Origin of the sequence: Tepidimonas thermarum (assembly GCF_007556705.1) — a bacterium.
Taxonomy (GTDB): Bacteria; Pseudomonadota; Gammaproteobacteria; order Burkholderiales; family Burkholderiaceae_C; genus Tepidimonas; species Tepidimonas thermarum.
Genome location: NZ_VJOL01000021.1, coordinates 1 through 41,578 on the forward strand (window position 1 = coordinate 1; position 41,578 = coordinate 41,578).

34 protein-coding genes, 1 tRNA gene and 4 pseudogenes are annotated in these 41,578 nt (G+C 68.4%); 18 read left to right on the forward strand and 21 right to left on the reverse strand.

The annotated features are described in order from the left end of the window. Positions 1-116: 116 nt before the first annotated feature. From Tther_RS06650 to tviB, 4 genes are all read right to left on the reverse strand, one after another. Complete coding sequence (locus tag Tther_RS06650; RefSeq protein WP_143902166.1) at positions 117-1,151, reverse strand: glycosyltransferase; 1,035 nt, start codon at positions 1,149-1,151, stop codon at positions 117-119. Then, a complete protein-coding gene (locus Tther_RS06655; protein ID WP_185975026.1) occupies positions 1,148-1,921 on the reverse strand; it encodes a class I SAM-dependent methyltransferase in 774 nt (257 codons plus the stop codon). The genes Tther_RS06650 and Tther_RS06655 overlap by 4 nt, the downstream gene beginning before the upstream one ends. A 99-nt stretch (positions 1,922-2,020) precedes the next feature. After that, entirely contained in the window at positions 2,021-3,277 is a 1,257-nt protein-coding gene (locus Tther_RS06660; protein WP_143902170.1) for an oligosaccharide flippase family protein, read from the reverse strand. 103 nt (positions 3,278-3,380) lie between these two features. Then, the gene (tviB, locus tag Tther_RS06665) at positions 3,381-4,655 is read right to left on the reverse strand and encodes a Vi polysaccharide biosynthesis UDP-N-acetylglucosamine C-6 dehydrogenase TviB (RefSeq protein WP_143902172.1); all 1,275 of its coding nucleotides are present in this window, start codon (positions 4,653-4,655) and stop codon (positions 3,381-3,383) included. Between the two features lie 202 nt (positions 4,656-4,857). Here tviB and Tther_RS06670 point away from each other — a divergent pair, with 202 nt between their 5' ends. The 5 genes and pseudogenes from Tther_RS06670 to Tther_RS13485 all read left to right on the forward strand — a co-directional run bounded on the left by Tther_RS06670 (position 4,858) and on the right by Tther_RS13485 (position 7,785). Next, the gene (locus Tther_RS06670; RefSeq protein ID WP_143902174.1) at positions 4,858-5,760 is read left to right on the forward strand and encodes a 5'-nucleotidase; all 903 of its coding nucleotides are present in this window, start codon (positions 4,858-4,860) and stop codon (positions 5,758-5,760) included. Positions 5,761-5,820: 60 nt separating this feature from the next. Then, positions 5,821-6,204, forward strand: coding sequence for a fluoride efflux transporter CrcB (gene crcB, locus Tther_RS06675; RefSeq protein WP_143902176.1), 384 nt, complete (start codon positions 5,821-5,823; stop codon positions 6,202-6,204). Between the two features lie 84 nt (positions 6,205-6,288). After that, positions 6,289-6,996, forward strand: coding sequence for an orotate phosphoribosyltransferase (pyrE, locus tag Tther_RS06680; RefSeq protein WP_143902178.1), 708 nt, complete (start codon positions 6,289-6,291; stop codon positions 6,994-6,996). Between the two features lie 83 nt (positions 6,997-7,079). After that, positions 7,080-7,382, forward strand: a pseudogene (locus Tther_RS13480) (DUF4124 domain-containing protein); the annotation flags it as partial. Between the two features lie 133 nt (positions 7,383-7,515). Next, a complete protein-coding gene (locus Tther_RS13485; RefSeq protein WP_246098941.1) occupies positions 7,516-7,785 on the forward strand; it encodes a hypothetical protein in 270 nt (89 codons plus the stop codon). Between the two features lie 10 nt (positions 7,786-7,795). Here the strand turns inward: Tther_RS13485 and gatB are convergent, their stop codons facing one another. The 3 genes from gatB to gatC are packed head-to-tail and all read right to left on the reverse strand — an operon-like array spanning position 7,796 to position 11,106. After that, positions 7,796-9,274, reverse strand: a complete 1,479-nt coding sequence (gene gatB / locus Tther_RS06690; RefSeq protein ID WP_143902180.1) for an Asp-tRNA(Asn)/Glu-tRNA(Gln) amidotransferase subunit GatB — start codon at positions 9,272-9,274, stop codon at positions 7,796-7,798. Positions 9,275-9,277: 3 nt separating this feature from the next. Beyond that, positions 9,278-10,810, reverse strand: a complete 1,533-nt coding sequence (gatA, locus tag Tther_RS06695) for an Asp-tRNA(Asn)/Glu-tRNA(Gln) amidotransferase subunit GatA (RefSeq protein WP_143902182.1) — start codon at positions 10,808-10,810, stop codon at positions 9,278-9,280. Next, positions 10,807-11,106 carry an Asp-tRNA(Asn)/Glu-tRNA(Gln) amidotransferase subunit GatC gene (gene gatC, locus Tther_RS06700; protein WP_143902184.1) on the reverse strand — a complete coding sequence of 100 codons (300 nt, stop codon included), beginning with the start codon at positions 11,104-11,106 and terminating at the stop codon, positions 10,807-10,809. Before gatC ends, gatA begins: the two co-directional genes overlap by 4 nt. 142 nt (positions 11,107-11,248) lie before the next feature. On the opposite strand from gatC, the gene Tther_RS06705 reads away from it, so the two are divergent. Genes Tther_RS06705 through mrdA form a run of 4 tightly spaced genes read left to right on the forward strand, consistent with a single transcriptional unit; the run spans position 11,249 to position 15,729 of the window. Continuing rightward, entirely contained in the window at positions 11,249-12,295 is a 1,047-nt protein-coding gene (locus Tther_RS06705; RefSeq protein ID WP_143902186.1) for a rod shape-determining protein, read from the forward strand. Positions 12,296-12,342: 47 nt separating this feature from the next. After that, the gene (gene mreC, locus Tther_RS06710; protein ID WP_143902188.1) at positions 12,343-13,230 is read left to right on the forward strand and encodes a rod shape-determining protein MreC; all 888 of its coding nucleotides are present in this window, start codon (positions 12,343-12,345) and stop codon (positions 13,228-13,230) included. Further along, positions 13,227-13,751, forward strand: coding sequence for a rod shape-determining protein MreD (gene mreD / locus Tther_RS06715; protein ID WP_143902190.1), 525 nt, complete (start codon positions 13,227-13,229; stop codon positions 13,749-13,751). Before mreC ends, mreD begins: the two co-directional genes overlap by 4 nt. Positions 13,752-13,758: 7 nt before the next feature. Continuing rightward, positions 13,759-15,729, forward strand: coding sequence for a penicillin-binding protein 2 (gene mrdA, locus Tther_RS06720; protein WP_143902192.1), 1,971 nt, complete (start codon positions 13,759-13,761; stop codon positions 15,727-15,729). Here the strand turns inward: mrdA and Tther_RS06725 are convergent. The 3 genes from Tther_RS06725 to Tther_RS06735 all read right to left on the reverse strand — a co-directional run bounded on the left by Tther_RS06725 (position 15,711) and on the right by Tther_RS06735 (position 18,406). After that, positions 15,711-16,475, reverse strand: coding sequence for a TSUP family transporter (locus Tther_RS06725; RefSeq protein WP_143902194.1), 765 nt, complete (start codon positions 16,473-16,475; stop codon positions 15,711-15,713). The two genes, mrdA and Tther_RS06725, sit on opposite strands and share 19 nt — an antisense overlap. A 123-nt stretch (positions 16,476-16,598) precedes the next feature. After that, on the reverse strand, positions 16,599-18,020 hold the full coding sequence (locus tag Tther_RS06730; protein WP_143902196.1) for an ammonium transporter: 1,422 nt from the start codon (positions 18,018-18,020) through the stop codon (positions 16,599-16,601). Between the two features lie 47 nt (positions 18,021-18,067). Then, positions 18,068-18,406: a P-II family nitrogen regulator gene (locus Tther_RS06735; RefSeq protein WP_143902198.1), complete on the reverse strand. Its 339-nt coding sequence runs from the start codon at positions 18,404-18,406 to the stop codon at positions 18,068-18,070. 287 nt (positions 18,407-18,693) lie between these two features. On the opposite strand from Tther_RS06735, the gene Tther_RS06740 reads away from it, so the two are divergent. After that, positions 18,694-20,262: a YifB family Mg chelatase-like AAA ATPase gene (locus tag Tther_RS06740; protein WP_143902200.1), complete on the forward strand. Its 1,569-nt coding sequence runs from the start codon at positions 18,694-18,696 to the stop codon at positions 20,260-20,262. Between the two features lie 28 nt (positions 20,263-20,290). Then, positions 20,291-22,783 (forward strand): GspE/PulE family protein, encoded by a 2,493-nt coding sequence (locus Tther_RS06745; RefSeq protein WP_246098942.1) that lies wholly within the window; start codon positions 20,291-20,293, stop codon positions 22,781-22,783. 23 nt (positions 22,784-22,806) lie between these two features. Here Tther_RS06745 and metH read toward each other — a convergent pair whose 3' ends face one another. The 6 genes and pseudogenes from metH to Tther_RS06775 all read right to left on the reverse strand — a co-directional run bounded on the left by metH (position 22,807) and on the right by Tther_RS06775 (position 30,971). Beyond that, the gene (gene metH, locus Tther_RS06750) at positions 22,807-25,503 is read right to left on the reverse strand and encodes a methionine synthase (protein WP_143902202.1); all 2,697 of its coding nucleotides are present in this window, start codon (positions 25,501-25,503) and stop codon (positions 22,807-22,809) included. A 182-nt stretch (positions 25,504-25,685) separates the two neighbouring features. Continuing rightward, the gene (locus Tther_RS06755; protein ID WP_143902204.1) at positions 25,686-26,780 is read right to left on the reverse strand and encodes an MraY family glycosyltransferase; all 1,095 of its coding nucleotides are present in this window, start codon (positions 26,778-26,780) and stop codon (positions 25,686-25,688) included. Further along, a complete protein-coding gene (gene galE / locus Tther_RS06760; RefSeq protein WP_143902206.1) occupies positions 26,768-27,844 on the reverse strand; it encodes a UDP-glucose 4-epimerase GalE in 1,077 nt (358 codons plus the stop codon). Before galE ends, Tther_RS06755 begins: the two co-directional genes overlap by 13 nt. Before the next feature lie 193 nt (positions 27,845-28,037). Next, positions 28,038-28,835 (reverse strand): annotated as a pseudogene (locus tag Tther_RS06765) (gamma-glutamyl-gamma-aminobutyrate hydrolase family protein); the annotation flags it as partial. A 39-nt stretch (positions 28,836-28,874) separates the two neighbouring features. Beyond that, a complete protein-coding gene (gene ychF, locus Tther_RS06770; RefSeq protein ID WP_143902209.1) occupies positions 28,875-29,972 on the reverse strand; it encodes a redox-regulated ATPase YchF in 1,098 nt (365 codons plus the stop codon). Positions 29,973-30,068: 96 nt separating this feature from the next. Continuing rightward, positions 30,069-30,971, reverse strand: a complete 903-nt coding sequence (locus Tther_RS06775) for an MOSC domain-containing protein (RefSeq protein ID WP_143902211.1) — start codon at positions 30,969-30,971, stop codon at positions 30,069-30,071. Between the two features lie 129 nt (positions 30,972-31,100). Between Tther_RS06775 and Tther_RS06780 the strand changes: the two genes are divergently transcribed. From Tther_RS06780 to Tther_RS06790, 3 genes are all read left to right on the forward strand, one after another. After that, complete coding sequence (locus Tther_RS06780; RefSeq protein WP_143902213.1) at positions 31,101-32,291, forward strand: FAD-dependent monooxygenase; 1,191 nt, start codon at positions 31,101-31,103, stop codon at positions 32,289-32,291. A 70-nt stretch (positions 32,292-32,361) separates the two neighbouring features. Next, on the forward strand, positions 32,362-33,123 hold the full coding sequence (locus Tther_RS06785; RefSeq protein ID WP_143902215.1) for a DsbC family protein: 762 nt from the start codon (positions 32,362-32,364) through the stop codon (positions 33,121-33,123). After that, positions 33,120-35,039, forward strand: coding sequence for a M61 family metallopeptidase (locus Tther_RS06790; protein ID WP_143902217.1), 1,920 nt, complete (start codon positions 33,120-33,122; stop codon positions 35,037-35,039). Before Tther_RS06785 ends, Tther_RS06790 begins: the two co-directional genes overlap by 4 nt. On the opposite strand, the gene Tther_RS06795 is transcribed toward Tther_RS06790, so the two are convergent. Further along, the gene (locus Tther_RS06795; protein ID WP_143902219.1) at positions 34,993-35,814 is read right to left on the reverse strand and encodes an enoyl-CoA hydratase-related protein; all 822 of its coding nucleotides are present in this window, start codon (positions 35,812-35,814) and stop codon (positions 34,993-34,995) included. The two genes, Tther_RS06790 and Tther_RS06795, sit on opposite strands and share 47 nt — an antisense overlap. A gap of 159 nt (positions 35,815-35,973) precedes the next feature. On the opposite strand from Tther_RS06795, the gene Tther_RS06800 reads away from it, so the two are divergent. The 4 genes from Tther_RS06800 (at position 35,974) to groL (ending at position 39,164) form a co-directional block, all read left to right on the forward strand. Further along, on the forward strand, positions 35,974-36,765 hold the full coding sequence (locus Tther_RS06800) for an enoyl-CoA hydratase (protein ID WP_143902221.1): 792 nt from the start codon (positions 35,974-35,976) through the stop codon (positions 36,763-36,765). A gap of 56 nt (positions 36,766-36,821) precedes the next feature. Continuing rightward, a tRNA-Met gene (locus Tther_RS06805) sits at positions 36,822-36,898 on the forward strand. 282 nt (positions 36,899-37,180) lie between these two features. After that, entirely contained in the window at positions 37,181-37,471 is a 291-nt protein-coding gene (gene groES / locus Tther_RS06810) for a co-chaperone GroES (RefSeq protein ID WP_043702757.1), read from the forward strand. A gap of 58 nt (positions 37,472-37,529) precedes the next feature. After that, positions 37,530-39,164, forward strand: a complete 1,635-nt coding sequence (groL, locus tag Tther_RS06815) for a chaperonin GroEL (RefSeq protein WP_143902223.1) — start codon at positions 37,530-37,532, stop codon at positions 39,162-39,164. Positions 39,165-39,228: 64 nt separating this feature from the next. On the opposite strand, the gene Tther_RS06820 is transcribed toward groL, so the two are convergent. From Tther_RS06820 to Tther_RS06835, 4 genes and pseudogenes are all read right to left on the reverse strand, one after another. Continuing rightward, positions 39,229-39,453 (reverse strand): hypothetical protein, encoded by a 225-nt coding sequence (locus Tther_RS06820; protein WP_143902225.1) that lies wholly within the window; start codon positions 39,451-39,453, stop codon positions 39,229-39,231. A 39-nt stretch (positions 39,454-39,492) separates the two neighbouring features. Next, complete coding sequence (locus tag Tther_RS06825) at positions 39,493-40,641, reverse strand: acyl-CoA dehydrogenase family protein (RefSeq protein WP_143902227.1); 1,149 nt, start codon at positions 40,639-40,641, stop codon at positions 39,493-39,495. A 12-nt stretch (positions 40,642-40,653) separates the two neighbouring features. After that, positions 40,654-41,454: pseudogene (locus tag Tther_RS06830) on the reverse strand (acyl-CoA dehydrogenase family protein); the annotation flags it as partial. Further along, a pseudogene (locus tag Tther_RS06835) lies at positions 41,451-41,578 on the reverse strand (phosphomethylpyrimidine synthase ThiC); the annotation flags it as partial. The pseudogenes Tther_RS06830 and Tther_RS06835, both read right to left, overlap by 4 nt.

The window sequence follows — 41,578 nt, forward strand, 5'->3', positions numbered from 1 at the left end:
GGGCGGGTTTTGCACCGCCGCGAGGGCACTTTGGGCGCCTCAGAGGCTGCCTTGGGGTGATTTGCGCTGACCTCACAGCGAGCGTGAGCGAGTGTGCGGTGTACGAGCTTTTTTGTTCAGTGGTTCCCTAAGCCGCGTTCGGCGTAAGTCCTGCGCAACCCCGGGGAAGTCAAAAGTTGTTCCAGCGCCGCCTGAAAAGCTACCTCGTCGCCTTCGGGCGTGAGCAGGCCAGCCCAACCGTCCTGCAAAATCTCCCGTGGTCCGCTTGGACAATCCATCGCCACCGCCGGCGTCCCGCAGCTCAGCGCTTCCAACAAAACAAGTCCAAAACCTTCATAACGCGAGCACATCGCAAACACCGTCGCATGAGCAAGCCACTCGTGAACATTCGTCACGTGACCAGGCAAGAAAGCCGTTTCGGCCACTCCGAGACGCTGAATTTCCGCTTCTAACTTCGAGCGCTCCGGTCCTTCGCCCAGGATCACCAAGTGATGGTCCAGACCTTTGGCCCGCAAAGCGGCGTGAGCACGGATCAGGCGATCGAAGGCTTTTTGGCCGGCTAGGCGACCAATGCCCAACACCACGGGCTTGGCAAAACATACTGGGGTAGGAGAAAAAGGCTTAGGGCTTGGCAAGGGGTCGAGGAAATTTTCGATCACCATCCAATTAGCACCTTGCGGTTGTTTTCCTAGCAGCTGGCGTAAAGAACTCAAAGCGCCGTGCGAAGGAAACACTGTCCATCGAACCCGCCGACGCACGGTATAGGTCAGCCAGCGGTCTATCGGCCCAAGTTCTTTGATATGCTCATGGAACGCGATATGGGTCCAGGCGATAAACGGCTTTCCCGTCACTCTCGCCGCCAGCCAGCCGTAATTGGTGGCGGCATCATCCTCGCCACCGATAACGACGTCCGCCTGTCTTGCCAGCGGGACCAGCCGCAGAGCGACCAGAGGCTTTTCTACCCCTTGGGCGTTCAGGCGCACGACATCCAGACCTGTGGCATCGAGCGGTTCGAACCAAGGCCGTTTAAACAAGGTGACCAAGCGCACCGGCCAGCCCCGGTTTTGCAGCTGCCGCGCCAGGCGCACGTTCATCGGCTGCGCCCCGCCCGGGCCGAGGTCAGAGATGATGAACAGCAGGCGGGGTTTCATTTGCGGGCCACAGCGATGAGATTGGGATCGAACTGAGTTGGCGCGAGAAAGTCTACCAGCAAATACAGCGCCTGATGCGCTAGGCGATTGAGATGCCACCTCCCGCGATTGAGCAGTCGAAAAACCGCCCGATGGGGTCTGCGCCAGGACCAAAACAGCCGAGGCGCTTGGGATTCGAATTCGATCCTATCGGGATCGAAACCTGCTGCCTCCAAGACCTGAAGGAACGAGAACTCGGTAAAGTGGGTGATATGAGTAAAATCGATAGCCATATGAAAAGATGCTATCAAACACCCCATATTGGGTACCCGCACGCTGAGCCGCCCGCCCGGCGCCAATAAACGGTAAAACCCGCGCAACACGGGAATCGCGTCCTCGCGCGGCAGATGTTCGAGCACGTCGTGGAAAAACACGAGGTCAAAGGAATCCGCCGGTGCTTGCGGCAGCCACTCCCGGATGTCGGCCTGAATCAATTGCGCTTGGGGTAAACGCTGCCTAGCAACGCTAAGAAGCTGTTCGGAAAGCTCCACGCCAGTTAGGTTGGTAAATCCAACCCTCCGCATGGCTTCCAAATGATGACCTTGGGCGCAGCCGGCATCCAGAATCCGCGCCTCTTTTGGAATCTCGTCGATCCAGTGCGGCAAACGGTCGCGTTTGAGCTTTTCCAAATCATCCGGCAGCCTTTCGCCTCGCCCCAGTTCTTCCATCAAAACATAGTGACGGGTGTAGTTTTGAAACAGTTCATGCGTCTCATCCTGCTTCAGTTGCATGTTCGACTTCCTCATGGTCCGTCAAAGAGTTACGTAAAAACCGCCGGAAAACACGATACCGCTTCAGGCTTGCTTATCATCTTCATTCCTCACTCTTCTCTACCGGCTAGTTTTTCCTCGGCGCGAGATCGCTACGATTCCAGCTACCGCTATCGAGCTCCCCTCGCTGCCATACATTGTCCACACCGCCCCATCGAGTCCCCAACGCGGCACGAGCAGCAGGGCCAGCAGCACGCCGGCTGCAGCGCTCGCGGTGTAGACGACGTACAGCGCGGCGTTGGAGACGTTGGCGATCAGCCAGGCGTTGCCGAGGTTGCGCACGAGCTGCAACGCGGGCAGCAGCGCGAGCAGCACCAGCGCATCCGCCGCGGCAGCATAACCAGTGCCCAGCAGCGCGGGCAAGAGCGGCGCGGCCAGGGCGAGCGCCAGGCCCGCGGCCAGCGCCAGCAGCAGCAGCAGCGCGCCGGTCCGCACAAGGCGTGCGTTGGGTGCAGCGGCAGCGAAAAGACGTGGCCACAGGGCTTCCTGTAGCGCAGCCAGCGGCAGCGTGGCCAGGTCGATGACCCGCTGCGCGACCGCGAAGGCGCCTGCCTGCGCGTAGCTCAGGTGGGCGAGCACCGGTTTGTTGAACTCGGCCTGCAGTCGCATCGCCACCGCACCGCCGGCAAACGGCAGCCCTTCTTGCACCAGCGCAGCGGTTGCCGGGAGCGTACCATCAGGCGGCCCTGCCAGCCTCGGCCAGTGCGCTGCCGCAGCCAGGGCTGCGGCGTAGAGCAGTGACGCTGCGGCATAGGCGGCCATCCAAACCGCGGGCGTTGGTGCCGCCCAGGGCAGGACGGCAAGTAGCGCGGCAAGCCGCGCGAGCGGCAGCCCAGCCTGGATGGCACCGAAGCGGTGCGCCTGGTGTTGCGCCTGCGCGCTGCGTGCGCACAGCTCGACCCACGAGGCCGCGGCGACCTCTGCCAGGGCAAGTAAGGCAAGCGCCCACAGCGGCTGCGCAGCGGGCAGGCTGGTGGCCATCGCCAGCAGCGCGAGTGGCAAGACCAAGACGCTGGCGACCGCCCACGCTGTCGCCGCCCGACGTTGCAGCAAGGGCAAGTGCGCTGGCGTGCGTGCGCCGCGAATGAGCAATACCCCGCCCAAACCCAAACCCGCGAGCGGCGTGAAAAAGCTGGCAATGGCGAGTGCGGCGACGAATACCCCATAATCGGTTGGGCCCAGCCAGCGCGCCAACAACAAAACCGTAATGGCTTGAGCCACAGCGCGCAAAAGCAGCCAACCGAACAGACGCAGTCCATCGCGCGCATAGGCGCCAGGTTGCCACGAAGCAACGCTGCGCAGAATAGGGCGAATCATTGGTTCCTCATGGTCAAAGCCTTTCTTTTATGTCAGCCGATAGGACAAGCTCCTCCGCATCGTGATAACGCGCATACAGCAGAAAACCAGACCGCGGGTTCGATCACAATCTCCCATCCACCGCTTCGCGCGGCAGCACGCTCTTGACGTCGTAAAGCACGCCGCCTGGTTTGAGCCAACGACGAATTTGCGCCACACCTGCGGTTTGAAACTGCTGGTGCGCCACAGCCAACACAACCGCGTCGTAAGTCGCTTCGGGCGGAACTTCCAGTAGGGCCAAACCGTACTCCGCTTGCGCTTCTTGCCGGTCGACCCATGGGTCGAAGACATCTACGCAGGTGTGGTATTCCCGCAGCGTGGCAATGAGATCCACCACTTTGGTGTTGCGCAGGTCCGGGCAGTTTTCTTTGAATGTGAGCCCCAACACCAACACTTTGGCGCCAACGGGGTTGATGCCGCGGCGCACCAACAGTTTGATCACCTGTTCGGCCACATAGACGCCCATCTGGTCGTTGATGCGACGCCCGGCGAGGATCACTTCGGGGTGATGTCCTACCTCCTGCGCTTTGTGGGTGAGGTAGTAGGGGTCGACGCCGATGCAGTGCCCCCCTACCAACCCGGGCCGAAACGGCAGGAAGTTCCATTTGGTGCTTGCGGCCTGGAGCACTTCGTCGGTGTCGATGCCGAGTTTGTTGAAGAGAATCGCCAGCTCGTTCATCAGCGCGATGTTGAGGTCACGCTGGGTGTTTTCGATCACTTTGGCCGCTTCGGCAACCTTGATGCTGCTGGCTTTGAACGTACCCGCAGTGATGATCTGCGCGTAGAGTGCGTCGATGGCATCAGCCACTTCTGGTGTGCTGCCGCTCGTGATTTTTTTGATGTTGGGCAGGCGGTGCGCTTTGTCGCCCGGATTGATGCGCTCAGGGCTGTAGCCGCAGTAAAAATCTTGGTTGAAGCGCAGGCCGCTGGTTTTTTCGAGGATGGGAACGCACACCTCTTCCGTCGCACCCGGATAGACCGTGGACTCGTAGATGACGACGTCGCCGGGTTTGAGGTTTTGCCCGACGGTTTGGGTGGCGTGGATGAGCGGGCTCAGGTTGGGGCGTTTCGCGCGGTCGATGGGCGTGGGGACCGTCACCATGTGGACACGACAGTCGCGCAGCGCTTGAGGATCTGTGGTCAAGCGCAAATGAGTGGCGGCCGCAAGTTCCTCGGTAGAGACTTCAAGGGTGGTGTCACGCCCCGCTTGCAGTGCTGCGATGCGCTCAGGCTTGATGTCAAACCCGACCACCGGAAAGCGTTTGCCAAACTCGACCGCCAATGGCAAGCCGACGTAGCCGAGGCCGATGACGGCGATGGGGTGTCCGATCAGATTCATACGGCTGTTGAATGCAGCCCACACTGTAGCGCTTTCTCGGGCACGGTCGTGACACAATCCGCTGCATGCGCATCCCTTTCCGTCCCACCCAACGCCTCGCGCCGGAAGCCCGCGCCGCGCTCGGCCGGCGCGTGCGGGTGCGGCCGTGCGGTTCGCAGGTGACGCATGAACGGCGGGTGGCGCATGAGCAGGGGTTGTTGCCATGACCAGCCTCGACGGCCGCTTGGTCGTGGCCATTTCGTCGCGCGCGCTGTTCGACTTCGAGGCGGAAAACCGCGTCTTTGAGCAGGGCGACGACCGCGCCTACATGCAGCTGCAGTTGCAGCGGTTGGAGGAGCCGGCGGCGCCAGGGGTGGCGTTTTCGCTGGTGCACAAGCTGCTGCGCTTCAACGACGCGCGCGCGCAGCGGGTGGAGGTGGTGATCCTTTCGCGCAACGACCCCGTCTCCGGCATGCGGGTGTTTCGCTCGGCGGCGCACTATGGGCTGCCGATCCAGCGCGGGGTGTTCACGCGCGGCGCGCCGCCGTGGCGCTACCTGCGGCCGCTGCGGGCCAACCTGTTTTTGTCGGCCAACCTGGACGATGTACGCGCCGCTCTGGACGCCGGCGTGCCGGCCGCGCAGGTCTATCCGCATGCGCAGCGCGCTTCGGATGCGCATCCGCACGAGGTGCGCATCGCGTTTGACGGCGACGCGGTGTTGTTTTCGGACGAGGCGGAGCGGGTGTTCCAGGCCCAGGGGCTGGACGCCTTTCAGGCGCACGAAAGCGCCAAGGCCACGCAGCCGCTGCCCGGCGGGCCGTTCAAGCCCCTGCTGCAGGCGCTGCACCGGCTGCAGCAGGAGGGCACCGCCGCCATGCGCATCCGCACCGCGCTGGTGACGGCGCGCAGCGCCCCGGCGCACGAGCGCGCCATCCGCACGCTGATGGACTGGCACATCGAGGTGGACGAGGCGCTGTTTTTGGGCGGTCTGCCCAAGGGGGCATTTCTGCGCGAGTTCGAGCCCGACTTCTTTTTCGACGACCAGACGCGCCACGTGCACAGCGCCGCCGAGCATGTGCCCGCGGGCCACGTGGCCGCCGGCGTGGCTGGCGTGGCCGATGCCTGAGGGTTGCGCCGGCCGATGGGTCACAATCGGGTCAGCGCGTTTGACGCCAGGCCCACGACCATGACGCTTTCGATTCTTGCCATTGCCGCCGGCGCCAGCCTGGGCGCGCTGCTGCGCTGGGGGCTGGGGCTGGCGCTCAACGCCGTGCTGCCCCATCTGCCGCTGGGCACGCTGGCGGCCAACTGGATCGGCGGCTACGCCATCGGCGTGGTGGCGGCGTTCTTTTTGCACCACCCGGATGTGGCGCCCGCGTGGCGGCTGTTTGCGGTGACCGGGCTGCTAGGCGGGCTGACGACGTTTTCCAGCTTCTCCGTCGAAATGACGACCCTGCTGCAGCAGGGCCGGCTGCTGTGGGCGCTGGCGGGCGTGGCGCTGCACGTGGGCGGCTCGCTGGCGCTGACGGCGCTGGGCTGGGCCAGCTACACGGCGCTGCGCAGCGCGTGAGGCGGGCCTGGGGCAACGCACGCCGTGCCCCCAGCAACGCGGCGGGCTACGCCCCGCCCATGCCCACACCTACAATCGGCGCCCATGACCGCAACCCCAACGTCCAACCCCGAGCGCGACGCGCTGGCCCAGCGCTTTGTGCAATTTGCCCTGGAAGCCGGCGTGCTGCGCTTTGGCGAATTCAAGACCAAGGCCGGGCGCCTGAGCCCGTATTTTTTCAACGCCGGGCTGTTTGACGACGGAGCCAAGCTGGGCCGTCTGGCCGAGTGCTACGCAGAGGCGATACTGGGCAGCGGCCTGGCGTTTGACATGGTTTTTGGGCCGGCGTACAAGGGCATTCCCTTGGCGGCGGCGGTGGCGGTGGAGCTGGCGCGGCGCGGGCACAACAAGCCCTTTGCCTACAACCGCAAAGAAGCCAAAGATCACGGCGAGGGCGGCACCCTGGTGGGCGCGCCGCTGCGCGGGCGCGTGCTGATCATCGACGACGTGATGAGCGCGGGCACCGCAGCGCGGGAGTCGATTGCGCTCATCCGTGGCGCGGGCGCCACACCGCACGCGATGGCGATTGCGCTGGACCGGCAGGAGATGGCCACCGAGGTGGCCCCCGACGGCACGGTGCGCGACGTGCCCTACAGCGCGGTGCAGTATGTGCAGCGCGAGCTGGGCTTGGCCGTGTGCGCCATTGCCAAGTTGGCGGACTTGCTCCAATATCTGGAACAGCACGACGACCCTGCCATGCGCACGCACCGCGAACGGGTGCAGGCCTACCGCGCCCGCTACGGCGTGGGCTGACGCCGGCCGCGCGCACCGGGCCGCATGGCGGGGCCGGCTTGACACCCCCATAACGACAACGGGGTCGCACCCCGCCCGCCACCATGCCCTTGTCCGCCACCGCCCTGCACCCCCCGCCGTGCGCCAGCCGGCCGCCGCACCCATATCCCGCCCGACCGTGGCGGTTTGTGGCGGGCGCGCTGGGGCTGTCGCTGGGGCTGGCCGCATGGGCGCAAACACCCGCGCCCGCGCGGGGCATTTACACCTGCATCGACGCGCAGGGCCGGCTGCTGTCGTCGGACCGACCCATCCCGGAATGCCGCGACCGTGAGCAGCGCGAGCTGGGCCCCACCGGCACGGTGCGCCGCGTCATCCCCCCGCCGCCCACGCCCGAAGAGCGCGAGCGCGCCGCCGCCCGCCAGCAGGCCGAGGCCGAGGCGGCCGCGCGCGCGGCCGAGGCCCGGCGCAAAGAGGCGTTGTTGCTGACGCGCTATCCCGACGAGGCCGCACACCAGCGCGCGTGCGCTGGCGCTGCAACAGGTGCAGGCCGTCATCGACAGCGGGCGGCTGTACGCCGAGCATCTGGAGCGCGAGCGCCAGCGACTGGAGGAGGAGATGGCGTTTTACCAGCGCAACCCGGCCAGCGCGCCGGCGGCGCTCAAGCAGCGCGTGGCGCAAAACGCCCAACAACGGCAGCAACAGGCGCTGTTTTTGGCCGACCAGGAGCGCGAAAAAGCCCGCATCGAGGCGCAATACGACGCCGAGCTGCAGCTGCTGCGCCGCCTGTGGGACAGCGCCCCGCAGCGCTAGCGCACGGCCGTCAGCCCAGCGCGCGCCGCAGCAGCTCGTTGACCTGCTGCGGGTTGGCTTTGCCCTGGGTGGCCTTCATCACCTGCCCCACCAGGGCGTTGAACGCCTTGTCCTTGCCGGCGCGGTATTCGGCCACGTTCTTCTCGTTGGCGGCGATCACCTGCGCGACGATCGCCTCCAGCGCCGCGGTGTCGTTCATTTGCTTGAGGCCCTTGGCCTCGATCACCGCATCGACGCGCGCCAGGGCGGCGTCGGCGCCGTCCACCGCCCCAGGCTCGGCCCAAAGGACGTCGAACACCTGCTTGGCGGCGTTGTTGGACACGGTGCCGTCGGCCACACGGCGCAGCAGCGCCGCCAGCACGATGGGCGGCACCGGACAGGCCTCGATGCCGACTTCGGCCACGTTGAGGCGGCGCGACACCTCGCCCATGATCCAGTTGCTGGCGGCTTTGGGCGCAGCACCCGCGCGCACCGCGTCCTCGAAGTACGCGCCCATGGCGGGCGATTGTGTGAGGGTGGTGGCGTCGTAGTCGGGCAACCCGTAATCGCGCACCAAGCGCTCGGCCATGGCGCGCGGCAGCTCCGGCAGGCTGGCGCGCACCTGCTCGACCCACTCGGGGGCAATCACCAGCGGCGGCAGGTCCGGGTCGGGGAAGTAGCGGTAGTCGGCCGCGTCCTCCTTGGTGCGCATGGCGCGCGTCTCGCCGGTGTCGGGGTCGAACAGCACCGTGGCCTGCTCGATGGGGCGGCCGTCCTCCAACTGCTCGATCTGCCAGCGCACCTCGTAATCGATGGCCTGCTGCATGAACTTGAAGGAGTTCAGGTTTTTGATCTCGCGCCGCGTGCCCAGCGGCTGGCCCGGCTTGCGCACGCTGACGTTGGCGTCGCAGCGGAACGACCCTTCCTGCATGTTGCCGTCGCAAATGCCGATCCAGGTGACCAGCTTGTGCAGTTCCTTGGCGTAGGCCACCGCCTCGGCGCTGGAGCGGATGTCGGGCTCGGTGACGATCTCCAGCAGCGGCGTGCCGGCGCGGTTGAGGTCGATGCCGCTCATGCCGTGAAAGTCCTCGTGCAGGCTTTTGCCGGCGTCCTCCTCCAGGTGGGCGCGCACCAGGCGCACGGTGCGCAGCTCGTCGCCCAGGTAAAAGCGAATGGCGCCCCCCTGCACGACCGGGATTTCGTATTGGCTGATCTGGTAGCCCTTGGGCAGATCGGGGTAGAAGTAGTTTTTGCGCGCAAAGACGCTGCGCGGCGCCACGTGCGCGCCCACCGCCAGGCCAAAGCGGATGGCGCATTCCACCGCGGCGCGGTTCATGACCGGCAGCGTGCCCGGCAGCGCCAAATCCACCGCGCAGGCCTGGGTGTTGGGCGCCGCGCCAAAGGCGGTGGCGGCGCGGCTGAAGATTTTGCTGCGCGTGGCGAGCTGGGCGTGGGTTTCGAAGCCGATGACGACCTCGTAGCCGTGGACGAGAAACGATACGCTGCTCATGGGTCAAGCCTGCGGCGAGGGGGTGACAAGGGCGGGGGCGCGGGTGTGCCAGTCGGTGGCACGCTGGAACTGATGGGCGGCGTGCAGCAGGCGCGCCTCGGCCAGGTGCGGGCCGATGAGCTGCAGCCCAACGGGCAGACCGTCCGCGCCCAAGCCGGCGGGCACACTCATGCCCGGCAGCCCCGCCAGCGACGCCGGCAAGGTGTAGATGTCGGCCAAATACGCCGACAGCGGGTCGTCGGCTTTGGCACCGATGGCCCAGGCCACGGTGGGCGCCACCGGTCCGGCGATGAGGTCGCACGACTCGAAGGCGCGCAAAAAGTCCTGGGCGATCAAGCGGCGGATCTGCTGCGCCTTGAGGTAGTAGGCATCGTAGTAGCCGTGCGAGAGCACGTAGGTGCCAATCAGGATGCGGCGCTGCACCTCGGGGCCAAAGCCCTCGCTGCGCGTGCGCCGGTACATGTCGAGCAAATCGCTGTACTCGGCCGCGCGGTGGCCGTAGCGCACCCCGTCGTAGCGGCTGAGGTTGGAGCTGGCCTCGGCCGGCGCGATGATGTAGTAGGCCGGGATGGCCAGCTCGGTGCGCGGCAGGTGGATGTCCACCAGCGTCGCGCCCAGCCGCTCGAACTCGGCCAGCGCGGCGCGCACGGCCGTCAGCACGTCGGGGCTGCAGCCGGCGCCAAAAAATTCGGCCGGCAAGCCGATGCGCAAACCCTGCAGCGGCCGCGCCGGGCTGGCACCGGGCAGCGGGTCGTCCAGGCCGCGGGTGTAGTCCTCGGCCGGCAGGTCGAGGCTGGTGGAGTCGCGGTCCGGATCGGGGCCCGCCATGGCCGACAGCAGCAGCGCGCAGTCGAGCGCCGAGCGTGCGATCGGGCCCGCCTGGTCCAGGCTGGAGGCGTAGGCCACCATGCCGTAGCGCGAGCAGCGGCCGTAGGTCGGCTTGATGCCGGTGACGCCGCAAAACGCTGCCGGCTGCCGGATGGAGCCGCCCGTGTCCGTGCCCGTGGCGCCCGGCACCAGCCGCGCCGCCACCGCCGCCGCCGAGCCGCCGGAGGACCCGCCCGGCACGCGCGCAGGATCCCAAGGGTTGCGCGCCGGGCCAAACGCCGAGTTGTCGTTGCCCGAGCCCATGGCGAACTCGTCGCAGTTGAGCTTGCCCAGCGTCACCGCGCCGGCGCCAGGGTGCCCGTCGGCACCCCCGCCCAGCCGGGCCACCACGGTGGCGTCGAACGGGCTGCGGTAGCCGGCCAGCATGCGGCTGCCCGCCGTGGTCGGGAAGTCGCGCGTGACGAACACATCCTTGTGCGCAATGGGCACGCCCAGCAGCGGGGTGCGCTCGCCGCGTGCGCGCCGCGCATCGGCCTGGCGCGCCTGGGCCAGGCTCACGGCTTCGTCCACGGCCAAAAAGGCGCTCAGCGCCTCGTGCGCGCGCACGCGCTGCAGCAGCGCCTGGGTCACCTCGACGCTGGAGGTCTGGCCCGCGGCCAGCGCGGCCGCCAGCTCGGCCACGCCCATCTGGTGCAGTTCCTGGCTCATTCGATCACCCGCGGCACAAGGTACAGGCCGTCTTCGACGGCTGGGGCGCTGGCCTGGTTGGCCGCGCGGTTGTCGGGCTCGCGCACGACGTCGTCGCGCAAGCGCAAGGCGACGTCGGTAAACACCTCGGCCGGGTGCGCCAGCGGCGCCACGCCGGTGGTGTCCACCGCCTGCATTTGCTCGACGATGGCAAAGAACGCGTTGAGCTGGCCGAGCATGCGCTCGGCCGTCGGGCCGTCGAGCGCCAGCCGCGCCAGGTGCGCGAGGCGATCGACATCGTGTAGGGTCAGGGACATGGTGGTGCGCAATGGTCTGGAGGACGGGTGTCCGCCTGCCTGGCAGGTCAGGCCTTGCGGTATTATCCCGGGTTTCACGATACGGCCTGCCGCTTTCCCTGGCGCCACCCCTAGCCGGCAGGCTGCACAGGACCCACACACCATGTTCGAATCCCTGCGTCGGCACTTTTCGACCGACCTTGCCATCGACCTGGGCACGGCCAACACGCTCATTTACGTGCGCGGCAAGGGCATCGTGCTCGACGAGCCCTCCGTCGTTGCCATCCGCCACGAAGGCGGGCCCAACGGCAAAAAAACCATCCAGGCCGTCGGCCATGCGGCCAAGGCGATGCTGGGCAAGGTCCCCGGCAACATCGAAGCCATCCGCCCGATGAAGGACGGCGTCATCGCCGACTTCACGGTCACCGAGCAGATGCTCAAGCAGTTCATCAAGATGGTGCACCCGCGCTCGATGCTGCGCCCCAGCCCGCGCATCATCATCTGCGTGCCGTGCGGCTCCACGCAGGTGGAGCGGCGCGCCATCCGCGAATCGGCCCTGGGGGCCGGCGCGTCCGAGGTGTACCTGATCGAAGAACCGATGGCCGCCGCCATCGGCGCCGGGCTGCCGGTGGCCGAAGCCGCGGGCTCGATGGTGGTGGACATCGGCGGCGGCACCACCGAGGTGGGCGTCATCAGCCTGGGCGGCATGGTCTACAAGGGCAGCGTGCGCGTGGGCGGCGACAAGTTCGACGAGGCCATCATCAACTACATCCGTCGCAACTACGGCATGCTCATTGGCGAGCCCACGGCCGAGGCGATCAAGAAAAACATCGGCAGCGCCTTCCCCGGCTCCGAGGTCAAGGAGATGGAGGTCAAGGGTCGCAACCTCTCCGAGGGCGTGCCGCGCAGCTTCACCATCAGCTCCAACGAGGTGCTCGAGGCCCTGACCGATCCGATCAACCAAATCGTCAGTTCGGTCAAAACCGCGCTGGAGCACACCCCGCCCGAGCTGGGCGCCGACATCGCCGACCGCGGCATGATGCTCACCGGCGGCGGCGCGCTGCTGCGGGATTTGGACCGGCTGCTCAACGAGGAGACGGGGCTGCCCGTGTTCGTGGCCGAGGACCCGCTGACCTGCGTGGTGCGCGGCTGCGGCATGGCGCTGGAGCAAATGGACCGCCTGGGCCACAGCATCTTCACCAACGAGTGATGGGGCACGCGGCCCCCGCCGCCACCTGCCGCGCTTAGCGATCCGTCATGCCGCTGGGCACCATCGACCGCACGCCGCCACCGTTTTTCAAGCAGGGCACGCCGGCCCTGGCCAAGTGGATCGTGCTCAGCGCGCTGTCCGTGCTGCTGATGGTGGTGGATGCGCGGCTGCAGTGGGCCGCGCCGCTGCGCGCGGCGCTGGCCACGGCGTTGTACCCGGTGCAGTGGCTGGTGCTGCAGCCGGTGCGCGCCGTGCAGTGGGCGGGCGGCTACCTGAGCGCGCTGGAGTCGGCCCAGCGCGAGGCGCGCGAGGCGCGGGCCCTGCTGCTGCAACACGCCGAGCGCGCCGGCCTGGTGGAACACCTGGCGCAGGAGAATCGCGAGCTGCGGCAGCTGCTGGGCTTGCGCGAGCGCATCGCCCCCTCGGCCCAAGGGGCGGAAATCCTCTACGCCCTGCCCGACCCCTACATCCCCGGGGTGGTGATCGACCGCGGCGCGCTGCAGGGGGTGCAGGCGGGCGCGCCGGTCATGGACGCCTACGGCGTGTTGGGACAGGTGACGCGCGTGTACCCGGCCACCAGCGAGGTGACGCTGCTGATGCACCGGCAGCTCGCCATTCCCGTGCTCAACACCCGCACCGGCGAGCGCTATTTGGCCTACGGCAATGGTGACCGGGATGAGCCGGCGCTGGCCCTGCGCTACGTCAGCCACCAAACCGCCACCCGGGCTGGCGACGCGCTGGTGACCAGCGGCATCGACGGCCTGTACCCGCCGGGCCTGCCCGTGGGGACGGTCGTGTCCGTCACGGCCGAGGGCGCCGAGGGTTTTGCCAACGTGCAGGTGGCGCCGGCGGCGCGCACACGCGATGCCCTACACGTGCTGGTGCTGCAGCCCGCACAGGCGGCAGCCCCCCTTTCTGCGGGACAACGGCCATGATCCTGCCGCGTGGACAAGCCCTGTTGCTGCCCGCCAACCCCACCTTCATCTGGGGGTCGCTGGCCGCCGCACTGGCCCTGCAGGTGTTGCAAGGGCAGCTGTCGGGTGCGGCCTGGTTGCCCGACTGGATGGCGCTGGTGCTGGTGTTTTGGATCATCCACCAGCCGCTGCGCATCGGCGTGGGCGTGGCCTTTGTGGCCGGGCTGTGCATGGATGTGCACCAGGGTGTGCTGCTGGGCCAGCATGCCCTGGCCTACAGCGCCATGGGCTACCTGGCCGTGACGCTGCACCGGCGCGTGCTGTGGTTCGACCTGCGGCGCCAAACGCTGCACGTGCTGCCGCTGCTGGCCATCGCCTTTGCCCTGCAGGCGCTGGTGCGGCTGCTCGCGGGGCATGGCGCACCGCCCGCGCTGGCGTGGCTGTCCCCCTTCCTGACCGCAGCGCTGTGGATACCGGCCACGGGCGTGCTGCTGGCACCGCAGCGGCGCCCGCACGCCCCCGACGAAAACCGCCCCCTGTGAGCGGGCCATGACGGAGTACCAGGACGCCGACACCCGCATCGCCCAATTCCGCTGGCGCGCCTGGGTGGCGCTGGCGGCGGTGGTGGCCGCCTTTGGCGCGCTGGCACTGCGCGCGTGGCACCTGCAAATCCGCGAGCACGAGCGCTACGCCGCGCAGGCCGAGGGTAACCGCACCGCGGTGCTGCCCATCGTGCCCGCGCGCGGGCACATCGTGGACCGCAACGGCGTCGTGCTGGCGGAGAACCTGCCCGTGTACGCGCTGGAGATCGTGCCGGCGCGCACCCCGGACCTGGAGGCGACCCTGCAGCGGCTGGGCGAGCTCGTCACGCTTGCCCCGCGCGACCTGCAGCGCTTTCGCCGACTGCTGGGCGAGTCCAAGCGGTTCGACTCGATCCCGCTCAAAACCCGCCTGAGCGAGGAGGAAATGGCCCGCGTGGCGGCCCGCCTGTGGGAACTGCCGGGGGTGGACATCCAGGCACGTCAACTGCGGCGCTACCCGCTGGGCCCCACGGCGGCGCACGTGCTGGGCTACATCGGCCGCATCAGCCAGCGCGACCGCGAGGCCATGGACGACTGGCCGGAAGAAAAAGTCGCCAACTACCGTGGCAGCACCCACATCGGCAAATTGGGGGTCGAGGCCGCACAAGAAGACCGGCTGCATGGCCGCACCGGCTTTGAGCGGGTGGAGACATCGGCCGCGGGCCGCGCGGTGCGCCGTCTGGACGTCACCCCGCCCCAGGCCGGTCAAACCGTGCGCCTGTCCATCGACGTGCGGCTGCAACACCTGATCGAGCGGCTCTATGGCGAGCGCCGTGGCGCGCTGGTGGTGCTGGACACCCACACCGGCGAGGCGCTGGCGCTGGTCAGCATGCCCACCTTCGACCCCAACCTGTTCGTCGATGGCATCGACAGCGACAACTGGCGCGCCCTCAACGAATCGGTGGACCGCCCGTTGCTCAACCGCGCGCTGCGCGGCACCTACCCGCCCGGCTCCACCTACAAGCCGTTCATGGCGCTGGCGGCGCTGGAGCTGGGGCTGCGCACGCCGCAGACCACCATTTACGACCCAGGCTACTGGACGCTGGGCAACCACCGTTTTCGCAGCCATGGCGAACACGCCCTGGGGATGGTGGACCTGCGGCGCAGCATCGTGCTGTCCAGCAACGTGTACTACTACACCCTGGCGCACGAAATGGGGGTGCAGGCCATCCACGACTTCATGGCGCCGCTGGGCTTTGGCCAGCTCACCGGCATCGATTTGCCCGGCGAGGCGCGTGGCATCTTGCCCAGCCCGGCCTGGAAGCGCGCCACCTACAAACGCGCCGAGCAGCAGCGCTGGCACCCGGGCGAGACGATCTCGCTGGGCATTGGCCAGGGTTACAACAGCTTCACACCGCTGCAGCTGGCCACGGCCACGGCCACGCTGGCCAACGGCGGCACGCGCGTCACGCCCCACGTGGTGCTGGAAACCCGCGCCGCGGGCCCCGAGGGCCGCATCACGTCATCACGCCCGGTGGTGGCCGGTCAAGCACTGGGCTACCGCCGCGAGCATGTGCAGGTGGTGCTCGACGCCATGGCCGCGGTGACCACCGAGGGCACCTCCGCCCGCGCCTTTGCGGGTGCGGGCTACCGCAGCGGCGGCAAAACCGGCACCGCCCAGGCCGTGACCATCGGCCAGCGCGACAAGTACGACCCCAAGCGGCTGGCCGAATTCCAGCGCGACCACTCGCTCTACATCGCCTTTGCGCCGGTCGAATCGCCCCGCTACGCGCTGGCCGCCATCGTGGAAAACGCCGGCTTTGGGGCGGCGCACGCCGCGCCCATCGCGCGCCGGGTGTTCGACTACCTGTTGCTGGGCCTGTACCCGAGCGAGGACGACATTGCCGCCACGCAAAACGGCCAAAGCGCCGCCCCCATCGGCACCCCGCGCCGGGTGGACGAGGTGCCGTGGCCGCCCCCTCAGGGCAACGCGCCGTAGGCGTCCCAGCCGGTTTTGGCAATCAGCGCCGCCACCACGGTGATGAACACCCCGCGCACAAACCCGGCACCGTGCCGCAGCGCCAGCCGCGTGCCCAGCAAACTGCCGGCCACATTGGCCGCCGCCATGGCCAAACCGTAGTGCCACCAGACGTGTCCCTTCCACGCAAACAGGGCCACCGCCGCCACGTTGGACGTGGTGTTGAGCAGCTTGGCCGAGGCGCTGGCGCTCAAAAAGTCGTAGCCCAACCAGCGCACGAACAGGAAGACGAAAAAACTGCCCGTGCCTGGCCCAAAGAAACCGTCGTAAAACCCAATGGTGCCGCCCACCGCGCACGCGGCCAGCGTCTCGGCCCGCCCGGCAAAGCGCGGCCGGTGGTGCAGGCCCATATCCTTTTTGGCCAGGGTGTAGAGCAGCACCGCCCCCAGGATGAAAGGCAGCGCCCGCCGCAGCAGCTCGGCCGACACCTGCGTCACGCACCATGCGCCCGCCCACGCCCCCACCAGGCACACCGCGGCCGCCGGCAACAGGGCCGACCAGCGCACCTGCACGCGCCGCGCGTAACGCCACGTGGCGGTCGCCGTCCCCCAGACCGAGGCGCTTTTGTTGGTGCCCAGCAACGTGGCCGGTGGCGCCAGCGGGAAGGCGGCAAACAGCGCCGGCACCAAAATCAGACCGCCGCCGCCCACGATGGCGTCCACAAAGCCCGCCAGCAGCGAGGCGCTCGTCAACATCAGCCATTCCATGGGCCCGATTGTCGCCGGGCCAGCGCAGCGCACCGCGCCAACCCCACAAAAAAGCCCGGGTGCCGTCGGCAGCCCGGGCCCAAGCCCCAGAGTTCCAGACCTCTGCGGGCGCGGCGTCGCCCATCAGCGGTTGTAGGCCGATTCGCCATGGCTGGTGATGTCCAGCCCCTCGCGCTCCTCTTCTTCGGTCACGCGCAGTCCCACGACCATGTCCACGATCTTGTAGGCGATGAAGGCCACCACCGACGACCACACCATGGTGATGACGACCCCTTCGGCCTGCACCAGGAGCTGGTTGGCGATGCTGAAATCTTCGGCGCCCGTGCCGCCCAGCCCCGGGGCGGCAAACACCCCGGTGAGCAGCGCACCGACGATGCCGCCCACCCCATGCACGCCAAAGACATCGAGCGAATCGTCCGCACCGAGCATCTTTTTGAGGCTGGTCACACCCCACAGGCACAACAAGCCCGCCACCAGACCGATGACGATGGCACCCATCGGGCCCACCGAGCCGCAGGCCGGCGTGATGGCCACCAACCCCGCGACCGCGCCGGATGCTGCGCCCAGCATCGACGCCTTACCCTTGTGCAGGGCCTCACCCACCGACCAAGACAGCACCGCCGCCGCCGTGGCCACCAGCGTGTTGACGAAGGCCAGCGCAGCACCGGCCGTGGACTCGAGGTTGGAGCCGGCGTTGAAGCCGAACCAGCCCACCCACAGCAGCGACGCACCCACCATGGTCAGCGTCAGGCTGTGCGGGGGCATGGCCTCGCGGCCGTAGCCGATGCGCTTGCCCACCAGGTAGGCGCCCACCAGGCCGGCCATGGCGGCGTTGATGTGCACCACCGTGCCACCGGCAAAATCCAGCGCCCCTTTGCCCAGCAGGTAGCCGCCCGCCCCCCACACCATGTGCGCGATGGGCAGATAGCTGAACGTGAACCACAGCGCGCTAAACAGCAGCACCGCGCTGAACTTGATACGCTCGGCAAACGAGCCCACGATCAGCGCGCAGGTGATGCCGGCAAAGGTCGCCTGGAAGGCCACGAAGATCAGCTCGGGGATCTTCACGTTCTCGGTGAAGGTGTCCGCCAGCGACGCCGTGTTGATGCCCATGAGGAACACCTTGTCCAGGTTGCCGATGATCAGCCCCTCGCCACCAAACGCCAGGCTGTAGCCGTAGATCGCCCACAGCACCGTGATCAGCGAAAACACGACGAGCACCTGCATCAGCACCGACAGCATGTTTTTGCTGCGCACCAGGCCGCCGTAGAACAGCGCCAGGCCCGGGATCACCATCATGATCACCAGCAGCGTGGCGGTCATCATCCAGGCCACGTCGCCCTTGTCCACCGTGGGGGCGGCGGCCGCGGCGGGTTCTGCCGGGGCGGGTGCTGGGGCAGCGGCGGCTGGCGCCGACTCTGCGGGCGCCGGCGCGGCCTCGGTGGCCACCGGCGCATCTTTGGGGGGCTCGGCGCTTTGGGCCAGCGCGGCGCCGCCCCACAGCAAACCGACACCCAGACATAGGCTCAACAACCATCGTTTCATGACGATCCCCTTGAAGGTTTGGGTTGGTATAGGTGGGCAGGCGGCGGTCAGAGCGCGTCGGCGCCCGTCTCACCGGTGCGGATGCGAACGACTTGCTCGAGCGGCAGCACGAAAATCTTGCCGTCGCCGATCTTGCCGGTGCGGGCGGCGGTCTCGATCGCCTCGACGACGCGCTCGGCCATCCCATCGTCGACGGCGGCTTCGACCTTGACCTTGGGCAGGAAGTCCACGACGTACTCCGCGCCCCGGTAGAGCTCGGTGTGCCCTTTTTGTCGCCCGAAGCCCTTGACTTCGGTCACGGTAACACCCTGCACGCCGATGGACGAGAGTGCCTCGCGCACTTCGTCGAGCTTGAAGGGCTTGATGATGGCGGTCACCAGTTTCATGGCAGTCCTTTCGTTGGAAATTGCGCGCCTTGCGGCATGGCTGCGCCGAATCCCAAGCACGTTGTGTGCCAGTCCACGGGTGCACCCCTTCGGCGCCGCCGCTGCCACGCCGCGCCATAATCGCCCCCAGGCGGCGCCAGCGCCCCATCGGCACGGTGGCGATACGGAGCCCGACCCTGACGGCAGCACGCGCCCGGCCCCATGTGGCGGGCGTGAAGGTGCGCCGGGGATCCGGCCCACGCGCGGCGCCGACGACCGATACGCGTCACAACGGGGAGGCAAACGACATGGGGTTGTGTGTGGTGCACAGCCGCACCCTTTTGGGGCTTGCGGCGCATCCGGTGCAGGTCGAGGTGCATTTGGCCAACGGCCTGCCCAGCTTTACCCTCGTCGGGCTGGCCGACACCGAGGTCAAAGAGGCGCGCGAGCGGGTGCGCTCCGCCATTCAAAACAGCGGGCTCGAGTGGCCGTCCAACCAGCGCATCACGGTCAACCTGGCCCCGGCCGATCTGCCCAAGGACTCGGGCCGGCTGGACCTGCCGATTGCGCTGGGCATATTGGCGGCCAGTGGTCAGCTCGACCCCGCGGCCTTGACGGGCCACGAATATGCCGGGGAACTCTCCCTCAGCGGCGCGCTGCGGCCCGTGCGCGGCGCACTGCCCATGGCCTTGGCCGTGCGCACCGAATCGGTGCACGGTCAGCCCGAGCGCGCCCTGGTGCTGCCCCCTGGCAGCGCCGAGGAAGCCGCGCTGGTGCCGGGCGTCACGGTTTACCGGGTGCAGCACCTGCTCGACGCGGTGCAGCGTTTTGCGCCCGCCGGCAAGGCGCCCAGCGGCGCCGGGGCGGCGGACGCCGAGGCGGGCTGGCGGCGGGTGCACGCCGCGCCCAGCGACCGCGGCGCCGCCACCCGCGGCCCCGATCTGGCCGACATCAAAGGCCAAGCCACTGCGCGCCGGGCGCTGGAGATTGCCGCTGCAGGTGGCCACAGCCTGCTGCTATCCGGCCCGCCGGGCGCGGGCAAATCCATGCTGGCGCAACGGCTGCCGGGGCTGCTGCCGCCGCTGGACGACGACGAGGCGCTGGAAGCCGCTGCGATTGCGTCGCTGGTCGGGCGCTTTCGGCCCGAGGCGTGGCGCCAGCGGCCCCTGGCCGCGCCGCACCACACGGCCAGCGCGGCGGCGTTGGTCGGCGGCGGCTCGCCGCCGCGCCCCGGCGAAATTTCGCTGGCGCACCACGGCGTGCTGTTTCTGGATGAGCTGCCCGAGTTTTCGCGCAGCGCGCTGGAGGCCCTGCGCGAGCCGCTGGAGACGGGGCGCGTGCGCCTGTCGCGTGCCGCCCGGCAGGTCGAGTACCCGGCGTGCTTTCAGCTGGTGGCGGCCATGAACCCCTGCCCCTGCGGCTACCTGGGCGCCACCACGCGGGCGTGCCGCTGCACCCCCGATCAGGTGCAACGCTACCGCAACCGGCTCAGCGGCCCGCTGCTGGACCGCATCGATTTGCACATCGACGTCCCGGCGCTGCCACCGCAGGTGCTGCTGTCCGCCCCACCGGGTGAGCCTACGGCGGTCGTGCGCACGCGCGTGCAGGCCGCCCGCGCGCGCGCCGTGGCACGCCAAGGCCACCCCAACCGCGATTTGCAGGGGGACGCGCTGCTGGCCCATGCCGCGTTGGACGAGGCCGCGCACCGCCTGCTGCAGCAAGCCGCGACCCGGCTGGGCTGGTCCGGCCGCGCCACGCACCGCGCCTTGCGCGTGGCGCGCACGATCGCCGACCTGGCCGACAGCGCCCGCGTGCAAGCCGTGCATGTGGCGGAAGCGCTGCAATACCGTCCCGCCGAGGCGGCATTGCCGCCATAATGCCGCGCAGTCCCTTGCTACCGTGCCCATGGACTTCGCCACCACCGCCCACCCGCCCAGCGCCGACCACGCCTTGCCCCCGCTGCGCTGGCCCACGCCGCCCTACATAGGCTACGGCAGCGCCGAGCCCGCCAGCCAACCGCTGGACTGTGACATCGAGGGCAGCAACGGCCAGACGCGCAACTGCCGACTGGTGGCGCTGGACCTCGAGCAGCGCCTCGCGCACATCCAGGTGCCGCCATCGCGCACGGTCATGCCGCTGCGCTTTGACATGTTCCGGCGCCTCACGCTCACCCAACCCCTGGCCCCGGTGGAGGTGAGCGACTCCCAGCCGCCCGACAGCACCTTCGAGGCGCTGCTGCGCCACCGGCCACGGCTCCCCTACCGGCTCACGCTGGCCGACGGCACCACGCGCACGGGCGTCACGATCGGGCACGTCGAATCCGACGCCGGCGTTTTTTTGTTCGAGCCGCTCGACGACGACGATCGGGTGCGCCGCGTCTTTGTGCCGCGCAGCGCCTACCGCGAATTGCACATCAGCGAGGCCATCGGCCGCGTGCTGGTGGACCAGCAGGCGCTGACCTCCGAGCAGGTGGAGCGCGCCGCGCGCGAGCAGCAGGCCATGCGCCAGCGCAAGCTGGGCGACTACCTGGTCATCAAAGAGGTGGTCAAGCCCGAGCAGCTGCTCATGGCGCTGGAGGAGCAGCAGCGCATGCCGCTGGTGCGCATCGGCGAAGCGCTCACCGCGCTGGGCTTCATCAGCGAGGCGCAACTGCAAGAAGCGCTGGAGAAGCAAAAAACCGAACGCAGCCTCCCGCTGGGTGAGCTGCTGGTGCAAAGCGGGCAACTCACCCGCGAGCAGCTGCGCGTGGCGCTGGCGCGCAAGATGGGCTACCCGGTGGTGGATTTGGCCCAGTTTCCCGTCGATGCCGACGCGTTGCGCCGCGTGCCGCTGGCCACGGCGCGCAAGCTGCGCATCGTGCCGCTGTTGTGGCGCGCGGGCACGCTCATCATCGCCGCCGAAGACCCGTCGCGGCGCGCCACCATCGACGAACTGGAATTTCAGCTGCAGTGCAAGGTCGTGCCCACCCTGTCGAGCACGCCGCTGGAGCCGCGCGCCATCACCGAGGTCTACGCCCGCTATGGGCTGGACGCCGGCGCGCCGCCGCTGACCGAGGCGACGACGGCCGAGGCCTCCACCGAACAGTTGCTCGAATCGCTGGAGTTGGGCGCCGAAGACGACAGCGACACCCAAGCCCCGGTGGAGCAATCGGACAACTCGCTGGTGCGGCTGATCAACACCATCATCATCGAGGCGCACCAACAGGGGGCCTCGGACATCCACATCGAAACCTACCCGGGCAAGCGCAAGGTGCGCATCCGCCTGCGCAAGGACGGCCGCCTGCGGCCCTACATGGAGTTGCCCCACACCTACCGCGCGGCGCTGGTGGCACGCCTGAAAATCATGTGCGAGCTCGACATCTCCGAGCGCCGCAAGCCGCAGGACGGCAAAATCGACTTCAGCAAGTTTGCGCCCCAGCACCGGCTGGAGCTGCGCGTCGCCACCATCCCCACCCACGGCGGCGCCGAAGACGTGGTGCTGCGCCTGCTGAGCTCCGCCCGCCCGCTGGCGGTGGCCGAGCTGGGCCTGAGCCCCGAAAACCACGACCAGCTCCTGGCCGCGGTCAACCGCCCGCACGGCATGGTGTTGTGCGTGGGGCCCACGGGGTCGGGCAAAACGACCACGCTGCACGCGTTGCTGCAACACCTCAACACCCCCGACCGCAAGATCTGGACCGCCGAGGACCCGATCGAAATCGCCCACCCCGACCTGCGCCAAATCCAGGTCAACCCGCGCATCGACTGGACCTTCAGCAAGGCGCTGCGGGCCCTGCTGCGTGCCGACCCGGACGTCATCATGGTGGGGGAAATCCGCGACGCCGAAACCGCGCAAATGGCCATCGAGGCCTCGCTCACCGGCCACCTGGTGCTGTCCACGCTGCACACCAACAGCGCGCCCGAGACGGTGGTGCGGCTGCTCGACATGGGCATGGACCCGTTCAACTTTGCCGATTCGCTGGTGGGCGTGCTGGCGCAACGGCTGGTGCGGCGGCTGTGTCCCCATTGCGTGCAGCGCACCCCGGCCGAGCCGGCCTTCGTGGACGAACTGCTGGCCGACTACCTGCACCTGTTCCCGCAGGATTTGCGGCCCAGCGCCGACGAGGTGCGCGCGCAGTGGCACGCGCGCTTTGCCGAGGGCGGCGGTGCGCTGATGCGTGCCCACGCCCCGGGCTGCGCCTCGTGCGACCAAAGCGGCTACAAGGGCCGCATCGGCATCCACGAGCTGCTGGTGGTCAACGCCGCGCTGCGGCGCCTGATCCAGACCAAGGCCCCGTCGGAGGCGTTGGCCTACTCGGCCATGGCCACCGGGCACTTTCGCACCCTGCGGCAAGACGGCATCCTCAAAGTGCTGCAGGGGCTCACCACCATCGACGAAATCCGCGCCAGCACGGCCGCCTGAGCGGCCCGCCCGTCCCGGCCCCGTCAGAGATTGGGCGCCAGCCAGCGCGCCAGCTCGTCCACCGGCCAGCCGCGGCGCTGGGCCATGTCCTCCAACTGGTCGCGGCCAATCTTGCCCACGTTGAAGTACACCGCCTGCGGGTGCGCGATGTAAAAGCCGCTGACGCTCGCCGCCGGCGTCATGGCCAGGCTTTCGGTCAGGCCCATGCCGATCTCCTCACAACGCAGCAGCGCAAACAGGTCGCGCTTGACGGTGTGGTCGGGGCAGGCCGGGTAGCCCGGCGCGGGGCGTATGCCCTGGTAGCGCTCGGCAATCAGCTCCTCCAGGTTCAGGCGCTCGTGCGGGGCATAGCCCCACAGCTCGGTGCGCACGCGCTCGTGCAGCCGCTCGGCCAGCGCCTCGGCCAGCCGGTCGGCCAAGGCCTTGAACATGATCGCGGAATAGTCGTCATGCGCGGCGGCAAAGCGCGCCTCGTACGCCTCGGCACCGATGCCCGCCGTCACCGCAAACGCGCCCACGTAGTCGGGCATGCCGCTGGCGCGCGGCGCCACGAAGTCCGCCAGGCAGCGGCTCGGGCGCATGACGCCGTCGACCTCCTGCTTTTCGGTCTGCTGGCGCAGGCCGTACCAGGTCAGCACCGGCTGGGTGCGCTCCTCGTCGGCGTACAGCACAATGTCGTCGCCCTCGCCGCTGGCGGGCCAAAAGCCCAGCACCGCGTTGGCGGTCAGCCAGCGGCCCTCGACGATGCGCTTGAGCATTGCCTGCGCATCGGCCAGCACCTTGCGCGCCTGCTCGCCCACCACCGCGTCGTCCAGGATCGCGGGGTACGGGCCGGCCAAGTCCCAGGTCTGGAAGAACGGCCCCCAATCGATGTAGCGCGCGATTTCCGCCAGGTCGTACTGGCGGAAGACGCGCCGCCCCAAAAACGTGGGCCGCACGGGCTGCCACGCGTCCCAGGCGATGGGCGTGCGGTTGGCGCGCGCTTTGGCCAGCGGCCACAGCGGCACGGGTTTTTTGGCGGCGTGCTGCTGGCGCACGCGCTCGTAATCGGCGCGCACCTCGGCCACGTAGGCGTCGCGCTGCTCCCCCAGCAGCGACTGCGCCACCCCCACGCTGCGCGAGGCATCGGGCACATACACCACCGGCCCGCTGTACTGCGGCGCGATCTTGACGGCCGTGTGCACGCGGCTGGTGGTCGCCCCGCCGATGAGCAGTGGCACGCCACGCTCGCGAAACCACGGGTCCTTCTCCATCTCGGCGGCGACGAACTGCATCTCCTCCAGGCTGGGCGTGATCAGGCCCGACAGCCCCACGATATCGGCCCCCACCTCCTTGGCTTTGGCCAGGATGTCGTGGCAGGGCACCATCACGCCCATGTTGACGACCTCGAAATTGTTGCACTGCAGCACGACGGCGACGATGTTCTTGCCGATGTCGTGCACGTCGCCCTTGACCGTCGCGATCACGATCTTGCCCTTGGGCTTGACATCGCCGCCGGCGGCTTGGAGCTGGCGCTTTTCCTCCTCGATGTAGGGCACCAGGTGGGCCACCGCCTGCTTCATCACGCGCGCGCTCTTGACCACCTGCGGCAAAAACATCTTGCCCGCGCCAAAGAGGTCACCCACCGTGTTCATGCCCGCCATCAGCGGGCCTTCGATCACGTGCAGCGGCCGGCCACCCTGGGCCTTGATCGCCTGCCAGGCTTCCTCGGTGTCCTGGACGATGAAGTCGGTGATGCCGTGCACCAGCGCGTGCGACAGGCGCTCCTCCACCGGCAGCGCGCGCCAGGCCAGACGGGCGCTGTCGTCCTTGGCCGAGCCCTTGACCTGTTCGGCAATCTCCAGCAGCCGCTCGGTGGCGTCCGGGCGGCGGTTGAGCACCACGTCTTCCACGCGCGCGCGCAGCTCCGGGTCGAGCTCGTCGTACACCCCGATCTGCCCGGCGTTGACGATGCCCATGTCCATGCCGGCGCGGATGGCGTGGTACAGGAACACCGTGTGGATGGCCTCGCGCACCGGCTCGTTGCCGCGGAAGGAAAAGCTCACGTTGGACACGCCGCCCGACACCTTGGCACCGGGCAGGTGCTGCTTGATCCAGCGCGTGGCCTCGATGAAGTCCACGGCGTAGTTGTTGTGCTCCTCGATGCCGGTGGCAATCGCAAAGATGTTGGGGTCGAAGATGATGTCCTCGGGCGGGAAGCCCACCTCGTCGACCAGGATGCGGTAGGCCCGCTCGCAGATCTCGATCTTGCGCGCAAAGGTGTCCGCCTGCCCCTGCTCGTCGAAGGCCATCACCACGGTGGCGGCGCCGTAGCGGCGGATCAGCTTGGCCTGGCGCTTGAACTCGGCCTCGCCTTCCTTGAGCGAGATCGAGTTGACGATGCCCTTGCCCTGGATGCACTTGAGGCCGGCCTCGATCACCTCCCACTTGGAGCTGTCGATCATGATCGGCACGCGCGCGATCTCGGGCTCAGACGCGATGAGGTTGAGGAAGCGCACCATCGCGGCCTTGCTGTCGAGCATGGCCTCGTCCATGTTGACGTCGATGATCTGCGCGCCGTTTTCCACCTGCTGACGCGCCACGGCCAAGGCCTCTTCGAACTGGCCGTTGAGGATCATGCGCGCAAACGCCTTGGAGCCGGTAACGTTGGTGCGCTCGCCAATGTTGACGAACAAGCTGCCCGCGCCAATGACCAGGGGCTCCAGCCCCGAAAGCATCATGGGCGGGATGGGGCAGGCGGGGGCAGTCGGGTCAGACACGGCAGAAACGGGCATGGGCAAGGCGGCGGTGCCGCAACCAAACGGCACCCGGGCAAAGCCCACCATTCTACGGCGCGGCCCTCACGCGGCGCGTCGATGCTGCGCAGCGCCCCTTGCGCCCTGTGGGCGGCAACGATGCGCACTCAACGCCGGCCCACCCGCTTGCGCATCCAGCGCGGCGCACGAAAGCGCACCACACGGACGTACACCACCAGATACGCCACCAAAAACAGCACTGCACTCGCGATCAACAACGGCTCGCTGCGCCAAAACAACACCGCGGGCACGATCGCCACCGACGCCAGCGCCCACAGGTAAGGCGACGTCGCCGCATTGCGCGCCGTCATGTCGCGGCTGGCGTCCGGCCCGGCCGCCCAGCGCACCAGCCGCCGATAGACCAACATGTGCAGGTGCAACCCATCCGGCACACCGGGCGAGACGCCGCGCACCCAGCGCTTGCGGTAGATGGAAAACAGCGTCTCCATGATCGGATACGCGCACACCAGCAAGCAAAACCACGGCGACAGCCCCGGATGCCGAACCACCAGCAACACCGCCACCTCGGCCAGCACAAACCCCACCAGGTAAGCGCCACCATCGCCCAAAAAAACCAACCCGCGCGGGTAGTTCCACACAAAAAAGCCCGCCAAGGCACCGATCATGGCCAAGCACACCTGCACCAGCAGCACGTCGCCAAGCGACCATGCCACGTAGCCAAATGCGGTAAACATCAGCATGCAAACCGCTGCCGCCAGCCCATTGAACCCGTCGATGATGTTGACCGCGTTGGCCACCCCGGCGACCGCCACCAGCGTCAGCGCCAGGCTGGCCGGCGCCCACACCAGCCAGTCATCCACAACCGGCACCCCCACCCGCGGCAGTTGCGCATCCACCAGCCACGCCCCCAGAGCGGCCGAGGCCATGGTCGCGCCCAAACGCGCCAGCACCCCCACGCGCTTGGTCAAGTCCTCTGCCAGGCCGGCCGCAAACGCGGGCACGGCGGCAAGCAGCAGCCACAGGGCCTCCACCGCCACCAAACCGCGCCAGCCACTCCATGCCAATGCTGCGGTCAAACCCGCAGCCACCCCGATGCCACCGATACGGGGAACTCTCCCCTTATGAAACTTCTGAACGCCCCACCGCTGATCGGAAGTTACATGCAAATGCAAGTTTCTGGACCGAACGATCAACATCACCACGATCAAAGCGGTTAACAACCCAACGATCAGGGTTTGCATTCAACACTCCGAACGGCGCATCCGTCGTCCTTATGAGCCAGGTCCTCTTGGCAGGATCGCTGCCCGCCAGCCCGCACCGCAAACCCCCACGCACTCGCGCACATATCGTGCACCGTGCGCGTGGCGCGCCAGCCCAGCACCTGCTGGGCCTTGGTGGGGTCGGCCCAGCAGGCGGCCACATCGCCCGGGCGGCGTGCGGCGATGCGGTAGGGGATGGGGCGGCCGCTGGCTTGCTCGAAGGCGCGCACCATCTGCAGCACGCTGGTGCCCTGCCCCGTGCCCAGGTTGAAGATGTCGCAAGACTGGTGGGTGCGGCCCAGGTGGTCCAGCGCGGCGCGGTGGCCTTCGGCCAGGTCCATGACGTGCAGGTAGTCGCGCACGCCGGTGCCGTCTGCCGTGGGGTAGTCGTCGCCCCAGATGTTGAGGTGGGGCAGTTGCCCGGCGGCGACGCGGGCGATGTAGGGCATGAGGTTGTTGGGGATGCCGTTGGGGTCTTCGCCGATGAGGCCCGAGTCGTGCGCGCCAACGGGGTTGAAGTAGCGCAGGATGGCGATGCGCCAGGCGGGGTCGCTGGCGGCGAGGTCTTGCAGCATCGCTTCGATGTGCAGCTTGGTGCGGCCGTAGGGGTTGGTGGCGCGGGTGGGGTGGTCTTCGGCCAGCGGCAGGCGCTGCGGCTGGCCATAGACGGTGGCGCTGCTGGAAAAGACCAGCTGGCGCACACCCTCATCGGCCATGGCGCGCAAGAGGCTGATGGTGCCGGCGACGTTGTGGTGGAAGTACGCCAGCGGCTGCGCGACGGATTCGCCCACGGCCTTGAGGCCGGCAAAGTGGATGACGGCCTGGATGCGGTGGTGGCGCAGCATCATGCGCACGCGGATGGTGTCGAGCACGTCGGCCACTTCCACCACGGGCGCTGTGCCGGTGATGCGCCCGATGCGCTCGGCGACATCGAGCCGGCTGTTGCTGAGGTTGTCCAGCAAAAAGACGCGGTGGCCGGCTCCTTGCAGCACGACGGCGGTGTGGCTGCCGATGTAGCCCAGGCCGCCGGTGAGCAGGATGTTCATGTGACCAATCCGGTGGTTGTCCGATTGTTGGATTGTTGGCTACCGGGCTACCCGCCAGTCATACTGCTGTGCTGCCCTCCCTGCTGTGTGACCAACGCACAGCAAGAGATTTTAGGGTATGCCAACGCGGCAGTCGGCTCCCTGCCCGGTGCAAAGCAGCGCAAGGGTAACGCTCTTGACGCCCCGCGGCCCCTTACCGCCGCGCCGCTTCGAGAAACGCATCGAGCATCGGCGTGGGGTCGAGCAGCGCGTCATCGCCCGGGGGATGAAACTCCGGGTGCCACTGCACCCCAAAGACGAAGCCCCGGCCGGTGTGGCGGATGGCTTCGACAATGCCGTCCGGCGCCGTGGCTTCGACCACCAGATCGCGCCCCAGGCGTTTGACCGCCTGGTGATGGATGGACGCGACCTGCCGGCCTGGGAGCTGGCCGTTCCAGCGCTGCAACCAGCCGTCGCTGGCCAGCGCCACCTCGTGGCGGTGGCGGTCGTACTGCGGTGTTTCGTGCGCGATGGCGCCGGGCACCAGGGCAGGAATGTCCTGGTACAGGCTGCCGCCAAACGCCACGTTGATGAGCTGCATGCCCCGGCAAATGCCCAGGATGGGTTTGCCCGCCTCGAGGAATTCGTGCACGAGCTCGAGCTCGTACGCATCGCGCACCGGGTCCCCGCGCCACTCGGGCTTGAGGGGCTCTTCCCCATAGGCGCGGGGGCTGACGTCGGCACCGCCTTGCAGGATCAGCCCATCTAGGTACTGGGCATAGTCACGCACCCGGATGTTGCTGCGCTGCAGCGCGCCGTCCTGCAGCACCGAGGGCACCATCAGCACCAGCGTGTCGCGCGAGGCGGCCCATTGCGCCACCGATTGCTCCAGCACCTGCAGCGTTTTGGTGCGCAGGCCGGCGGCCCCCACCTCGGGGTGGAAGATGCGGGCGGACAGCCCGATGATGACGGGGCGGCGGCGGCCAAACATGCGCGGCGCGGGCAATGCGATGGCAGTGTCGCCATCATAGCCGCAACCCCGTCGGATGGGTCACACGTTGAACAGGAAGTTCATCACGTCGCCGTCCTGCACGACGTAGTCCTTGCCTTCGGCGCGCATCTTGCCGGCCTCTTTGGCGCCCTGCTCGCCGCCGTAGCGGATGAAGTCCTCAAACGCGATGGTCTGGGCACGGATGAAGCCGCGCTCGAAGTCGGTGTGGATGACCCCGGCCGCCTGCGGCGCCGTGGCGCCTTTGCGGATGGTCCAGGCGCGCACCTCTTTTTCGCCGGCGGTGAAATAGGTCTGCAAGCCCAGCAAATCGTAGGCCGCACGAATCAGGCGGTTGAGTCCCGGCTCCTGCAGGCCCAGGTCGCGCAGGAACTCGGCGCGGTCGGCCTCGTCCATGTCGGCCAGCTCGGCCTCGATCTTGGCGCAGATGGCCACCACCGGCGCGCCCTGCTGCGCGGCATAGGCGCGCAGGCGCTGCAGGTGGGGGTTGTCGTCGCCAAAGCCATCTTCGGCCACGTTGCCCACGAACATGGCCGGCTTGGCGGTGATCAGACACAACGGTTTGAGCAAGGCACGCTCTTCGTCGGTCAGCGTCATGACGCGCACCGGGCGCCCCTCGTCCAGCACGGCACGCACCTTGTCGAGCAGCGCCACCATCTTGAGGGCCTCTTTGTCGTGCCCGCTCTTGGCCGCTTTTTGGTAGCGCTGCAGCGCCTTGTCCACCGTGCCCAAGTCGGCCAGACACAGCTCGGTCTGGATCACCTCGATGTCGGCGATGGGGTCCACCTTGCCGGCCACGTGGACGATGTTGGGGTCGTCAAAGCAGCGCACGACGTTGATGACCGCGTCGGTCTCGCGGATGTGGGCCAGGAATTGGTTGCCCAGGCCCTCGCCCTGGCTGGCCCCCGCGACCAAACCGGCGATGTCAACGAACTCCACGATGGCCGGCACCACCCGCTGCGGCTTGATGATGGCGGCGAGCTGCTGCAGACGCGGGTCGGGCACCTCCACCACACCGACGTTGGGCTCGATGGTGCAAAAGGGGTAGTTTTCGGCGGCGATGCCGGCTTGGGTCAGGGCGTTGAACAGGGTGGACTTGCCCACGTTGGGCAGGCCCACGATCCCGCATTGGAGGCTCATGGCAAGGCGAAGCGTCGGAAATGGGCAAAGGCGGCGGCGCGGGCGCGTGCCGGCAAAACGCCCGATTCTACCGGTGGCCGCCGCGCGCCGGCGCCCCTACCACGCCCCCCAGTGCCCCACGCCGTGCATGCCCTCGTGCAGCATCTGGCCGTCGCCACGGCGCACGATGGCGTTCATGCCAAAGGTGATGGCGCCCATCAAGCGGCGGTCCTGGCGGTAGCTTTGCAACACCGGGCTGACGCGGCCATCGGGCACCCCCGTGGCCGGGTCCACGTCCGGTATGGCGCAGCGCGCGCACGGCTTGACCAGCTGCAGCGTGACCGCGGGCGCGTCCGGCGGCGCACCCGCGGCGTGCCAGTCGATGCGCTCGAGGCGGTCCTCGTCATGCGGTTGCACACCGGCAATCACCACGTTGGGACGCAGCCGCTCCACCCCGATGGGCGGCTGGCCCTGCAGCGCCAGGCGTTCGTTGAGGTCCGCCAGCGACGCGCTGGAGACCACCAGCAACGGAAACCCGTCGCTGAAGGTGTTGGGCGCCTCCACCCCACCGGTCCAGCGCAGCGACGACAGGCGCCGCTCATCCGGGTCGCAGCGCACCAGCCGCAGCGGCCCCATGCCCGTGGGCAGGTCGGGCGCCAAAAAATCCGTGAACCACTGCGCGGCCACGTCGCCCATGTCGTAGGCGTCGACGCTGTCGTCCCAAATGCGCACGCGGCACGGCGCCTGCGCCGCGTCGAGCGCCAGGTGCAGCGACAACATGCCCGGCGCGCGCAGCTCCAACCGGCCCATGCGCAAGCGCGGCTGGATCAGGGCCATGCGGGGCAGTTCGCGCTGCGAGACGAACTCGCCATCGGCATCCACGACCATCCAGGTGCGGTCCCACTCCAGGCCGGTTTCCAACAGTTCCACCGAGCGCAGGCGAATGCCGGCGCAGGATTTGACCGGATAAATCCAAAGCTGCTCCAGCGTCAACGGCAAGAGGGCAGAGTCATCGAACATGGCAGCAAACCCATGGGTGGCAACACAGGGCGCCATTGTGCGCCCAGCATGCGCCCATTCATGCGCCCAGGATGCGTCCATTGGACACGCCGCCCGCGTGGGAGCCAGAGGCGCACCTACAATGGCCACATGAGCGCAACTTACGACGTGGCGATCCTGGGCGGGGGCATTGTCGGCCGCACGCTGGCGTTGCTGCTGGCGCGCGAGCGGCTGCGCGTGGCCCTGGTCGAGCGCGCTTCGCCCGCGGGCGCCGCCGCCCCCGACATCCGCGCCTACGCGCTCAACGCTGCCTCGCGCGCGCTGCTGGAATCGGTGCGCGCCTGGCCGGCTGACGCCCAGGCCGTGACGCCCGTGTGGCACATGTGGGTGGCCGATGCTGACCCGGTGGCCGACCCCGTAGCCGACCCCGTCGCCGACACCGCGCACCTGGACGCTGCGGCGGCGCTGCGCTTCGACGCCGATCCCGCGCAGCGCGCACCGCTGGCGTGGATCGTGGACGTGCCGGCGCTGGAAGCCACCCTGGCCCAGGCGGTCGCGTTCCAGCCCGGCATCGAGCGTTTGCGCGGTGACGGCAGCACCCGCCCCAAGGCAGCACTGACCGTGATTTGCGAGGGCCGGCGCAGCGCCACCCGGACAGCCGAGGGGTTTGCCTACGAGACCCGCCCCTACCCCCACACCGCGGTGGCCGCGCGCCTGCACTGCGAGCGGCCGCACGAGGGCGTGGCGCGGCAGTGGTTTGGCGGCGACGACATTTTGGCTTTGCTGCCGCTCGACGGGCCGCAGGGCCGCAGCGTGGCGCTGGTGTGGTCCGTGCCCCACGCGCGCGCCGCTGCGCTGCTGGCGCAGTCGGCCGAGGCGTTTGCCGCATCGGTGCAGCGCGCCTGCGGCCGCGCCCTGGGCGCCATGCACACGCAGGGCCAGCCCGCGGGCTGGCCACTGGAACTCTCCGTCGCCCGGCCCTGGGTGCGCCCGGGCTTGGCGCTGGCCGGCGACGCCGCCCATGCCATGCACCCACTGGCCGGCCAGGGCCTCAATGTCGGTCTGGCGGATGTGGCCGAGCTGGCGCGCGTGCTGCGCGAGCGCGAGTACTGGCGGCCGTTGGGCGACTGGCGGCTGCTGCGCCGTTACGAGCGCGCGCGTGCGGCACCGGTGGCGGCCATGCAAGCCGCAACCGACACCCTCTACGGCCTGTTCGGCAGCCCCGACGCGCGCTTGACGGCCCTGCGGCGCTGGGGCCTGCGCGCGGTGGACCGGCTGGAACCCATCAAGCAATGGTTCATCCAACAGGCAGCGGGGGAGCGCATCGCCCCGCAACCCTGACGCCTGACGCGCTCGGCCGCGCGTTGCCCCCACCCGTCGCGCTTTGCCCGACCACTGGACACACACCACCATGACCCACACTCGATTGCCCACCGCCGCCTGGACACGCCGCCTCGCACTGGGCGCGCTGGGCGCTGCGGCGCTGACCGCATCGGCCCACGCCAACGAGGCGCTCATCCGCAAAAACCTGGCGGACCGGCTGCCCAACCTGCCACGCATCGAGGAGGTGCGCCCCACCCCCATGCCGGGTTTGTTCGAAATCCGCCTCAACGGCACCGACATCCTGTACACCGATGCCGAGGGCAACTACCTCATCCAGGGCGTGCTGATCGACACCAAGGCGCGCGTCAACCTGACCGAAGAGCGGCTGGACAAACTCACCGCGGTCGCCTTCGATGAGCTGCCGCTCAAGGACGCGCTGACCGTGGTGCGCGGCAATGGCCAGCGCAAGTTGGCGGTGTTTGCCGACCCCAACTGTGGTTTTTGCAAGCGCTTCGAGCGTGACCTGGCCAAGCTCGACAACGTCACCATCTACACCTTCCTGTACCCGGTGCTGGGCAAGGATTCGCACACCAAGTCGCGCGCCATCTGGTGCGCCAAAGACCGCGCCAAGACCTGGAACGACTGGATGGTGCGCGGTGTGCCGCCAACCGAGCCCGCGGCGGACGCCAAATGCGACACCGCCGCGCTGGAGCGCAACCTTGCGCTTGGCCAGAAATACCGCATCACCGGCACGCCCACCACCATCCTGGCCAACGGCACGCGGCTGCCCGGGGCGGTCGGCCTGGATCGGCTGGAGGCGCTGCTGGCCCAAGCCGGCACCGGCAAATGAGCGCGTCGGCCCGGCCCACGGGTGGCACGCCCCGGCGCGCCGTCCCACCCGCCGCGGTGCGCTACCGGGTGGAGGTGGCCAACGCCCACGCCCACTTGTGGCGCGTCACGCTGGCCATCGACCACCCGGCACCGCGCCAGCGCGTGAGCCTGCCGGTGTGGATCCCCGGCAGCTATTTGGTGCGCGAATTCGCCCAGCACCTGCAGCGCCTGCGCGCGCACGTCGATGCGCGGCCGGTGCCGCTGCGCGCGCTCAACAAAAACACCTGGGAAGTCGACCTGACGGATGCGGAGCCGGCCACGACGCTGACCCTGTGCTACGAGGTTTACGCCTTTGACCCCTCGGTGCGCACCGCCTACCTGGACGCCGAGCGGGGCTTTTTCAACCCCACCAGCCTGTGCCTGCGCGTGCATGGGCGCGAGAACGAAACCCATGCGCTGACCCTGGCCGGCTGCGACGCCACGCGCGGCTGGCGCGTGGCCACGGCACTGCGGCCCCTGACGCCGGCACCCGCCGGCCGGGCTGGTGCGGCCAGCGGCTGGCGCTGGGCGGCTGGCGACGGCTTTGGCACCTACCTGGCAGCGGATTACGACGAGCTGGCCGACAGCCCGGTGATGTTGGGCGACTTCTGGTGCGGCGACATCGTGGTGCGCGGGGTGCCGCACCGCTTCGTGGTCAGCGGGGCGCCTGCCGGCTTTGATGGCGAGCGGCTGCTGCGGGATACCGCGCACGTATGCGATGCGACCATGACCCTGTGGCACGGCGCCGGTGGGGCACCGCCCATCGACCGCTACGTCTTCATGCTGCACGCGACCCCCGATGGCTACGGGGGGCTGGAACACCGCCACAGCACCGCCCTGGTGTGCGCCCGCACCGATTTGCCGCTGCAGCCGCTGCCGGGTGCACTGGCGCCGGGGCCGAACGGGGTGCCGCTGCGTGCCAGCGACGGCTACACCACGCTGCTGGGCCTCATCAGCCACGAGTACTTTCACACCTGGAACGTCAAGCGCCTGCGCCCGCGCGAGTTTGCGCGCTACGACTACGACCGCGAAAACCACACCGAGCTGCTGTGGTTCTTCGAAGGCTTTACCAGCTACTACGACGACCTGTTGCTGCTGCGCGCCGGGCTGATCGACCCGGCCACGCACCTGCAGCTGGTGGCCAAATCCATCAACCACGTGCGGCAAACGCCAGGGCGGCAGGTGCAAAGCGTCGCGCAAGCGAGCTGGGATGCCTGGATCAAGTACTACCGCGTGCAGGAGAACACGCCCAACGCCACCGTCAGCTACTACGCCAAGGGTGCCCTGGTGGCGCTGTGCCTGGACCTGACCCTGCGCGCCGAGGGCCCCACCACCCTGGACGATGTGATGCGCGCCCTGTGGCAGCGCTGTGCCGGCGGCCCCATGCGCGAGGCCGACCTGCGTGCCGTCCTGCGCCGCCTGGGTGGGCGCGACTTTGGCCCGGAACTCGACGCCTGGGTGCACGGCACCGACGAGCTGCCCTTGCGCCCGCTGTTGGAGCGCCACGGCGTGCGTTGGCAGGAAGACCCCGCGCCACTGGCCGAACAGCTGGGCGTGCGGGTGGAGGAGGCCAACGGCATCCGGCTGCGCAATGTGTTGCGCGGTGGCGCCGCCGAAGCCGCTGGCATGGCAGCGGGGGATGAGTGGCTGGCGGTCGAACGCGCGGGTGACACCTGGCGCGTGCGTCGGCTCGACGACGTGGCGCTGCACGCCCGCGGGCTCGACGTTGGCGATACGCTGGTGTGCTGGGTGGCCCGCGAGGGACGGGTGCTGCGCTGCCCACTGCCGTGGCCGGCGCCGGCCACCGTGGTGCAGCTGCTGCCCGCCAGCGCTGCGGGCGGTGCCGCCCTCACTCCCCCCGAAACTGCGGGGCGCGCTTCTGCAAAAACGCGGTGACGCCCTCCACATAATCGTGGGAGCGGCCCAGCGCCGCCTGCCAGTCGCGCTCGGCCTCCAGTTGTTGTTCGAAAGACCGTTGGGACGCCCCGCGCAGCAGGTGGCGCGTGGCCACCAGCGCCCGCGTCGGCATCGCGGCCAGCCGCTCGGCCAGCGCCAAGGCGGCGCCCAGCGGGTCGTCTGCCACGTCCCAGATCAGGCCCCAGGCCTTGGCCTGCTCGGCTGGGAGTTTGTCCCCCAGCATCGCCCACGCCAGCGCGCGCGCCAAGCCCAGGCGCTCCACGCTCAGCCAGCTGCCACCGGCGTCCGGGATCAGCCCGATTTTGCTAAACGCCTGTACAAAGCTGGCGCCCGGGGCGGCGATCGCGATGTCGCAGGTCAGCGCCAGCGACACGCCGGCCCCCGCAGCCACGCCATTGACCGCGGCCACCGTGGGCACGCGCAGGTTCATGAGCGCGCGCGCGCTGGGGTTGAAACACTCCTCGATCACGGGGCCGGGGTTGGCCCGCTCCAGCATGTCATCGCCGGGGCTGAAGTCCAGCTCCGACAAATCCAGCCCGGCGCAAAAACCGCGCCCGGCACCGGTGAGCACCAACGCGCGCACGCTGCCATCGGTCTCGATGGTGGCCAGGGCCTGCTGAAACGCGCGGTGCATGGTGCGCGTAAAACTGTTGAGCGCCTGGGGCCGGTTGAGCGTGAGCACGGCCACCGCGCCACGGCGTTCGAACACGACCTCCTCGGCCGGGGTTGCGCTGTCGGGGGGATTGAGGGTCATCGGCTGTCTCCTGGGTTGTGGCGAATCCTGTGGTGGGGGAGGCGCGGCGCGGGCGGTGGCCCCAGCGCAGATGGTAGCGCGTGCGCTGGCGCGGGCATGGCACGCGCTATAGTTGCTGCCATCCCATCCCAACCCCACCGCCTGCGCCAAGGAGCCTGCATGAGCGCGACCGCCCCCACCTACGAAACCCTGCTGACCCGCACCGAAGGCCCGGTCGGCATCATCCAGCTCAACCGCCCCAAGCAGCTCAACGCGCTCAACGACCAGCTCATGGACGAGCTGGGCGCGGCGCTCAAAGCGTTCGACAGCGACGAGGCGATCGGCTGCATCGTCCTCACCGGCAACGAAAAGGCCTTTGCCGCGGGCGCCGACATCGCCGCCATGGCGCGCTACACCTTCGCCGACGTCTACCGCAGCGAGTACATCACCCGCAACTGGGAGGCGCTGCGCCACGTGCGCAAACCCGTCATCGCCGCCGTGGCCGGCTTTGCCTTGGGTGGCGGCTGTGAGGTGGCCATGATGTGCGACCTCATCATCGCCGCGGACAACGCCAAGTTTGGCCAGCCGGAGGTCAAGATCGGCGTCATCCCCGGGGCCGGCGGCACGCAGCGGCTGCCGCGCGCCATTGGCAAGGCCAAAGCGATGGACATGGCGCTGACCGGCCGCATGATGGACGCCGCCGAGGCCGAACGCGCCGGCCTGGTCAGCCGCGTGGTGCCGCTGGACAAGCTGATGGACGAGGCGCTGGCGGTGGCCCTGACCATTGCCGGGATGCCGCGGCTGGCCGTGCTGGCGGCCAAAGAGGCGGTCAACCGCGCCTTCGAAGGGCCGCTGGCCGACGGTCTGCAGTTCGAGCGCCGCATGTTCCACGCCATGTTTGCCACCGAGGACCAGAAGGAAGGCATGGCCGCCTTCCTGGACAAGCGCCCCGCGCGCTTCCAGGGCCGCTGAGGCGCACGGCCCGCACGCGGCAGCCGCGCTTTTGCCGCTATAATGTGGGCTTCGCTGGCGCTTTAGCTCAGCCGGTTAGAGCGACGGAATCATAATCCGCAGGTCCGGGGTTCGAATCCCTGAAGCGCCACCAAAAAATCAAAGACTTAGCCCGCCTTCGTGCGGGCTTTGTTTTTTCTGCGGCTGCTCGTGTGGCCACCGTGTAGCCCGTTGGGGCCGGTGGTGCACGGGCTGGCGCCGCGTAACGCCGCGTTGCCCGGCCGCACACGCCACCACCCACCACGCGCCCCTCGACGCGCCCAGCCCCTTGAAAACTGCCGTCGGCGGCCTTATCATTAGCACTCGCAGGCGGTGAGTGCTAACAACACGCCGCCCCACTCCCCTATCCTTCATCGTCCTTTCGACAGGAGATCGCATGAAACTTCGTCCTCTCGCCGATCGCGTGATCGTCAAGCGTTTGGAAAACGAAACCAAGACCGCGTCGGGCATCGTGATCCCGGACAACGCGGCCGAGAAGCCCGATCAAGGCGAAGTGCTGGCCGTCGGTCCCGGCAAGACCAACGACAAGGGCGAAACCAAGCCGCTGAGCGTCAAGGTGGGTGACCGCGTGCTGTTTGGCAAGTACAGCGGCCAGACCGTCAAGGTCGATGGCGAAGAGCTGCTGGTCATGAAGGAAGATGACCTGTTTGCGGTCATCGAAAAGTGATTCGCTGCGCTGACGCAACGACAACGCTCACATACCCGATTCGGAAAGGAAACTGAACATGGCAGCAAAAGACGTCGTTTTTGGCGCTGATGCCCGTCACCGCATGGTCGAAGGCGTCAACATCCTGGCCAATGCGGTCAAGGTGACCCTGGGCCCCAAGGGCCGCAACGTGGTGCTCGAGCGCTCCTTTGGCGCCCCCACCGTGACCAAGGACGGTGTGTCCGTGGCCAAGGAAATCGAGCTCAAGGACAAGCTGCAAAACATGGGCGCGCAAATGGTCAAGGAAGTTGCTTCCAAGACCAGCGACAACGCCGGTGACGGCACCACCACCGCGACCGTGCTGGCCCAGGCCATCGTGCGCGAGGGCATGAAGTACGTGGCCGCCGGCATGAACCCGATGGACCTCAAGCGTGGCATCGACAAGGCGGTCGAGGCGCTGGTGGCCGAGCTCAAGAAGATCAGCAAGCCCACCACCACCAGCAAGGAAATCGCGCAAGTCGGCGCCATCTCGGCCAACAGCGACGAGTCGATCGGCCAGATCATCGCCGAGGCGATGGACAAGGTGGGCAAGGAAGGCGTGATCACCGTCGAAGACGGCAAGAGCCTGCAAAACGAGCTGGATGTCGTCGAAGGCATGCAGTTCGACCGCGGCTACCTGTCGCCCTACTTCATCAACAACCCCGACAAGCAGGTGTGCGTGCTGGACAACCCGTACATCCTGCTGCACGACAAGAAGATCAGCAACATCCGTGACCTGCTGCCGGCGCTGGAGCAAGTGGCCAAGGCGGGCCGTCCGCTGCTGATCATCGCCGAAGAAGTCGAAGGCGAGGCGCTGGCCACCCTGGTGGTCAACACGATCCGCGGCATCCTGAAGGTGTGCGCCGTCAAGGCCCCGGGCTTTGGCGACCGCCGCAAGGCCATGCTGGAAGACATCGCCATCCTGACCGGCGGCAAGGTCATCGCCGAAGAGGTTGGTCTGACGCTGGAGAAGGTGACGCTGGCCGACCTGGGTCAAGCCAAGCGCGTCGAAGTGGCCAAGGAAAACACCACGATCATCGACGGCGCGGGCAAGGCCGAGGACATCGAGGCGCGCGTCAAGCAAATCCGCGTGCAAATCGAAGAAGCCACCAGCGACTATGACCGCGAGAAGCTGCAAGAGCGCGTGGCCAAGCTGGCCGGCGGCGTGGCGGTGATCAAGGTCGGTGCCGCCACCGAAGTCGAGATGAAGGAGAAGAAGGCCCGCGTCGAAGACGCGCTGCACGCCACCCGTGCGGCCGTCGAAGAGGGCATCGTGCCCGGCGGTGGCGTGGCGCTGCTGCGTGCCCGTCAGGCCGTGGGTGAGCTCAAGGGTGCCAACCCCGACCAAGACGCCGGCATCAAGCTGGTGCTCAAGGCGGTGGAAGCGCCGCTGCGCGAAATCGTGGCCAACGCCGGTGGCGAGCCGTCGGTCGTGATCAACAAGGTGCTCGAAGGCAAGGGCAACTTTGGCTTCAATGCCGCCAACGACACCTATGGCGACATGATCGAAATGGGCATCCTGGACCCGACCAAGGTGACCCGCACCGCGCTGCAAAACGCCGCGTCGGTGGCCGGCCTGATGCTGACCACCGAGTGCATGGTGGCCGAAGCGCCGAAGCCCGAAACCCCGGCGCCGGCTGGTGGTGGCATGGGCGGCATGGGCATGGACATGTGATCGGCCGGTAACGGCATCGCATCCTGCACCGCAAGCCTGCCGGGGTCGTACCCGGCGGGCTTTTTTACTGCCCGTTCGTGCGGGTGACGGGTGCCCCGTTGGACGCGCCGTTGTCCATGAGGGCGCGCAACTCCCGTTCGTAGGCCTGCAACGGGGCCGCGGCCTTGGTGCGCTGCTCGGGCGTGGCGCGGGCGTGCCAATGCCAGCGGCGGACAGCCTCGTCCAGCCCCACCACGCTGCATCCGGCGGCTGCTGCGGCCACCACGCCCGCAGCCACCCAACGGCCCACGGCGCGGCCCCCGGTTCCCGGGCACCCCCCGGGGGTCGGTCAGGCCCGCGCCTCGCGCTCGCGGCTGAGCGCGATGAAGCGCGCGAGGTGGTGGTCTTCGTCACCGCACTGGTGGTCGATCATGATCAGCCGTTTGGCGTAGTGGGCCAACGGCAGCTCCCAGGTCATGCCGATGCCGCCGTGCAGTTGGATGCTTTCTTCGGCCACGAGGGTGCCGGTGCGCCCGATGGTGGCCTTGGCCGCGGCGATCAGCCGGTCACGCTCCAGCGCATCGTCGCCGTCGAACGCGGCAGCCGCGTTGATGACCGCCGAGCGCGCTTGCTCCACCGCCATCCACATGTCCACGGCGCGGTGTTGCAGGGCCTGAAAGCTGCCAATCGGCCGCCCGAACTGGTGGCGGGTTTGCAAATAGTCGCGCGTCATGCGCTGCGCTTGCGACATGGCGCCCAGCCCCTCGGCGCACAGGGCCAGCACCGCGCAGGCCAGCCCGTGCGCCAGCACCGCCGGGGCATGCATGGGGCCAGCCACCAGGGCCTGCTCGGGCAGCTGCGCGGCCACCAGGGTGAGGTCGGCGGCAGCGCCACCATCGATGGTGGGGTAGGCCCGCACGCGCACACCGGGTGTCTCGCGCGGCACCCAGAACAGGGCGATGCCATCACGGTCGCGCACGCCCCCGGACAGCCGCGCCGAAACCAGCCAGCCCTCGGCCTGCGCGCCGTGGGGCACCACCGCCTTGTGGCCATCGAGCACCCAGCCTTGGGCGTCGCGCCCCGCGCTGGTGGCGACATGGTGGGGTTCGTGGTGGGCCTCGGGCTCGTCGTGGGCCAGGGCCACCACAGCGCCGGCCAGCACGCGCTCGAGCAGTGGCTGCCAGCGCGGCGGGTCATCGGCGCGGGTCAGCATCTGCCCCACCACCAACGCCCCCAGCAACGGCTCGATCAGCAAGGCGCGGCCCGCGCTTTCGAACACGGTGGCGATGTCGAAGCCACCGCCACCCAGACCGCCCACGGAGGCCGGCAGCAGCGCCGCCACCGCGCCCAGCTCGACCAGATCGGCCCACACCTGCGCGTCGTAGCCCAGGGGGCTGGCGGCCGCGGCGTGCCGGCGCGTCATCGGGTAGCGCTGGGCCAGGTAGCGGTCCAGCGAATCGGCCAGCATGCGCTGATCATCGGTGCGTGAAAAATCCATCTGCCTGCCCCCTCACAGTCCCAGCACCGCCTTGGCGACGATGTTTTTCTGGATTTCGTTGGAGCCACCAAAGATCGACAGCTTGCGGTGGTTGAAATACTGCGCTGCGGCGCTGGCCGCGCCGGGCGGGCCGACGGCCTCGTCCGCCCGCTCGAGCGTGAGGGCCGCTTCGATCCAGGGGCGCGCATACGGTCCCATGGCGCGGCGCGTCAGGCTCAAAATCTCCTGCCGGATCTGCGTGCCCAAAATCTTGAGCAGCGAGCTCTCCGGCCCCGGGGCGCCACCACCGGCGACGGCTGCCAGCACGCGCAGGTTGGTGGTCTTGAGGTTTTCCAGCTCGATTTCGACCCGCGCCAGCCGCGCGGCAAACAGCGGGTCCTCGATCAGCGGGCGGCCGCCCTTGCGCACCAGGCGCGCGATGGTTTTGAGGCGCTCGAGCCCCGCCACCGAAAACCCCACCCCGGCAATGTTGGTGCGCTCGTAGGTCAACAGGTATTTGGCGATCGTCCAGCCTTGGTTCTCGGCCCCCACCAGGCGCTCGACGGGTACGCGCACATCGGTCAGAAAAACCTCGTTGACCTCGTGTTCGCCGTCGAGGGTGATGATGGGCCGCACCTCCACACCCGGGCTGTCCAGATCGATGAGCAAAAAGCTGATGCCCTCCTGCGGCTTGGCCTGGCGGTCGGTGCGCACCAGCGCAAACATGCGGTTGGCGTAGTGGCCCAGCGTGGTCCAGGTCTTTTGACCGTTGACGATGTAGTGGTCGCCCTCACGCACGGCGGTGGTCTTGAGCGAGGCAAGGTCGGAGCCGGCGCGATGTCGGTGGTCAGCGGCCCCAGGGTGTAAAAGGGCGCCTCGTGGCACTGCTGCAGTTGCAAGTCCATATTCTCCCGGATCAGGTGCAGCGGCACATGGCCAGGCCCCTCGACCATGACCT

Coding starts and splice junctions, on each gene's coding strand:
- Tther_RS06650 (WP_143902166.1), bottom strand. CDS start 1,151: ATGAAACCCCGCCTGCTGTTCATCATCTCTGACCTCGGCCCGGGCGGG.
- Tther_RS06655 (WP_185975026.1), bottom strand. CDS start 1,921: ATGCAACTGAAGCAGGATGAGACGCATGAACTGTTTCAAAACTACACC.
- Tther_RS06660 (WP_143902170.1), bottom strand. CDS start 3,277: ATGATTCGCCCTATTCTGCGCAGCGTTGCTTCGTGGCAACCTGGCGCC.
- tviB (WP_143902172.1), bottom strand. CDS start 4,655: ATGAATCTGATCGGACACCCCATCGCCGTCATCGGCCTCGGCTACGTC.
- Tther_RS06670 (WP_143902174.1), top strand. CDS start 4,858: ATGACCAGCCTCGACGGCCGCTTGGTCGTGGCCATTTCGTCGCGCGCG.
- crcB (WP_143902176.1), top strand. CDS start 5,821: ATGACGCTTTCGATTCTTGCCATTGCCGCCGGCGCCAGCCTGGGCGCG.
- pyrE (WP_143902178.1), top strand. CDS start 6,289: ATGACCGCAACCCCAACGTCCAACCCCGAGCGCGACGCGCTGGCCCAG.
- gatB (WP_143902180.1), bottom strand. CDS start 9,274: ATGAGCAGCGTATCGTTTCTCGTCCACGGCTACGAGGTCGTCATCGGC.
- gatA (WP_143902182.1), bottom strand. CDS start 10,810: ATGAGCCAGGAACTGCACCAGATGGGCGTGGCCGAGCTGGCGGCCGCG.
- gatC (WP_143902184.1), bottom strand. CDS start 11,106: ATGTCCCTGACCCTACACGATGTCGATCGCCTCGCGCACCTGGCGCGG.
- Tther_RS06705 (WP_143902186.1), top strand. CDS start 11,249: ATGTTCGAATCCCTGCGTCGGCACTTTTCGACCGACCTTGCCATCGAC.
- mreC (WP_143902188.1), top strand. CDS start 12,343: ATGCCGCTGGGCACCATCGACCGCACGCCGCCACCGTTTTTCAAGCAG.
- mreD (WP_143902190.1), top strand. CDS start 13,227: ATGATCCTGCCGCGTGGACAAGCCCTGTTGCTGCCCGCCAACCCCACC.
- mrdA (WP_143902192.1), top strand. CDS start 13,759: ATGACGGAGTACCAGGACGCCGACACCCGCATCGCCCAATTCCGCTGG.
- Tther_RS06725 (WP_143902194.1), bottom strand. CDS start 16,475: ATGGAATGGCTGATGTTGACGAGCGCCTCGCTGCTGGCGGGCTTTGTG.
- Tther_RS06730 (WP_143902196.1), bottom strand. CDS start 18,020: ATGAAACGATGGTTGTTGAGCCTATGTCTGGGTGTCGGTTTGCTGTGG.
- Tther_RS06735 (WP_143902198.1), bottom strand. CDS start 18,406: ATGAAACTGGTGACCGCCATCATCAAGCCCTTCAAGCTCGACGAAGTG.
- Tther_RS06740 (WP_143902200.1), top strand. CDS start 18,694: ATGGGGTTGTGTGTGGTGCACAGCCGCACCCTTTTGGGGCTTGCGGCG.
- Tther_RS06745 (WP_246098942.1), top strand. CDS start 20,291: ATGGACTTCGCCACCACCGCCCACCCGCCCAGCGCCGACCACGCCTTG.
- metH (WP_143902202.1), bottom strand. CDS start 25,503: ATGATGCTTTCGGGGCTGGAGCCCCTGGTCATTGGCGCGGGCAGCTTG.
- Tther_RS06755 (WP_143902204.1), bottom strand. CDS start 26,780: ATGCAAACCCTGATCGTTGGGTTGTTAACCGCTTTGATCGTGGTGATG.
- galE (WP_143902206.1), bottom strand. CDS start 27,844: ATGAACATCCTGCTCACCGGCGGCCTGGGCTACATCGGCAGCCACACC.
- ychF (WP_143902209.1), bottom strand. CDS start 29,972: ATGAGCCTCCAATGCGGGATCGTGGGCCTGCCCAACGTGGGCAAGTCC.
- Tther_RS06775 (WP_143902211.1), bottom strand. CDS start 30,971: ATGTTCGATGACTCTGCCCTCTTGCCGTTGACGCTGGAGCAGCTTTGG.
- Tther_RS06780 (WP_143902213.1), top strand. CDS start 31,101: ATGAGCGCAACTTACGACGTGGCGATCCTGGGCGGGGGCATTGTCGGC.
- Tther_RS06785 (WP_143902215.1), top strand. CDS start 32,362: ATGACCCACACTCGATTGCCCACCGCCGCCTGGACACGCCGCCTCGCA.
- Tther_RS06790 (WP_143902217.1), top strand. CDS start 33,120: ATGAGCGCGTCGGCCCGGCCCACGGGTGGCACGCCCCGGCGCGCCGTC.
- Tther_RS06795 (WP_143902219.1), bottom strand. CDS start 35,814: ATGACCCTCAATCCCCCCGACAGCGCAACCCCGGCCGAGGAGGTCGTG.
- Tther_RS06800 (WP_143902221.1), top strand. CDS start 35,974: ATGAGCGCGACCGCCCCCACCTACGAAACCCTGCTGACCCGCACCGAA.
- groES (WP_043702757.1), top strand. CDS start 37,181: ATGAAACTTCGTCCTCTCGCCGATCGCGTGATCGTCAAGCGTTTGGAA.
- groL (WP_143902223.1), top strand. CDS start 37,530: ATGGCAGCAAAAGACGTCGTTTTTGGCGCTGATGCCCGTCACCGCATG.
- Tther_RS06825 (WP_143902227.1), bottom strand. CDS start 40,641: ATGGATTTTTCACGCACCGATGATCAGCGCATGCTGGCCGATTCGCTG.